We start from the raw sequence: 57,671 nt of genomic DNA, 5'->3' as shown, positions 1-57,671 counted from the left end.
CCAATGGAACTGCGACAGCAGGTGACGGCAATCCGCGAGCTGGTGGCCGAGACGCAGAACCAAGTTTTGGCTGAGTACGGACATGAAGCCCGAGTCGACCACCGTAGCCTGCGTGATCAAGGCGTACTGCGGCATGCCGAACGCCACCTAGGCCAACGCTTCATCGAAAGCATGGCTGATCCCGAGAAAGAGCAGTACGCGAAGTGCCGGTCGGCTGGCACAGCTGCCGATGCCCCCACTTAGTTTCCGCCACCGCGAGCTTGATAGCCATGCGATTCAGCGACACAGTCGCAGAATCGCATGCACTTCCACCGCTGTCAGTCACGAAATGATCCCGGCCAATGGCCGGGATCACGCTTCGCCATAAGAGTGAAATCTACTGCCTCCACTCACAGAAGAAGTTGTTGTTCAGACGCAGGTATGTCTTTTTGTCTCGACGGTCGATGTATGCACAGATGGCTCCCTTCGCCTCCAGCAGTGCCAGGGCATCGTTCAGGCGGGTACGGTTGCGCACCGGCCCATTACGCAGGACATGGTTCTTGGGAACATGGGTATCGGATGTCAGTCCACCCCAGATACGTGAATGAAGGTAGGCTGCCACTACCCGGGCATCGATCTGATCCTGGGGGGCCGTGCATTGGGGCGAGAATAGATATTTGTACTCGTCGACATGCCATCGGACGATGGCAAACGCCCGATCCAGGGTATCGAGCGTGATGTCGCCACTTTCGCCAGCAAAGTAGTGCATTGCCGCTGCCAAGCGAGCGAGGATCTCCATCACCTTCGAAGCGAAATCATGAATGTCGCTAAGGTACTCACCCATGCGCAGCATGCTTTCGGTTTGGCTCGCGAGCTCTCCCCAGCGGGCTTTCGCATCCACCGTGAACCCGATCAGTTCGCGTTTCATCGCACCCGTTTCGATCATGTCGCGATACTTGCCCAACAGCTCCCTTATGCGTGCCTGGAAGGTCGGCAGGTGCTCCCATACCGGTTCATTTGCATCGATTTGGCGGTGGCCCATCGTTGACGACGGCCAACCAACCAGGTAGCGCGCCCAGTGACCGCTTCCCTTGGCAACCGATCCGCGTCTATCCAGGAACTGCTTCAACGGTGCGTACTGGGTCATGATGCTGACCGAAGCACGAGGGTTCATCGCCAGCAAGCGTTCGTTCTCTGCGCGATCCAGAGGCAGCACTTCCGGAGAGTCCCAGAGACGGTTGAGAAGACCAAGGTGAGCCATGGCTTCACTTTTGAACAGCATGTGGCCTTCGTCCGTGGTAATCGCAATCGACTCGCCGTTACCCTGCAGAGCCTCCATCACGGCTTTGGCCGTTATGTCTTGGCGCAGGAAGTGACGAAGACGGGGCTTTATGGGCATGGAACGAACATGCTCAAGCAACTGGTCATCCAGGTCCGTGGTCGGCTTTCCTTTGCTGGCTGCCTTGCTGATGGCGTTACGAAGGCCCTTTCCCTTGGCAACCCACGACCCGTGCTCGGCTTGGTACTGCTCCATCTTCAGCGTGTGGCTGATCAGTGCCTGCGCATCGGCTTCGCGAAAGGGAGCAAGCAACAGCGACGACACGGTCGACTTGCGCTCGCCCGATTCGGCGACAAGCAACAGGTTCTGTGAGACCGGGCGCACTTGCCCAGTCGGCAACCTCACGTCGATCAACCCCTGACAGGCCATCGAGATCGCATTGATCATGCCCATCCCGATCAACGCGTCCGGTGCCTGCACGTTTCGGACCAGCTCATAGCCCGCCTCTCGCGTTATGAGGTGGAAGGCACCTAGCGGATAACTGGGGGTCAACTTGACTGGCATGTTGTTCATCACACCGCCTCCCCGTTGTTGGTGTGCATAGCTTCATTCGTGGCGGAAGCCAGCGGCCGTTCGCATGCGGTGCAGATCATCACGTCCCCAGATACCGCACGCCTCTCACGCTCGGCATTCAGCAACTTGCGGAACTGAACCAAAGTCAACTCGTGCTCGTAGGCCGTGTTGAACAACTCCATCAGTGCCTTCTTGCGCATCTTCCGCGCGATGTACTGCTCCAGCAGCGGGTATGCTTCCCTGAAGTCGCATTCGAGCTTGCCTTTGCCGCTGGTCAGTCGCTGATTCAGGGCCCGCTCCAGCTGTGCCAGAGAGCTACGAGCCTCTGTTGGAGCTTCAATCATGTTACTCATGATCAATTGCCCCTCTGCTGGGTGCGGAACTTAGTAGTGCGACCTTCGGCCCAGGCGATAGCCTCGCGAGTCCAATAGAACTTGGGTGACTGCTCTCCGTCGTAGAGCGGGACGCCCTTGGGGAAGTCAGGGTCGGTCTTCATGAGCTCGTAGGCTTTGCTCCTACTCACGCGGAGCAGCTTGAGCAGTTCCTTGAGGCGCAGGGTCGGGCTGTCTGGCCAGCCTGCATCGAGGTCGACACGTCCGGCTTCAGGCACGGAAGTGGTGTAGTCCATACCGGTGTGCGGATGGGTTGAGTAGGTATTCATGATGGATTCCTTTGGGTTACGACTTGGATAGAAAAGGAATCCGGCCGGATTTCCTGGCTGGAGGTTGTCGTCCAGTTGGGACTAGTTCATTGCAATCGCAGAGGTGTGTCGATGAACAATTTTTCCTCAAATTTGCAAACGTCCTCCAATCACTCACTACCGAGCCAACTTGATCCTCAACACGAAGAATCCAGATCCATTTGGACGGAAGGCGTGCGCCATCCACCCCGACCCAGTTCACTCTGATCTGCTTTTAGACCTGACAAGTAGGGCATGGAGTTCAAACCTTATTGACTTTGATATGTGCCATCCAACATTCGCCTTCCTCAGAGTCAACGTCGTTTGTCCAACGTAGAAACGGCCGCACTTGGCGGCCGTTTCCATCCATAGCTGTGAGAAAAATATCCTGCTGGCTTTACAAACTGGCAGCCAGTTCAGTTCACGCGTTTGACCTTACCGTTGTGCAGCACATAACTAATCTGCCTCTCAAGGGTCGGACAGCAATCAGGATCGTCCGGTCCTAACTCCAATGTACTTAGCCTAATTTCCTCATGTTCGATGACCAAGTCGTCGACTATATTGCCTCGCCCGCCCACTGGCGTAGCACTGGCGAACCTCAAGCTCCCGTTGTCCTGCCTCAGGAACACAGCCAAGTACTGAGTGGATAGGTTCTGCGAGCCCACCTCAATCGTGAACAAGACAGCGCGATCACTAAGGACTCCGTTCCCATCAACATCACCCGACGCCGTCTTCCTCCCTTCTCTAAACTCCTCACCCGACTCGACTCCTCCTGTTACGGCAATCGCGGCGTCAATGGTCGCTTCATCGGAGGCAAATTCAGGTGCCGACGGCCTCTCTCCCGGTTGGACTGGCGTACTTGGTGCTTCAGGATCAATCGGAACTACAGAGGGCGTAGACCGGGGATCCACACCCAATATCTCCATCGCGACGGCTGAATCCAACCCACTGCACTCAGCAGCACTGGCGACAACGCTTTGACCAAAATCCGGCGGCGCCAGCCCATGATCCCGCATAGCTTCCAGAGTACTTATGCCGTACTTGTCCTCCAGTTTTTTGTAGAAACACGTGCAATTCTCCTTTGGCCCTCCACCTCGCATGCACGCCGCTACGACTTCGCTCCTTATTTTCCCGCCGCATGAAGTCAGCACAATGGATGACGCTACAACCAGCAGGCATACCACCCCTAGTTTTCTCATACCTCCCCCTTCGACCAATAATTTTCATAAGCGTGATCAACCCCGAGAACAGGATGCCACCAAGCATCCTCCCGATGCTTGAAGATATTTTTGATACGCATATTTACCGCCCCTTCACCAGTGCCAGTATCCCGACGATGACAACCAGCCAGACCAGACCTCCGATCAGCCTTCCCAAGGATGGGAACACTACTGCTGGCCATACCAGTCCATGACTAAGGTTGAAGAAGAATCCTTTGTAGGCATAACGTCCCCAGATATAAAAGCAGACCGTTGCAATCAGGACGGTTACGCCGTACAGGCCAATCAAGTACCTCATATCTCTTCCCTATTGGTTGAAGTTAGTGTGCTTCTTGCAGATGCGCATTCACCGCCTCGAACAACAGTTCCAGGTCATCCGGGTTTGGAATGCTCAGCGTGGCGAACAACTCGCCATTGATCCGAATACGCGTCCCATGCGCCGTGATGTCCGATAGATAGCCGAGCAGTCGGGTGTCCTCCTCTTCAAACTTGGCCTTGTTCCGGATCTGGGTCTCAGTGATCAATATCCCCTCGCGCGCGCCGCCAAAGACCGTGTCGTCAATGAGCGCGACCACGTCTTGGGCACGCAGGCCCATGCCATAGCTGTCCAAGGCCCCTTGCAGCTTCTTTCGTGGGATGTACGGCGCGACGAACACCCGCTCGAATGGCTCATTGGTGAACTCAAGCGATTTCAGGGCTTGGCGGAGCGTGCGCAGCGGCGGTGGTTCCGGCTTGGTTCTACGGAACTCCTGCTCAGGCTCAGATCTGGATCGCCCCGCCGCCCGTGATCGATCGAAACGCTCGCGTTGCTCTGGATCTTTGAGGACGGAGTAGGCCTTGTTCACCGCCTGCATCTTGGCTGTCGCCCATGCGATAGCAGCTTCGTCCCCTGCTGTGTAGCGATCCGGGTGGTACTGGGTTCGCCGGCCCTTGAAGGCCAGCTCTATCTCCCATAGAGGAGCCTCGGGGCGAACCCCGAGGATCTCGTAGTGGTCTTCTTCGGACATTCGTCTCTCCGTTAATGGGAACTAGGTCAAGGCACACCCGCCCATAACGGCCCAGATCCTTTGCATACAGGCCAGCACAGACAAAATGGGTCGTAAATACCGTGGCCGTTAGGGCATCATAGGCGGACGATTCCGCCCGTGACAAGAGTCTCCGGAATCGCAAGCACCAACCATGATCTGGTCCGCCTAGGCAGGGCAGTTCGCGTGCGTCGGCAAGAGCTCAAGATGTCCCAAGAAGCTTTAGCTGACGTTGCCGGCGTGGATCGATCTCACATGGGAAAGATTGAGCGCGGCGAACGGAACGTCACCATCCTCAACATCCTGAAGATCGCAAAGGCCCTCGGCTGCAGGGCTTCGGAGTTGTTAATCAAGGCGGAGCTCTGAAGCTGCCCTTTCCATGGCATTTGACCCATCGGATACCTGCGGATCCGGCCCTATCGTTCAGCCAGTTCCTCAAGCCTTAGTGCCTCGACCAAATGGGCCCCCGCCCTCAGGCGAAGCCTACTAGCAGCCTCCCTTACCCTGGCTCGGTGACGCCAGTTCCCAGGAACAGCGGACTGTTCAATTTCTCGAGCTTGACGATCCAGCTCCGCCGCTCGCGCACGCGCCTGTGCAGCCTGGGCTTGCGGTCCAGACTTCTTCTCTCTATCCATAGTTCTGCTCCGTAGCTCTAGAGATATCCAAGCCGAGCCATTGATACGCTCTGCCCGGCTGCCACGACGAGATGATCCAGCACCCTCACGTCCATCAATGCCAAGGCATCCTTTAGTCGAGAGGTGACCGCACGATCGGCGATCGAGGGTTCACAACACCCGCTCGGATGGTTATGAGCTAGCAGAACAGCGGCAGCGTTCTGCGCCAAAGCGCGTTGAACCACAACCCTCGGGTGGATCTGAGCACCATCAATGGAACCCGAGAACAGCCGCTCCACGGCAATCAGCTGATGGCGCGTATCGAGAAATGCCACCTCAAAGTGCTCGCGCGTCTCGCCCCCAAGGCGAAGTCGAAAGAACTTCCCGGCCACATCAGGATCGTTCAGGAGCGGGCCTGCGGTGCACATTCTCTTCTCAAGGATCCTCAGCGCTCTTCTGATAGCCGCCTCTTCACTTTTGTCACCCCTAGACATTTGGCCCACATGGACAATGGCTTCAACTTGATGCATCTCAATCTCCTTTCAATGACGGCATAAAGCACAAGGCCCGGAAAGTCCGGGCCTTGTGGGTCTACCTAAGGTTGTTGGCTCAATCGCAAGAATCGCGACCAAACTGATCTGGACGAGTGAACGAACATCGGGCTACGGTTGACAAGATGGCCGCAGCCACTATGAAGACACAGTAAAGGAACTCGGATTTGTCTTTCATAATTGGTACTCGGTGCTATGGCGCTTATGCATGGCGTTCATGCGAAGCAGGAGGATCCCGCTTCATTGGAGTATTAAGTGTCTGAAGTAAGTTTAGCTCGAGGATCAATCGTTACACGGAAGCCGACCGACAGCGACTTAACGGAAACAGACGTAAACGCTGCGCCAATCTCCGCTTGGCGCAGAAGTCGGCTTCGAGAAGAAACTTGATCGCAGGGCTAGATGACAGATCCGCCTAGAACTTCTCAAAGAGGAGCAGATAATGCGAGGCTACTTCGGGACTACTGCGATCGCAGGAAGCGCGATGACCTCATTGCGCTTTGCCGGAGCATCACAATGCAGTAGGCAACGAGGCCTCAGTGCCGGTAGGAGTACCGTGACCGAGGAGATCGAAAGCAAGCCGTCCTCAAGCAAATGGACGACGTACCAAGCATCAAGAGCAAAGGCCTCAAATATAGTGTTGGGCTTCACCCCAATGAGACCTATTATTGCCAACAGCGAGGGCACTTAGACCTGATTGCATCTTCTGCGAAGATCGCTGCGGTATTGGAATAGGCCCCCGCTGTCCACCCAGCTATCGGCCGGTAGATCGAATCAGCCGCCTAGCATCGCATCAAGGAATTACTATCGTAACAGTGGATAGATCGCCGTAAGCGCACCGGCGCCCCCCTCTCCAACACAATGCACTGAGGCCAGTCTACGCCCGTGCAGTAATCCAAGTGCATAGGGTAGCGTGTGCTTGCTGAGAATCCGTGCTGAGGACAAGTGAACAATGAAGTGGCAACCTGAAGACCTTCTGGAGGAACTGAAGCGACTGCTGCGGCCCGGTGTCATCGGATTCTATGAGAGCTTCGAAGTCACAGAGATAATTGGCTTCAAGAAGGACGGCACCGCTACCAACTTCATGAGCCTCTTCGTCGCAGAGGCCGGCTCGCCGCCAGCAGGCGATAGCAAAATCGAATGCTTGACATCCAAGCGGATTGAGATAAAGGGTAGTGACTTCAAGTTCGGTGTCTTCAGGTTTCGCATCCATACGCAGCGACTCCTGGATGTCATCCAGCATTTTGCGCAAACCGGGGAATGGAAAACCGGGCCAGAGCCACTAAAGCTAGGTCAGCTTTCAGCTGTCGTTCCGCAGTTTGTGCATGCAAACTTCAATGAGCCTCATCCTTGGAATAGCGTACTGAAGAACAACTTCTATGAAGGCTCTCACGTCCTAGAACTGTTCGACAGGTCGAAGGACGCGGCTCGCTTCCTGCTGCGAGACTCACGGAAGCTGGCCGATCTTGCACAGGGTGTCAGGTCGGTGGTACCGATGGATATCGACGGGCTGTCTGACCGCCTGGGTAACATCATCGTGCAGTTGCCAGTCACCGTCATTTCCACAAGAGCCAAAGGCTCCGTGGAGGGAGACCAGAAAGTCCAAGTTGCCTGGCACCCCAAAGCATCGCCACGGCCGCTGCGTATCTCTTGTGAAATCTATGACGATTTCACTGTCGACGCATTTGACTCCAAGTCAACCCTCTCTCATTCCACTAACACGGAAGTGACGACTTTTCGTCTGAGAAGCCCTGGAGGCGGAGCCCGCACAATTATCTGGGATGATAAAAACCGAGTAATTCTTGGCGTGACGCCCGTTCAAACGTTCGTACAGCAGATTGGAATCATAGCGCATGTAGTTGATGGCAGCAGCCTTGGGGAACGCAAGAGGGAGTTCTCGCTTCCTGACAAGAATGGCGATCTACAGAAAGAATCGGTGGTGCTCAATCAAAAAGGCGACCCGCACTTTGTGGGCAGTTTGCCGGAACGGCCTCGGGAGCCTTGGCGCTCAGAGCGGGTGTTCAAGCTCTCCACCCGGCAACTCCAAGAGCGCAAAGAGGTCATCCAGTACGGGCAATTCACTGGGCGCGGGCGCGACCAGGCGCTCGAGGACATACGCTGGTTGCTGGAAAGGCATGGACAATCGGGTGCTTGGCTATGGGATCCCTTTCTCTCCGCCGACGATGTTCTTCACACGCTGTTCTTCTGCCCGCATCCCGAAGCCGATCTGCGGGCGATCTCCGGTGGAAAGAGACCGTCATTGGTTGACATGCTGGATAAGGAGGAGGACGAGGAACAGTTTGATGCTGAACCTTCCTCGTCCATAGCGGCGCAGAAGGCAAACAGTAGTGATCGCTCTTCGGAGTGGAAGAATGAACAACGCGACAAGTTGAATGCCGCCGGCGGAAACAAGGCTGGTTTGAAGCTCGATTTCCGGATGCGCCGTAAGGGTGCCGGCTGGCCGTTTCACGATCGCTTCCTCATCTTTCCCAAGGACGACGGCCGCGCGCTAGCTTGGTCACTCGGAACGTCAGTGAATAGCCTCGGCAAGAGTCATCACATCCTGCAGATGGTGAGTAACGGTGAACTTGTGCAGAACGCATTCTTGAGCCTCTGGGACGAACTCAACAGGGAAGACTGCATGGTCTGGGCAGCAAGAGCATGACCTCCGAAGCAGGTTTGACCGCGCGGAACGCTTTCCTTAGAGCAACACAGCCGGGGGCGGTGCGAGAGTCACAGGCAGTGACGCAAGCGCTTGCCATGCTCTCCATGCAGGGCGGTGATTGCGTGAATGTAGCGGTTAGGGACCTTGAACATGCGATCGCCAAGGAATTCCCCTGGCGCGAGTCATTCGTTTTGAGGTCGCAGCAACCTCGGAATGATGAAATTGAATGCTGGGTGGACACCATACGCTGGTTGCTTCAAGCCTTGAGCGAGTGGGACTCGACAGCGCCGAACAGCAACAGACATGTGCAGGTACTCCTTGCCGCCATTGGCACTTTGGACATTGATCTCGAAGGACTCAGCGCTGTGTCAACACAGTTTGCAAATACGAATGTTCCCGAGAAGGTCAAGATGTTGCTGGAATCGGTTGAGCGGGCTCCAGTTGCCGATAGCGCGGACTCAACGAGACGATTCGTCGAGCTTTCCGAGCAGGTCAAGGCTGGGGATTTCGAGAAGCTTCGACAGATGCTGCCTTTCCTGACTCCTAGCTTTCACTCGGACATCTGGGTTGCCATCAATTTGCTGTGGAAGTTGCAGCCGATGGAGCTTGCGCGAATTGTTGATGCTCGCGACAGCATCATGCTTTCCTTGGCTATAGCCCAAGTGCTCGCAGGCGACGCTCCGTTGCTCTCGTTACAGGTTGAGAACGTTCCGTTCAAGTTTATGAGCCTTCAACACCTGCAAGATTTGGAGCGCGATAATCCCTATATCGACGTGGAAATGGTGCTGACCCAGACACTACTCCAGGTAGCGAGGACGGAACATTGGCGAAGCTGGCTGCGCGCTACGTATAAGTATCCTCGCGACGGCTCCAGGGAATCTCGAGCACTCGCTTCGGCGTTGGCGGAGCTCTCTGGAACTCAGTGGGACGACTTCATTTCGGCAATCGGCCTATCCACGTCGATAGTTACGGCCAAGGCTGCAGCCGACATCCTCATCCAGTTCGCTTGCAGGGTAGATCCTTTGAAGGAACAGCCGATGTGGACGTTGGCGTTTCATCGTTGGAACACCTGGAACTACGACCAAGATGAGAGCGACTATCTCGGCTCGCCCAAAGCCTGTACCTTGGACTATCCGGTTTCGATGTACTACGCCAACTTGCCTCCGCAAGACCGAGCGGACTTGGAGCGGCGGCTCACGAACGACGTGATGCAGGTAGAGCAGGAATGGTTCACTACAGCGTCCGAGCTCCTCTCGCAGCGGAATCGGTTGGCATCTCGGCTGCGCTTGGTGCGACATGGCGCAGCTCTCGCCGCCGGCAGCTCACCGGCATTGCCTCCTCAGATCCAACCCGACGATGACTACTCGGAGATTCGCTATGGCTACTTCGACGTAGACGCAATGATGGAACGAATGATGCAACAGCGTTCGACATGGACGTAGCGATCATGGAGCGCAGCGAATGGATGCATGGGCCATTGGGACAGCTGGCGCAGTTTTCGGGCCTTTTGCTGATCCAGGATCTGTCAGTCGACAGACGAACCTGCCTTCATGCCGTGGGGCGAATGGCTGCATCACGCCGGAGCTGACAACCCGGACACCGTGCGCAGCACGCAGGTGAACAACTCTGCAGCGGTACTGCAGGCGGCGAGGACGTGGCTTTGCCCCATAGCGTCATGACTCGGAAGGATGCCATCGGCGATCGCCTCATAAGGCCTTTCCTGGAACTCTCAGTTGCCGCAACACTTGCCTACTACATAGTCTATCGCCCTGGATATGGCTCATTTCCCAAGGTCATAGCCCTTCGCCAGTGACTGTATTCTGAGGCCCATGCACCAGCATTGGCCCCATGACGGGCGGGCGTAATCAAAGTTGTCTTAGTGGATCTAAAAAACTGAAGCCCGGGATCGCCAAAGACCAGCACAATCGCACTGCGCGCCGAAGTATATGCACTGGACTTATGTCACCGAATTGGGCTTCAGACAAGATGGGGGCTCAGAAGTAAATATTTCACTAACCTCCGCGGTAGCATGCAATCCCTATGAATCCTCATTGATAGCGAAATTCGCGCAGTTAGCGCCGTTGCTCTAAAATCGACGCTCCGCGAGCAAGCGACCGGATCTGATAAAAAATGCGAGGCTGGGCCGGCAAGTCCTTTGCAGATCCTGATCGATCAAGATACTTACAATCAAAGGTCGCGGCGATTGGATGTCAGATTTATCTCAACGCAGGCATAGCAGCATGCAGGCCTCCGGCTCCAGAGGAAGCCTCGCTTCGATTACGTAGTTCGATGAATATTCGGCCTTCACAGTTGCGCCACCTCAATCTCCTCAAGTCTCTTTACCGGAGCAGTATTGTGCGGTCCAATGAGATAGATCTGCGGCGGCTTGCTGATCCAGTATAGAGTTCGTTCGAGTTTGGATCTCTGCCGACTGACGGCATTGCTGGTCGCATTGAGAATATCGCTCTCATACATCGACATCCACTTACTGGATTCGGCCGGAATGTCTCGCCAAAGGTCAGCCCGATGATCGACGGTGTTCGACATCAAGGTCATGAAACGCCAAAAATCGATACTTGTGGTTGCTTGGCACATTTTTTCGTACCAATAGCGGGCGTTCTGATTCTTGACATACGCCTGCTTGGACGCAGTGTGGACTTGGGCCAGAAAACCGCTCGTGCCGGAGGCTAACTCCAACTCCACTGGCCATGCAGTTGACAAGCCACGCCAACCCTGGATTGCGATCGCACGCGCACGGTATGCCGCCTCCGGTGCCGAGACCCATTCGTGGACCAGCTCATCGAGAAACCGAGTATGCCCCCAACGCTCGGCCGCCATCACTTCCTGCGCCAGCGCCGCATCATTGGAGGCGAGGGCTAGGCGTTGTCGCCGCCTGAGATTGAACTTATCCGATGTCGTGGACGACCAGATAGCTTGCTGCAGCATATCTAGACGTGCAAATCCGAAAGATCGCGTCACGATGTCATTAATCCCAGTGTAGCGATCGATAAGCTCTAATGCAGTTTCGGGGTCCTCGGCAGAGAGATGAGCTGCGAACGTGAGAGCAATGCCTTTACAAAGCCAGTTGGGAGCTCGCTCTTTAGGCAACAGCAACTTGAGCCAATGATCGATGCGGTCAGGGCAGGCCCGCAGGATGCACGAGGTCTGCTCTAACGTGAGCGGACGAAGCACGAACGAAACGTTCTGCACTTCGAGAACATCGAGGAACTCATTGAATACTTCGCTCCTCTCCTTTGACCTGATCTCGTTGGCCTTCAGATCCTCAATGTCTCGAAATGCGTTGACAAACGATTGGGTGGATGGCTTGGCGGTGACCGTGATGCTTGCTGCAATGCCATCGATTGGATCATCGACGCTTATATCAACGGCAGGGGGCGGAATCATGCTGCCGGAAGCGCTCTGGATGTTGGACTCTAGAAGCTCCGCGCATAGTCTAGCGCCTGGGTCCGAGATCGTTGCTAGCAGACCGAACAAATCAGAAGAGATTCTTCGTGCAACATTCCGCAGACTGACATCCGCTTCTGAAATCGCTCTAAGCAGAATCAGTGATCCGTAGTATGCTTCGGCATCACACCTCCCGGCCGCGTTCCAGTCACTTGCGGTGAACCGTTGCAGTTGTGTGAGCGTACCCTGGCTTTGTATAAGTGCGAGCGCGTGGATGCGGATCTTTTCGCAGGGCGCGTTTACCAAATCCAGAATGAGCTGTTCCAACCCCTTAAGCATCGGAATTGTGCTCAGGAAGCACAGGATGTAGCTGATCGCAACTTTCTTGTCGGATTCCACGGCAGTAGCGAGGGCGAGCTCGATGTCACCAGGATCGAGTGATGACGCCTTAAACTTTGCAACCAGTGAGTGCAAGACGTTTTGATCGGCCCCTTCAAACGAGATTGCCTTGAGCTGCTGCGCCGACGTAACGTGGGGAAGTGCGAGATCCAAGCATATGCTACTCAGTAGTGCAGGATGTTCCTGCGACAGCTGGTCGCAGCGTGCAGGCAAATCTTCCTCTCGCAGCTGCAGGTAGCTGATTGCGATCTCTGGAGTCAGCGCAGCAGCGTGTTGGTGGCTGACGAGCAGGCCTTGCCGTAACGGCATGCCGTTGCGTGTTGGGGCATCGATCGCTAGCTCACGAATCTTAGAGACAGCAACGTCGGGCCGATATCTGGCTAGCGGCGCCATGGATTCCCGGAAAACGTGGTCGTCTGAACTGATGCCGAAAGTCAGGCTGAGCTTATTGACGGAAATACTTCGAAATTGCTGCTCGCAATCGTCCAAATCTTCCGGTTCTGAGCTATTGATATCGCTCGCGTCCACGGCTCGCCATGTACGTCTCGACAAATGCCCATGTGGGATGCCTTGTGCCATCGTCCTCCGCAGCTCGAGGGCACGGTCGGCGTCCTCTGGGTGCCCAGTCATATCCAGCAGCGTGGAGGCAGACCACCGAGCCGGGATCGATGAGTCCGGGCTGGTCAGGCGATCGGTCCACATCAGGATGTTATTACGCATCGCGCACCAATCGACCGTATTGAGGCGGCAAACCCAGGCCAGGCGATCACTGGCTGAAAATGGAGTTGGATCGAGATAGCTTCCGAGCGTGAACGCAGCGAACGCGTCGACAAAGGTCTTGAGCGGCTTGCCGGCCAGAAGGGCGAATGCGAAATGGTGCAGCGTCAAAGGATCTTCAGATACCCGGCTAAGGCCATCCAGAAGAGCTCGCTCGACAGTACCTAGGCTTTTGATAGCCCCATCGAGCTTGTTCTTTGCCTCCTGTAGCACCGTTGCCAGTAGTGCTGGATCATCACGATGTCGGTAAGACAGTACGCGGGTCGGGTCGAGCGCGTGCGTGCGCAGCCATCGCAGAAGACGATCTGAGATGGTTGCCCAAGCCGATGCGTGTAGTGCGGCATCCAAAATGGCCAGCTTTATCCAACTGAGGTTCGGTGGATTTCTCCGGCTGAGGCACAGTTCGTAAGCGGCATCCATGAAAGCCGCGGGTCTTTTGATGGCAAGAGCGATAAAAGGCGCGAGGTCCTCGTGGCTCGGGTTCTGCATCTCTGCGAAAGCCACGAGCAAGGCTGTACGAATCTGGTCGTCTTCCCTGTCATCGACACAACTGATTGACAGTGCTGCCAAGATCACACCACTGGCATCGTCCAAGGCGGCAACAGGATCGATTAAGGCCAGTGTGCTCGGTACCAACGGCCGAGCATTGCGCATCGCCTGGTGCAGATGATCGAGAACCGCCAGCGCCAACGCCAATCGGATGCCGTCCTGGCTTAGGGTGTAGCGTGCAGGGTCGTGGCCAAGCGGATGGAAGTAGTGCTCTTCCACGACCGATTCGAGATCTTCGAAGATCAACAGATCTTCGAACTGCCCGCTGTTAACCTTCGCGATGAGCTGCTTAGCGTGATTGCTCAGCCGCCGAACGAGCTTGTATGCCGGTAAAGGCTGTTGCCCGGACTGGTTTGCGGCGAGGAGGTGTGCGAAAAGGAGCCTGCCAATGTCGAGTTGTTCAAGACCCACGATTGCTTCGTTGTCAAGCAGATCTAGGGCTATTCCGAGAAGCCGGGGGTTACGAAGGGCGTCAAGTACCTTACTCGCTACACTCGCCGGATCGAGTGCGCGCTGAAGCAGGATGGCGTCGCGTTCGTCGTCATCCCATGGAGAGACTGGAACGATGTTTGGGCGCGCCGACATAAGCCTGCCTGAGAGGTGGCTGTCGAAGTATGCGCGCCGAGAAGAGACGATCACGCGCCCGCCCGCAGCGCGAATCTGCGCATCGATGCTGTCGATCAATCTCGCCCAATCGACTGTTTGCTGTTGGTTGATACCGTCGAGATAGACGATAAAGCGGACCCCCTGATGGGCGGTATTCAGCCATCGCTTTAACTTTCGCTCCCAGCGGTCACTTTCCGATTCACCCTTCTCCGCACCGCATTGCTTGGCAATCGTCCTGGAGACGACCTCAATGGCCTCGTCGGATGTAGTCTGAACAAATAGTTCGGCGGGGAGGATGAAAAGCGCGGGCGGGTCGGGTTCCGATGCCCAAGCTTGAGCAACGGCCCATGATTTGCCGACCCCCTCATTGCCAAGTATAAACAAAGGAGACTGATTGCCTTCACCACGCAGGTAGTTCTTTACATGGCCGGTGATGCGTGGGCGGCTCAAGGTATGACTTTTTGCTGCAGCGCCAGGCGCTAACGGTTGACCAAATGCGGCCCTGGCGGCACCTCGATCTGACAGCCTCGACCGCATCCATGCGATGTTACGTTGGCGCATACCCTCAACGCCGAGGCGGGCGATATCCAAGCCACTCCGGATGGCATCCGAATGCCCAACGTAGCGAGGATCTTGGGCTATATGTGCGAGTTCGTTGCGGACGCACAGCAGATCCTGTGTCGAGAGCCCGCGTTCCTTCATGAATTCGAGCACCGCGAATGGGGCCATGGCACAAGCCACCGCGAGCGGCGGCAGGCCGGCAGTCTCGGTCCAGTCCAGCACCAATGTCTCTAAAGACTGTGCCCGCCCAATGTCACTGATCTTGCGCGCAAGCTGGCTATGGACAGGCGCGGTACCCGCCAGAACCCAAATGTCTACATCCTGACGCGTCGATAGCTCAGCGAGCTTGGACAGCACGCTTTCACGACCGATATTCTCATCATATCGTTTGCATTCGTAGCTCAAGTGATCGGTAGGATGCGCCGAGTCGCCGTCAGTTCCATCTTGTTGGCCACTTGAAGCGAGGCGGAATCCAATGCCGGTGATCGCGCTCAGCACGTGTCCAATGAATCCCTCGAAGCCAGACGCTCCGGTCGCTGGTAGACGATGGATAGCTTTTCTTATTGCTTCATGAGTACGGCTGTTTGGAGTGCTCATCTCGTATGTCTCTAACCATCGGCCAGCGAGTTGCCAGGAAGAATTTTTGATCTTGCGCCAAAGGTCATCGAAAGCGAAGCCGACGGCGGTTACAAAGAGAGGGACCAAGATCGCCCGAACTTTGAAAATTATTGCACTACGGATACTCGTACAGAGCCTTTGCGGCAGGGCTGCCTGAACCACGCTCGAGAGCTTTGCGGCCGTGAGATGGGCGCCCGACATCGAAGGCCAAACGAGAGGGTGAGGGAAGTGCCAGGAAGGAGTCGGGCGTGGATGACACGATGGGCCTGCTTGAACGCCGCACGCTTGTCGCCGTCGCTGCCGCCGGCTGCTGCGGGGTCAGGCAAACCCCAATGGGTGCGTAGGAAATCCCTGAACACCACCGGACAGGTCTCTGCTGCCGCCGAGTCGCATACGGTCATGACCAGGTCCATATGCGGGGCCTCCGGCGTGGTGAATTCGTCCCAGGACTTGCTGCGCAGCCCGGCGGTGGATACGGATGCCTGCGGCAGGACTGGGCGACCGAGCTCAAGTTCGTCCGGGAGGGGTGACTTGAGTCCACCCCGGCACGCCCCAATACTCGGCTAATGCCGCAGGGGGCCGCACGACCGGGGGGACAAGACGACATGGCCAAGGACAAGGCGGCTTCGCCGAAGCTCCAGCTCACGCTGCCTGAATACAACCGCATCTACGAAGATCGGCCTACAAACGTGGATCTTCTGAACGTAGCTGATCGTTGGTTCAAGAAGTACCCAAAGAAGTTGGATGACCTGAGTCTGTTGAATGACCTTGGTGAAGTGCACAAGCTGACCTTGAGCGTCCCCCGGATTTCGGGAGCTTGGTAAGCGCATGATCACACTCAACAGCGAGCGGGGGTTTGTCCGCATTGCATCTTGGGATGACATCGAATCTGTCCCCGGATTCACTGCGGACATTGACCCCAAGACGGTCAAGCTCAAAGAGATCATTGGCAGCTATACGTTCGATGCTCTGATCCCATGCGGACTCTCGACCTGTCATCAGCCCCACGGCAACGGATTCCTTGTTGCGGCGGCAGACGGCAGAGTGACAAATATCGGGCGCATCTGCGGCAAGAAGCACTTCGACGTAGAGTTCACTCAGATGAGCCGCGTCTTCCTTGCCGCTGTGAGGGCGCAGCAGAGCCGCGAGTTTTTAGGCGAGCTGCGGAATCGACTTCCCATCATCGTAACGGAAGTCGCCACCATCAAGACCGAGCAGCATGGCGCGGCTTGGATCAACACCCGCGTTAATCAACTCACCGGCAAATCAACAGCTCTTCCGACCCCGATCATCAACGCGGTTCGCCAAGCAGTCCGGCGCGGCGACGGCACCCTCATTATTGAGCGCGCGGCGACCAAGCAAGAGCGCGAAGAACGATCCGCTGCGGTGGACGTCAAGGGTCTTGAGCACCTGCGCCGGAACGTCCCGTTCGCTGTAGAAGATCGCGTGGGTCAGCTTGATGGATTCCCCGCGCTTGCCCCTGGCAATGGGTTGCGGGAGATCATTGGGAGCATTGAGCCGTTTCTAACGGCCCTTTCGGAAGCTGACATTGAGAGTCTACCGGACAAACAGCTACGGGAGCTGTCGAAGGTAGGCGGCGAGCTTGATTCGAACCTTGAGCGCCTTCGCAATGTGGTTGCTGCCGGAAGGCGCTTGCTGACGCGGCAGAACATTCAGCAACTCACGCGGTTCGCCACTAGTAGTGCGGACAACCGTTTGTTCGCGGCGTTCCTGCGCGGCCTTCCATAGCAGGAGTCCTAGCCATGCCGCTGCACATGGTCACTCGCGGAGCGAAGTCCGGTCCCTGCAATATCTGCGGCGTTGACGGCCCTCTCACTGAGGATCACACCCCACCCAAGGGCTGCGTCCGTCCAACAGCGATGGAGCTTCAGCACGTCACGCACCGCCTCGACGCTGGGAAATCAATCAAGACGAAAGCCCAAGATGGCGTGAAGTACCGAACTCTGTGCGCGCGGTGCAACAACACACTGCTTGGCGGTAGGTACGATCCGGTGCTGATCGACTTCACCAGTCGCGTAAGCAGCTTGCTTGCTTCTGACTTGATGTTGCCGACCACAATGACAGTGCCCACGAAGCCCGCGCTCTTGATGCGTGCCATCTGGGGCCACTTGGCAGCAGTCGGGGTAGATCGTTATTTGAAGGGGCCGCGCACCGAGGAATGGCGCGACTTCTTCCTAGACGCGATGCTGCCCGTCCCGGCAGGAATCAACTTCTACTACTGGGTGTATCCCTACCGCCGACAGGCATTGATCCGAGACGCAGGGTCTTTGGACATCAGCAATGGCGGAAAAGGCATGTACTGGCTGATGAAGTTCTACCCAACGGCCTTCGCAGTTTGGATGCCTCAAAACGCGTGGGCACTGAATTTCCGCGACCTTGCGATCTACCGCACGTCCAATCCGGACGATGTGGTTGATGTGATGGTTGACCTTGAACCCGTCCCGCACGAGCTGACCCTTGAGGCGCCGACGACGACGCAAGCGATCATGTTTGGTAGGGATTCGGTTGTCGCGAACAGCCGCGCGCCTCGGGGTCGCATCCTTCAGATCTAGCCACGCCGAGCCTCGCCCGCTTGTGGCCGGAAGGGGGCATCGGTGCCATGTCAGGTGTCCAATTGGCTGGCGGCGGTGTCGAGTTCGTTTGGCGGCGCTGTCAGGGGTCGTTGATCTGATCAAAGTTCTCGGTGACCTATGGGAACGATGGTTCAGACCGAGCAACGATGCTGGTCACCAGGCTAGGTCGCGTGATCATCTTCTGCTGGTCCAGGTGATCAATCTCATCGGTACCCGCAGGTGCCCAACAAGCCGGTGGCGGTGTCCAGTTCACTTGGTGTCGCTGTCCAGTTCATTTGGTGGTAATGCCCAACTGGCTGGCTGTTTGTACCGAGCCTGACTTTTCTCATGCAGCCGGATTGGGTCTATCCCGGACTACTATGTCGTTTTGATCCAGACGCCAAGGCGGAGCTGGCGGGAAACAAACGACGTTCCGTCTGCCTTGAGTCTCTAGTCGACCGGAGCAGACGTACGCAATGCTGAACTACGCCGAGTTGCGAGAAACGAGCCGCTAGCGCTGGAGGTCTCGGCAGTTGACAGATGACGCTTTCCGGACCGCTTCAATTCTAGAAGCAGATCTTGCTCCGGCTTGACCTCTACAGTCAGCCGCCAACTTCCGTCAAGATATGCTCCGCTGTGAACTAGCTTCAAACAGCCATGATGGGCCTCAGCCGCCAGGCGGACTGCGCGGCCGGAAACAGCAGGCTGGTTGCTCGATCTTCAGAGACGTCGGCGAATGACATCACGATCCAGCTTGCATGCTGGACCGAGCAGTTGCTTCTGGACATGCGCAGCCTCTCCTCTTGGCCTTGAGCGACTCGCCAAGGGCCTTCAGGGCCCAGGCTGCGGTTCAGTAAGCTGGCCAAAGTAAGTCATGCACACTGCTTGCTGGAAAGCCGTCGGCAATTGCGCCTGCGCGTGCAGGTTTTCCACGGTGCAAACCGCGATGTAGGGCTTGCTGCTTCCCTTGGCGGCCGTATACCCCAGCAATCCCTCCAGATCGTCGGGCAGCACCTTGTGGATTAGATGGGCACCACCCGCGGGGAGTGCCGCAGCAATCGGGGCGTTGTCCGCAAAGGCCTGCGGGTTGTTAGTGTCTCCATCGTGCACCACTCGGTAGGGAATGCCGAATGCGTTTAGCATGCGCTGGAAGGCAGGAATATTCCTCTTGCCGTTGCAGTCGACCAACGTGACTTCCCGACGCAAGCGGACGTGCCTTTGGAAAAGGCCCATCAAGTCAGCGCCTCGCTCGAAGGCCGCAATTGCGCTGCCTTCCTCTAGCAGCACCACATTCTTAGCGAAGAAGAGTTCGTTGACTGTGGGGTGAAATCTTGCCACCGTTTGCAGGCGCTGCTTGTCTGCTTGATGGACCACCCCGGGAAACAAGTCCTGACTGACCTGATAGCAGGCGGCATCGCCTTGCGCTGTCTTGAACATACGCACGATAGCACGGTACCTGTTCGCGATGTCCAGGAAGACCGGCGAGTGGGTACAGCAAGCCACCTGCGTGTTCGGCTGCGCAGCAAGCCGGTGCAGCACGTCCCGCATCAAGCGCTCCATCTGGGGATGTAGATAGAGCTCAGGCTCCTCGATTAGCAGTATGGTGCTGCGCTGAAGACCGGTACCGGCAGCTTGATAACTTTGAGATTGCGCGTCAGCGAGAAGCTGGAGTAGCGTGATGACCAGCGTGCGTTGCAGACCATGGCCTTGATGGCCAACTTCTGTGTCGATGCCTGCCTGGGCATCGCGGATAACGAGCGAGGTCGACGGTAGAACCATCGTTCGCAGCTCCGGTGCCTCTGTACTGATCAGCGCTTGACCTCCGATGACTTCATTGAGGCTCTGATTAATGCGGTCCTGCAGGTCTCGAACTTCTTGAGCCTGCCGCAGCGGATTGGTGGGATCTGGACGGAAGAGCGCCAAAACATCATCCAGAGCGGTTTGGAGCGCAGCCATCTCGGGACGCTGCGCCAGACTGCGCTCAACGATGAGATTGACCAACTTGCCATATGTCGAGCCATCCTTCGCATTTGTCTCGTCGCTTACTTCCTGGACTGCCCTAACCAGAATGGGACGAGGCAGGATGGAGTTTGCGTTGCTCTTCCAGTTGCCGCCACCGCCGGGGTTGGGTAACCAGGCTGCCGCACCAACCACAACCAGATCGGGGCGCTGATCACGCACGGCAGCCTTGAGCGACTCCCTTGAGCCGGCGTTGGGGCGCGCGCCCTTATTGGACAGCGCATCAATAATCGGCTGATATTCCGCCGGGAACGCAGCCCAAGTCGTATCAGGGTCAGGCCAGCCCACGAACCGCTCAACGCCGGAGAAGGAGAACAACTGTTCCTTCCAACCGCCCGCATCACCGTCCTCGCCTGGCTCGAACCAGTAGCGCTTTTTAAGCACCCACTGGTCACCATCCATGCGACCACGAACAGCAACCTGGGCTTTCTCGTCATCTGTGAGGCAGTCGAAGTAGCCGATCAGCTCTATGGCATTGCCATCATCGGTCTGGTGTCGGCGAAAGAGCGATGAGTCCCTGATGGAACTGCCGCTAAGAAACACGGCAATGGCGGACAGCACGGAAGACTTGCCTGCGTTGTTTTCCCCGATGAGGACAAGCAGGTCCTCCCATTCCAAGACCACGTGCTCTATGCACTTGAAATTACAGATTTCAAATCGGAGCAGGCGCATGCTTCCCCCTAGCTTTATGTTGAGCGATGTTTGGTAGAGCCACTACTTTTGCCACAGATGTAACCATTTGCAATCAGGTTTCGACCTTGAGACCCCAAGGCTGGGCCAGCGACTACCTTACTAAGCAACGCCGCCGTTCGATATAATATTTCGAAATACCGCCATCATTTCAAAGTTGACGACTGCGGGCAAAAATTGAACTTCAGCAACGGGTCGGATGACGCCCCGCAGCCAGACGCCGCGGTTCGTTTGTCTAGAACATCTTGGGCGATTCAACCTGAGCGACTCATTATCCAGATTGAATTTCACTAATTTCAGCCTAGGTGAATCCCTTTGTTAGAGGCAGTTCGCTTCTTGAGAATCCAACTACCTAACAGGTAGCCAACCACAATGGTCACCAGCTGCAATAGAAGCAGCCACATGGTGAAAATGCTACCAAACAACGTAAAGGCTACCCATATGAAAGCTGCGGCCTTAAGCCACCCTCTTCCAAGCAAGGCGGCACACATCAAGCTGGCAACAATTACCAGCTGGAAACCTAAGACCCCCAACCCCAGCAATGCGATCACTTTGAACTCCCCAGATCAACTTCAATGATCCATCATAACCCGGCTACCCTAGCCTGACCTTGTGAACCAACAGCGCCTTTGGCCGCTATCATAGGGAGCACAATGATTGGGGAGTCGAATGGGGTTTTGGAGTCCTTCTAGCTGGGGGAAGTCGTTCACAGGCTCAGGAAACTGGTGGCTGACGCTATCAGATGACTTGCTGAAGTTAAATGCAAACTCCAGGAGCTATGAAGCCAGAATCACAAGATCATCCCCCATCGAAATCAATGAGGGCATCTTCTGGACCGACCTCACCCTAAGGGTGAAGGGCCAAGACAGCATCAGAGTGGATGGAATTCCCAACGCACACGGCCGGGCCATCCGGCAGGCCATCGCAGCGGTCGTAGAAGAGAAGCGTGTAGCCGCCGCTCGGCTAGAACTCGAAACCAGACTCAAGTCTCGGCGCGAACGATTCATCGCGGCCATAGAGCCAATTTTGAGTTGGCATTACGAAATCCTGCGGGATGTTGCCCGCCACCGCCAGGAGCGCAGGTGGATTACTTCCGAATCCCTGCGCCGCTATATGGACAGCAAGCCAGTTCCTTTGGTAACCACGTCTGAGCTCATCCAGATGCTCGCCGAGGCTGATATACAAGCGTTCCTAGGTGACAAACTCAAAGTAGCTCAAACAGCCACCAAGTTGTGGAGCGCCAATCTCAAGGGAGCTGTGGCTAGGCGCAACGAGGAACACGTGAAAGCCGAGTTGGTGGCTTGCAAGAACCTGTTCGACAGCATCGAGAAGATGCCACTGACTGAGGAGCAGGCAAGAGCTGTCATCTGCTTTGACAACCGGGTGCAAGTCATCGCCTCTGCGGGCTCAGGCAAGACCTCCACGATGGTGGCTAAGGCCGCTTATGCGGTGGACCGCGGGCTCATAGCGCCAGAGCGCATATGCATGTTGGCCTTCAATGACTCCGCTTCCAAGGAGCTACAGAAACGTATTGAGTTGGGATTGAAGCGCATCGGCAGGGAAGACGTGAAGGTTGCCGCGATGACCTTTCATAAGTTTGGCCTGGACGTCATCGGCAAAGCCACCGGCAGGAAGCCACGCATCGCCAGCTGGGTGGAACAAGAAAGGGACGCAGAGAAGCTCGAGGATCTCATTGATGGCTTGAAGGATCGGAGCAAGACCTTCAGAACCCAATGGGACCTGTTCCGCGTCGTTTTCAGTCGAGACATCCCAAAATTTGGCGTGGAAACGGATCATGAGGACTACGACAAGATTTCGGGAAAGACGGGCTTTAGCACCCTGAAAGGTGATGTCGTCAAAAGCGAGCAGGAACGAACGTTAGCGGATTGGCTGTTCTACAACGGCATTCCCTACATTTACGAACGTCCCTACGAGCACCCCACAGCTACTGCTGACCACAGCCAATATCATCCCGACTTCTACTACCCTACTATGGCGCTTTACCACGAGCATCAGGCGCTCGATGGCGAGGGGAAGCCACCGGATAAATTTCCCCGCTACATGGAGAAGGTCATCTGGGCAAGGGAGCAACACGCGCACTTCCAGACCGACTGCATCGAAACGACCTCGGCCCAGATGTGGGACGGATCGGCCTTTGACCACCTGGAGGCTGAGTTCAAGAAGCGTGGTGTGACGCTTGACCCCGATCCCAACCGCCCGGTTGCAGGCCGAGAGCCGTTGAAACACGGAGACTTGGTGAGGCTTTTCCGTAGTTTCATCACCCATGCCAAGAGCAACTGCCTATCCGTGGCCGAACTGCGTAAGCGCATCAAAGCTGAAGACTTTGATGCTTTCACCTACCGTCACAAGCTCTTCTTGGCCCTGTACGGCCCCATTAGGAATGCATGGGATGAAGCCCTGACCGATGCCGATGCGATCGACTTCGAAGACATGCTCAACATGGCCGGCGAGCATTTGGAAGCGGGTAACTGGAACTCGCCCTATGAGCTGATCATGGTCGATGAATTCCAGGACGCTTCATGGGCGCGGGCGAGGATGTCGCAAGCTCTAGTAAAGCAGCCTGGTCGATTCTTGTTTGTGGTGGGCGATGACTGGCAAAGTATCAACCGCTTTGCGGGTGCTGATATCTCGGTGATGACTGGCTTTCGGGACTGGTGTGGAGACGCCCAAGTGCTCAAGCTGGAACGCACATTCCGTTGCCCACAAGCCTTGTGCGATGCATCCAGTGCATTCGTCATGAAAAACGAAAAGCAAATCCCTAAGAAGGTTCGGTCTGAAACACTACAGATTGGCCCGGTGCTACAAGCCTTCCAGGTGCTAGACAGAACTCGCATCCGAGGCGCTGTCCGGTTGCACCTGCAATCCATCTACGAGCAGCTTCGCGATGGCTCGCATCCACTGGGAAAGAACGGAAAGGTGTCGGTCTACGTCCTGGGCCGCTACAACGCCGATGAGCATTACGTACCTCCCAGCTGGAAGAGCGACTTCGGCGACAAGATGGCAGTGGAGTTCCATACCATCCACAAATCGAAAGGCTCGGAGGCTGACTACATCGTTCTTCCCCACTTGGCCAAGCATGGTTTTCCTAGTCGCAAGGAGGACGATCCGGTGCTACGCCTGGCGATGCCAGCTGAAGACCCCTACCCCAAGTCAGAAGAACGTCGGCTGTTCTATGTAGCGTTGACTCGTGCCAGACGCTCGGTGGCGATGTTCACCGTGCAAGGCCGCGAGTCTCCCTTCCTCATTGAACTGATGAAGGGCGGCTGGGTTGAAGTACTAGACGCCGATGGCGAGCCGTCAACCGCCATCGTCTGCCCAAGGTGTCGGAATGGAGTAATGGTGCAGAAGTCCGGCCGTAATGGTCCTTTTATGTCATGCACCAACTTCCCACCCTGCAAGAAGACAATGAACATCCCCCATATGCCGACATCTGGGCAACGGACAGTCTGACCTTGTGCATCTTTGGCCATAGTCTGATGCGCTTTGGAAGCGAATCAGAACAGCAGCCGAGGCCGACCCCGACCAACGCCACATCCGCGGATGTCCACTCCCACTTCGGACAGGAATCAGGTCTCTCTGGCCGGCCCCACTCGGCGGTCAGCCACAGCTGGAGCGATGAAGCAGGGCACCAGCGCACGCAGTTATAGTGCGCTTGGAATCCCGGTGGCGAAAGGCATACACTGGCTGCGGCGCCCGCCCTGCTTGCACACGAGCAAAACAGGTCTTATCCCATGATCGACTCTTCTTCTGGCCAGCTGCCGGGGACTTAAACGTGTGCGCCTGACCCGGATTGACTTGGCCGTCGAGGATGAGTCATGACCATCAAGCAATATGCCTTTCATGTCCATGCGTACCTTCGGGCGCAAGGCTCCGCGCCGCTTACCCGCAGCCAAGTCCATGAGCTACTGGCGGCCGCCGCCGGATTCGCTACTCATGCCGCGTTCCATCACCAAGCCGCGTGGTGCGACTTGGCTTGGCGTGATACTGGCCTCGCGCCGGATGAGTACCGTGTCACTCAGCGGTGTCTTCACTTTGGGCTGTCGCCTGAGGAGGCCCTGCGCGCAACCCAGAGCTTGACCAACTTCCTCCGCGCATCCGGCTACGCGCCGGTACGCTTTGAGGAGCTGATCGCCGCGCTCGCTAGCAATGAAGACGAGTGGGTGGAGGCAGACGAAGCGGAGTCGCCTGTCGTTGCCCAGTCGCCGTCGATTGCTCTAATCAGCCGCATTCAGCAAAGCTTTGATGCCATGCTCGGCGACCTTCCATTGCTGCTCGAAGGGTTGGAGGCGGCCGCGGCACGCGGCATAGCGGCTGCGCACCTAGCGATCGCGCGCATGCTCGAGCCGCATGGGGGTCTGTCAGACGAGGACGACCGCCGTTTCGGTCGCGAACTGCGCCGGCGTGGTCAGTGGTCGGTCGAGCCCGTGGACTTAGCGGAGATCGCGGTGGGCGTAGACAGGTTCATTCGGGTGGCGGCCAAACATCGGCATCACCTCCTTGCAGCGGCACGGGGCGGGGATAGGCGCGCAATGCTGCTTACCGCGGAGCGCTACGGTGATCCAGGAGCGCTCGAGCTCGAGCCGTCGGACAAGATTGATCCTTACGCTATGGCTGACTTGGCCGATGCGCATGATCGACCCGAGCTGGCCTACCAATGGCTGACAGTGCTCGCACAAAAGGGGGATGTATCCGCCATGCGCGAACTCATCGAAGAACGAGGCGAGACACCGTTCCGTGCATGGGTCTGGATGCACCTGTCGCGCATGCTGGGTCGGGACCTGAGCCAGGACCGGCATGAAGCAATCAACGATGACGGGACTCCGTATGACGACGATGTCGGCGGACCAGCGTATGTCGGTGGCTTCGACGGAATCGAATTGACGCCACTCGCGACCGAAGAGAACAGGCGCGCCCAAGAAGAGGCTACTCAGTTCTTCGCCGCAATCGAAGAGCGCTACGAACTGACCTGATCAAGGTCGATCACGGGCGGGCTCCCGCTCAAGGAGGCCCGCCCAAATCTTCGCATGGACGTGGGCCATACGCGGCCCCTCAGGTTGGCCTCACGCTTCGTGGTAAGGGGGTTGCGTCGCTACCATCGACCAGGGTCCGCCATCGGCCAATAACAGACATTGCCAATGCGCCTATACGGCTTAGGACGTCGGCACGCCTTCAACTCCCGCCCCTGGGTCCCGTAGGCCATAGACGCCAAACGGCGTTGCACTTCCGCACATTGTGCCGCACAATGTGCGAACACCGGAGACATAGATGGATTGGGAATATACGTATCGAGCAGCGACTGCCAGGCACAGGCCAACAGGCCTGGTGTTTCGCATTGCCTATAACTCGACTGCGCCTGGCTGGGTGATTTCTCTCGAGGGAGAAAGGCTCCCCTCGGTCGAGGCTGCCCACGTCGCCGCACTGCGCGACGAGCTTCATCAACTAGTGCACGATGCCCACACGCAAAGGCGGGTGTCCGAGCTTTTGCATGGCCCGTACAACGGCGACTACAGCCACGTGGCAGCAATTCTGAGCAGGCAAACACGAAAGAAGGTCTCTGTGCGCACGCTTCAGGCGTGGATGATGCCTGCTGGCCGCCCGAGCAGCCGCCGATGCCCGGAGTGGGCCCTGTTGGCACTAGAGCAATACCTGGCGAGCAATCCCCGAGCGCCGGCCGACTGGCAAGAGACGAGCAGCATTCTTCGCAGCACGCCTAGCGGACAAACACTGGCGTTCCATACCCAACTGCGTGATCAGCGCTCCTTACAACTTGCCGAGGCCGAGATTGCAGAGGAAGAAGCCACGCTCCACAAGTGGCGGTCCGCCGACCTAATGGAATTGGCCCAGCGGTTGACGGAAATGGAGATCAGCTCCCGGCGCGCCACAAGCAACCATGCAGATATGATCGGCCAGATCGTTGCGTTGACCCGTTCCTGCGCGACCTTCGAAGAGTTTCGAGCACAGCTTGATGAAGCGTTAAGGCGGAAGCTTGATCTCGATTACACGGTCAGGCAAATCGTAAGCGACCTTCGCAAGGGTCGTGGAGAGTTCGCTAGCCCTGATGGAACACTTCCTGAATGATTCGGCGGACGCCTGCCGACTCCTCACAGCATGCAACGCAAATGAACGCATTTCAAAGCTCGGACCAGTCGACGGTTGCGCTGTACTGGGATTTCGAAAATATCCATGCAAGCGTATTGGACCGCCGAAAGGGCGTGGGCGCTTACAAGCAAACACGCTTTACCAATCAAGAGCCCGTGATCGACGTCGAAGCTCTGATGGAATTCATAGCTTCGCTCGGTTCGGTGGCCATCAACCGGGCCTACGGCAATTGGCAATGGTTCTCACGATACCGCGAAGTCCTCCTGCACAACGCGGTCGAACTGATCCAGCTGTTCCCGCCAGGTGCCTCCGCAAAGAACGGTGCGGACATCAAGCTATGTCTGGACGCTACCGAGGACATCATCCGGTTTCCGCACATCACGACGATCGTCATCGTGGGAGGCGACAGCGATTTCCTGCCTGTTGCACAGAAGATCAAAGCTGCCGGAAAGACGTTGGTGGGCGTGGGCTGCGAAGCAACAACCAATCGCCACTGGGCTCATAGCTGCCACGAATTCAGATACTACGAGTCCCTTCTGATAGACGGCACCAAGCCGGCCGCCTGCGAAGACCCGAACGAGGATATAGCTCCTGCACCTGCTGACCCTGTCGACTTGATTCGCAGAGCGATTTTGCGCCTTTCAGCGAATCGAGGAGACCCATGGGTTCTTAAGGCCGCGATTCGGCCTATGGTTAAACGGCTCGACCCGACTTTTGACGAAAGTACTTATAACGCCTCTAACTTCGCCGATCTGCTGAAGAAGCACTCCGATGTCTTCGAGGTCAGAAAGGGGCAGCACGACCAAGAATTTCGCATCAAAGCTACAGCGGCGGCCTAGCTAATTGTTCGCTAGCCAGAAACATATCGCGCGTGCCGTCACCTGACCGTAGAGTCCTTCATGACCACTTTTTACTACGAGTGTTACAACTGTCAGCGCACCGTTCGTTCCGAAGACGTGGACGACGGACATAGTGGCTTTGAACGCATATACGACCAAGACTGCGGCTGCATTGATCGTCAGCGCGAGGCCAAGCGGAACGAAGAGTGGGACGACTGATATTGGGCGCCTAGCCCGGTGGGTCGGCAATGTCCGCTGTGGGTCGCGGATTCAATTGATCGATGCAACACACTGAAGGCCGCTTGGCGCGGCGGGAGTGTTGCAGATGAAGTACGGGACAAGGATCTACTACAGCGAGAGCCAGAAGGCGCTGATGTGGGATCGTTGGCGTCGGGGCGAGTCCTTGCAGCAGATCGCCCAGTTGTTCGATCGTAACCACTCCTCCGTACAGAGGATCCTGGCCTTGTCAGGCGGGATCCGACCGCCTGAGCGTCGAAGATCCACCCGGCACTCAGCTTGGGCGAGCGAGAAGAGATATCGCGCGGGATCGCCGCAGGCCAATCGATGCGGACCATCGCCGCCGCCTTGGGTCGAGCGCCTTCCACGGTGAGCCACGAACTCCGTCGTAATGAAGGACCGCAAGGGTACCGCGCCACGCAAGCCGATCCTGCGGCATGGAATCGAGCACGGCGTCCCAAGCCCTGTAAGCTGGCCGTGCATCGGGACCTGGCGCGACACGTCGCGATCAAGCTCAAGCGGCAATGGTCGCCGGAGCAGGTGGCCGGCTGGCTCCGGCACACGTATCCCGGCCAGACGAGCCGTCAGGTGTCCCACGAAACCATCTACCGCACGCTCTACATCCAGTCCCGCGGCGCGCTGAAGCAGGAGCTGCTGGCTCACCTGCGTCGCACGCGGGTCATGCGGCGTTCGCGTCACCACACCCAAAAGACCGAGAACAACTAACAGGGTCAGGTTCACTTCTGATCGCTCATGATGCACAAGGCCCGCATCTCTGCGGGCCTCGTCGTTTAACATGATGCACTGTCCGCTTCGGGTCGAAAGCAGCCACTTCTTCTGACACAAATGTCGACGCCACATCCGATGAACGCACAAGGGCACGTCAGTCTCAGCCAAACTATCCAACAAGCTTCAATTTTGGCTTCGAATTCTGCACCTTCAGCTTGTCGAGATAGTCAGCCCATGCCTGCATCATCCGCCTCCGCTCCGGTAGATGTTCCGCACGGTTGTAGGCCGCCTTGATGGGATTCCGCTCGGAGTGCGCCAACTGGCGTTCAATGGCGTCAGAAGTCCATCCCTGCTCATGCAGCAAGGTGGAAGCCATGCTCCGGAATCCGTGTCCCGTCATGTCATCGGTGCCATAGCCCAGCCTACGGAGTGCTGCGTTTACCGTGTTCTCACTCATTGGATCACGCAGGCTACGAATGGAAGGGAACACATAGCGACTCTTGCCCGTGACCGGCTGCAACTCCCTCAGGATCGCAATGGCTTGCTTTGAAAGAGGGACGATATGGGCAACACCCATTTTCATCTTCTCGGCAGGGATGCTCCATTGCCCGGCATCGAGGTCAATCTCGGCCCATTCCGCCTTACGCAACTCACCGGGGCGCGTGAACACCAACGGAGCAAACTTCAATGCGCACAGCGTCGTGAGCTGTCCCGTATAGCCATCGATAGCCCGTAACAGTTCGCCAACCTTGACTGGGTCTGTGATCGACGCATAGTGGCGGTTCTTCGCAGTTTTCAATGCGCCCCGCAATGCGCTGGTAGGGTCACGATCAAGCCTCCCGGTAGCAACTGCGTAGCGGAACACCTGGCCACAGATCTGGCGAAGACGCTGCGTGGACTCGATCTTCTCCTGTGCCTCCAGCCGACGCAGCACCGCAAGCACTTCTGCCGTACTGATGTCCTCAATAGGCCGACGCCCCAGCCAGGGGAACGCATAGGTCTCAAGCATCCACTTGGCCTTGCTCCATGTGCTCTCGGCAAGGTCGCGGCGACTCTCCAGCCACTCCAGGGCAATCGCTTCAAAGCGACCATCTGCCGACAGTTGGGCCTTCAGCTTGACCAACTGCTTCTCCTCGGAAGGATCCTGCCCAGCCCGTAGTTGTGCTCGAGCAATGTCACGCTTCTCTACCGCCTCTTTGAGGGATATCTCGGGGTAGACACCGATTGACAGCAACTTCTCCTTCGCTCCATAGCGGTACTTCATCCGCCAATACCTGGATCCATTGGGCATCACTTGCAGGTACAAGCCAGCCCCTGCCGCCAACTTGTAAGGCTTATCCCTACCCTTGGCACTCCTTGCTGCCATATCAGTCAATGTCTTGCTGGCCATTGGGGGTACATCCTCCTGCTTGGCTCGAAGTTTACGAAATGCACCCCCAGCTGCACCCCCAATCATCTTGGATGTGGCTGGACGGGTGCGGACGGATAGGCACAAAAAAACCCGCTTTTTCAGCAGGTTTATTGTGCATCTTGGATTTGCTCGGACGCCACTGGATCAGGCGATGGTGCCGCTTATCCGAATCGAACGGATGACCTACTGTTTACAAGACAGTTGCTCTACCAACTGAGCTAAAGCGGCATGGGTGGATCACCGGCGGCAGCGCCGCGGTCCGGGGATTCTAGCGCAACCTTGCGCATTCCAGCGACCGGCTCTGTGCCGCCCCGCTGCGCTGCTGGGCCTGGGCCGGTTGCGTGCCTGCCGCCAGCTGCCCTTCCAGCCACCACTGCCCGGCGTCGCCGCTGGCGACAAGGCGCGGCTGGAAGCCGGCGGCCTGCACCGCCGCCATGCGCCGCTCGGCGCCTTCGCGGTTGCGGTACTGGCCCAGCGCCACGGCGTTGGCCTCCTCGCCTTGGCTGATGATGTAGTAGTCGCTCAGGCCAGCGGCGACGATGCGTTTCACGGTGGCCTGGGCTTCTTCGCGGTTGGCGGCGGCCGGCAGCATCACCCGGTAACGGGCACTGCCGCTGGCAGCAGGCTGTTCGCGCAGGCGCACCTGGCTGAGCAGCGTGCTGGCCTTGCCCTGCGCACTGGTAGCGGCGGCGCGGTCGGCGAACGGGCCCAGCGCGACGCAGCGCGGCGGCTCGGCGGCCGCGGGCGGGGTTGCGGGCTTCTCCGGTGCCGGTGCCGGGGTCGGGGTCGGTGCAGGCGGTGTTGCCGGCTTGGCAGCGGCAGCAACCGGCGTAGCCTCAGCCGCCTGCGGCTTGGCAATCTCCGGCTTGGCCGGGGCGGCGGGCGCCGGCGTTACAGCCACGGCCGTCTTCTCCGCCGGTTCGCGCTCCATCAACGGCGCGGTCGGCGCGGCGGCCGTGGCTTCGGCGGCCGCAGCGGCATCCACGCCACCGGGCACCCAGCGCAGCTCGGCCACGCCGGCGGGTTGCGGCGGCGGCGCAGGCTTCTGCGGTGCATCGCGCAGCAGCCACCAGCAGGCGACGCCAAGATTGAGGATGGCCAGTACGACGATCAGGGCACGGGTCAGCATGCGCGGATACTAGCCTGCGGGCTGGTGCACCGCCCAGCGGGCGAGGCCATCCAGCACCAGCGAGGGGTGGTAGTCGGCGCCAGGCAGCAACGGCATCAGCGCCGGTGCGCCGCCACCATGCACCAGCAGCGAGGGCGCAACGCCCAGCAGCGTGTGCGCCTGCTGTGCGCTGCGTTCGATCAGTGCCACGGCCGCACCATCGCAGCCGGAGGCGAGCGCGTCGGCGGTGTCGTTGGCGAATTCGCTGTAGTCACCGCCGGTAGCCGGCAGCTGCACCGCGCGGGCATGCAGTGCTTCGCGCATGGTGGTGGGCGATGCGGAAATGCGGCCACCGTGGTGCTGGCCGTCGGCGTCGAGCAGATCAATCGTCAGTGCGGTGCCCACCCCGACCACCAGCACCGGGCGCTGCGCCTTGGCCGCGGCCAGCAGGGCCAGGAAGCGGTCCACACCGAATTTTTCGGGCTTGGCATAGGCAATGCGCACACCGGCGCATTCGGCGCTGGTACGCACCACGTGCACGTGCTCGAAGCGACGCTGCAGCTGGTCCAGCATCGCGCTGGTCAGCGACGGTGCGGCCACGCTGGCCACGAACGCGGTGGTGCCGCTGGGCAGGCTGTGCGGCGGCTGTCCGGCCATGCCTTCGGCGCCATGCGCCCAGGCCTGCACGTCACCGGCACGGTCACCCTGCAACGGCGCGAACTTGAAGCGCGAGTTGCCGAGGTCGAACAACCAATCGCTCATGCCGCCCTCACGCTGACTTCGCCGGCGTGCAGCAGGCGCTCACGGCCATCGATGCGCACGCGCAAGGCGCCGTCATCAGCCAGGCCGAGTGCGGTGCCATGCTGCCACTGCCCTTCCAGTTCCACCCGTACTTCGCGACCGGCCAGCATGTCGAACGCGGCGTAGCGCGGCAGGAAGGGAGCGAGGCCTTCGCGATCGAATTCTTCCAGTGCCGGCAGCAGGCGCGCCAGCACGGCAGCAACCACCACGTTGCGGTCCACCGGCTTGCCGGCCAGCGTGTCCAGGTCCACCCACGGCTGGGTGATCTGCTCGGCGAAGGACGGCGGCATGTGCGTGTTGATGCCGATGCCGATCACCGCGCGCGCCGGGCCGGCGTATTCGCCACCGCCTTCTGCGAGCAGGCCGACCAGCTTGCGGCCATCGACCAGCAGGTCGTTCGGCCACTTCAGCTGCGCCTGGGTGTAGCCCAGGTCGTGCAGCGCTTCGGCCACGGCGATGCCGGCCACCAGGCTCAGCCCGGCCAGGCGACCGAGGCCACCGGAAAACAGCCGCAGCACCGACAGGTAGATATGCGCGGCCAGCGGCGACGCCCACGTACGGCCGCGACGGCCGCGGCCGCCGGTCTGGCGCTCGGCCAGCAGGACGCTCACCCCGCGCTGGGGCGCGCTGCAACGCAGCAATTCGGCGTTGGTCGAGTCCACTGTCCAGGCGACCTGCAGGTCGTGCAGCAGGGCTTGGACGCCGGCAGGCAGGCCGGCACGGATCGCGTCCGGGTCCAGTAGGTCGACCGGGCGGGTCAGGCCATAGCCCTCACCTGCACGCCCCTCGATGTCTACACCGGCGGCTCTAAGTCCTTGAATACGCTTCCAAATGGCCGCCCGGGTCTGGCCCAGCTCACGGGCCAGGGCGTCGCCGGAGAGGCGACCGGCAGCGAGTTTGGCCAGCAATTGGCGGTCGTCCACGGCAGCTTCCACGAAGTCAGGAAGGAATTATGCGGGAAAGCCGCCAGCGGCGCCCGCCACGCTGGGTTCCGCGGGGGCTTCCAACGGGGCGCCGGGTTCGGGCTAGAATCGGGAACTCACCTTCCCTTAACGTGGATGTCGTCAATGCGCCGTTATGCCCATTGCCTGATCCTGCTGACGATGCCCTTCGCGGCGTCTGCGACGGCAGCGCTGGACGACAGCCGCGGCGCCTGCGTGTCCTCCAACGGCGATGCCGCTTCGCAGCGTGCACCGACCGCGACCGCTTCGGCCGCCACCACCAAGCCGGCACCGGTCCGCCCGGCAGCCAACACCAGCACGGGCGGCGGTGGCAGCGATGACGACGTGCTGCAGCGCATCCGCGCACCGAAGTGGCACAGCTACCTGCCGGGAATGTTCCGCTGATCAAGTCGCTGCTGCAGTGGCTGCGGCCTGCGCCGCGGCCGATCGACGATGTACTGTGGAATGAGGCCTGCCGCCGCGCCGCCTGGCTGCACGGTCTGGACGACGAACGCCGCGCGCGATTGCGCCTGCTGGCCACGCGCTTCCTGCACGAGAAGACCATTACCCCGATCAGCGAGCTGCAGCTGCATGCCGGCGATGGCGTGCTGCTGGCGGCACTGTGCTGCCTGCCGCTGCTGGAGTTCGGCAAGGTGGGTCTGGAAGGCTGGTCGCAGCTGATCGTCTACCCCGATGCATTCCGCGTACATCGCAGCCACATGGATGCGGCCGGCGTACTGCATGAGTGGGATGACGAACTGATTGGCGAGTCGTGGGACAGCGGTCCGTTGATCCTGTCGTGGGCCGATGTGCAGGCCGACCTGGCGACGCCGCACGAGGGCTACTGCGTGGCGGTGCACGAGATGGTGCACAAGCTGGATGCGCTGGATGGCGCGATGGACGGCACGCCGCCACTGCCGCGCGAGTGGCAGCGCGAGTGGGCAGCCACCTTCCAGCGTTCCTACGACGCCTTCTGCGCGCAGGTGGATGCCGGCGAGGAGACGTTGATCGACCCGTACGCGGCCGAGGCGCCGGAAGAGTTCTTCGCGGTGGCCAGCGAGTATCACTTCTCGGCACCGGATCTGCTGCAGCAGGCGTTGCCGGAGGTCGCCGCGCAGCTGCGGCGGTTCTACGGCGAGCCGCCAAAGATCGAAACACGGTAGTGCCGGCCGCTGGCCGGCAACCTGGCAATGCCACCGAAGATCATGAGGGTGCCGGCCAGCGGCCGGCACTACCGGATTGCGCACGCGCTGTTGCGTCAGGCGATGCCCGGCGGACGGGAACGCGTGGCTGCGGCGGTGCTACGGCGAGCCGCCAAAGGTCGAAACACGGTAGTGCCGGCCGCTGGCCGGCAACCTGGCAATGCCACCGAAGATCATGAGGGTGCCGGCCAGCGGCCGGCACTACCGGATTACGCACGCGTTATTGCGTCAGGCGACGCCCGGCGGACGGGAACGCGCAGCCGCGGCGGTTCCATGGCGAGCCGCTGACGATCGAAACACGGTAGTGCCAGCCGCTTGCCGGCAACCTGGCAATGCCACCGAAGATCATGAGGGTGCCGGCCAGCGGCCGGCACTACCGGACTACGCACGCGTTGTTGCGCCAGGCGATGTCCGGCGGACGGGAACGTGTGGCTGCGGCGGTTCTATGGCGAGCCGCCGACGATCGAAACACGGTAGTGCCGGTCGCTGGCCGGCGACCTGGCAATGCCACCGAAGATCATGAGGGTGCCGGCCAGCGGCCGGCACTACCGGAACACCACGCGCTGTTGCGTCAGGCGATGCCCGGCGGACGGGAACGCGCGGCTGCGGCGGTTCCATGGCGAGCCGCCGAAGATCGAAACACGGTAGTGCCGGCCGCTGGCCGGCAACCTGGCAACGCCACCGAAGATCATGAGGGTGCCGGCCAGCGGCCGGCACTGCCGGAATACCACGCGCTGTTGCGTCAGGCGATGCCCGGCGGACGGGAACGCGTGGCTGCGGCGGTTCTACGGCGAGCCGCCGACGATCAAAACACGGTAGTGCCGGGCGCTGGCCGGCAACCTGGCAATGCCACCGAAGATCATGAAGTTGCCGGCCAGCGGCCGGCACTACCGATTGCGAAGGTTTACGGCCCCGGCGGCAAACGCACTTCGAAACGGGCGCCGCCCAGTTCGCTGGAACGGCCGACGACCAGTTCGCCGCGGTAATCCTTGATCAGGTCCTGCACGATCGACAGGCCGATGCCGTGGCCCTGCACGCGCTCGTCGCCACGCACGCCACGCTGCAGCACCTTGCCGATGTCGTCCGGGGCAATGCCCGGGCCATCGTCGTCCACCGCCAGCAGCAGGCCAGCGCGGCGCGCGTTCGGTGCCGGCAGCGGCTGCGCGGTCAGCAGCACGCGGCGGTTGGCCCACTTGAAGGCGTTTTCCAGCAGGTTGCCGAGCAGTTCCTGCAGATCGCCCGGTTCGCCGTGGAAGCGCGCGGCCGGATCGATGTCGAACTCGCACAGCACGCCCTTGGAGGCGTAGACCTTCTCCAGGCCACGTACGATTTCCTCGGCGTTGGACTCGATCGGCAGCGGCGCGGAGAACAGCTTGTGGCCCGACGACGCAGCACGTGCCAGCTGGTACGAAACCAGGTTGTTCATGCGCTGCAGCTGCACGTCCAGCTCCTCGCGCAGCGCGCCATCGCCCGCGCCGCTGTCCATCTGCGTGCGCAGCACCGCAATGGGCGTCTTCAGGCTGTGTGCCAGGTCGGCCAGGGTATTGCGCTGACGCTCGAGGTTCTCGCGCTCGCTTTCAATGAAGGCGTTGATGCTGTCGGTCAGCGGTTCCAGCTCGCGCGGGTGGCGCTCGCTCATGCGCTCGGTCTCGCCGCGCTGCACCTTGGTCAGCTCGGTGATCACCCGACGCAGCGGACGCAGGCTCCACTGCAGGATGACGGTCTGCAGCAGCAGCAGGATCAGGCCGATGCCGCCCAGGTAGAACCAGACACGGCCGCGGAACACGCGCAGCTGCGCACCCAGCGCGCGCGAGTCTTCCATCACATAGATGGTGTACGGGAATTCGGTGGCCGGGTCGGCGTCGGCGTCCCACACCAGGCCCAGGCCATAGCGGTACACCGAGCCCTGGCTGCCGTCGATCTGGATCATCGGCAGCGGGCCTTCGAACACTTCCTGGCGTGGCGCCAGCAGGCCGCCGCCGACGGTGGGCAGCATCGGGCCTTCGGCGGACATCGAATTGCCCTTGCCGTGCGGCATCACTACCTGCAGGTACAGGCCACTGCCCGGCACGTCGAAGCGCGAATCCGGCGGCTGCTCGCGGATGTACAGCGAGCGGTCGCGGGTGAAGTCGATGCCGGCCGCGTACGCGGTGGCGTAGTTCTTCAGGCGCTCACGCAGGTTCGCCTTCGCCGTATCGGCGAAGGCGGCGTCGAGTGCGTAACCGGCCAGGGCCAGGAACGCGACCAGGCCCACGGACGCGGCAAGCATCTGGCGCGCCTGCAGGGAGCGCGGCCGCCAGCGTCGGAAGAACCACAGACGGCCGGACATCATGGTCTCGCCAGGCTGAGCCGGCTCAGCCCTCGTTGCGCGGAATCGCGAAACGGTAGCCGCGGCCGCGCACGGTCTCGATCGGCTTCAGTTCGCCATCCGGGTCCAGCTTCTTGCGCAGGCGGCCGATGAACACTTCCAGCACGTTCGAGTCGCGGTCGAAGTCCTGCTGGTAGATGTGCTCGGTGAGGTCGGCCTTGGAGACCAGTTCACCGGCGTGCATCATCAGGTACTCCAGCACCTTGTATTCGTAGCTGGTCAGGTCGACATTGCTGCCGGCCACGCTGACGGTCTGCGCAGCCAGGTCCAGGGCGACCGGGCCGCATTCCAGGGTCGGCTTGCTCCAGCCGGCAGCGCGGCGCAGCAGCGCGTTGACGCGGGCCAGCAGCTCTTCGACGTGGAACGGCTTGACCAGGTAGTCGTCGGCGCCCTGCTTCAGGCCTTCGACCTTGTCCTGCCAGCTCGAACGCGCGGTCAGGATCAGCACCGGGAACTTCTTGCCTTCGTCACGCAGGGCCTTGATCAGCTCCATGCCCGACATCTTGGGCAGGCCGAGGTCGATGATGCCGACATCGAACGGAACTTCGCGCCCCATGTAGAGGCCTTCCTCGCCGTCCTGCGCAGCATCGACGGCAAAGCCTTCGCGCTTGAGCCGGGCTGCCAGGGTCTCACGCAGCGGGGCTTCGTCTTCGACCAGAAGGATACGCATGAACTCTCCCTAGTGTCCTGGGTGTGGCCCGGAGGCCTGTGGGGTACGGGTTGATAGCGACAACTATCCCTGTTCAGGGGTTATCGCCGCGTAGTGATGACATATCCGACCGCGGCGTGCGCGGCTGTGAACGCGACGGTGCGGGGTCGTCCATGTAGCGGACCCGGCCCCGGTCGTCCATGTACTTCACCCGGTTGATGTCACGCCCATCGAACGGCACGCGCTCGGCGCCGAGGATGTGGCCGCCGGTGGTGCGCTGCACGCGGCGCACGGCATCGGACAGCGAGCGCTCGTCGCCACGGCCACCGCGCTCGCCCCGCTCCATCATCTCCGCGCGCCCCTGATCGCCACGCGGCGGCTGTTGCGCCAGCGCCGAAGACAGCGGCGCAGCCGCCAGCACCACGCAGGTGGCCAGGGCAATGCGGCGATGGAAGGGAGCGGAAGACATCGATGCGATCCTAGCCGAGCACGGCGATTCGTTCAAAAGTCGTAAATCCGGGAGCCGGGTTCGGGACCCGGCGCTTTACAAATCCTTTGCAAATTCTTGGTTTGGGGCAGTGAATCCGGTCTGAACTTTTCCGGCCCTGCGCTCGCGTCGTTCATCTAGGTGAACATTCGGGACGAATCGCCGCCCCTTGTCAAGTCAGGACCGTGACCGACGTCACGCTGCGGCGCGATCAGCTTCGCGTTCGGTGACCGCCAAGGCCTGTTCGATCAGGCTCCAGCCGGCGCCCGGGCGGTGTGCGCCCTCGCTCAGCACCTGGCGGAAGGCGCGACCACCGGGCTGGCCATGGAACAGGCCGAGCAGGTGGCGGGTGATGTGCTTCAGCGCCAGGCCTTCGCCCAGCCGCGCCTCGATGTAGGGGCGCATCGCGCGCAGCAGGTCACCACGTGCCTGTAGCGGGGCGCCGGTGTGCAGCGCCTCCAGCTGATGCAGCAGATAGGGGTCGTGATAGGCCGCCCGGCCCAGCATCACGCCATCGACGTGCGCAGCCTGCGCCTGTACCGCCTCGATGCTGGCCAGGCCACCGTTGATCACCACCGGCAGTGCCGGGCGCTCCTGCTTCAGGCGGTAGGCCCAGTCGTACTTCAGCGGCGGAACCTCGCGGTTCTCCTTCGGCGACAGGCCCTTCAGCCACGCGTTGCGCGCATGCACCACCACCATCGCCGCACCAGCGGCGACCTGGCGGTCGACGAAGCTGGCAAACACGTCGTAGTCGTTGTCCTCGTCCACGCCCAGGCGGCACTTCACCGTTACCGGGATGTCAACCGCATCGACCATGGCCGCCACGCACTCGGCCACCAGTACCGGCTCGCGCATCAGGCAGGCGCCGAAACGCCCGGCCTGCACGCGGTCGGACGGGCAGCCGCAGTTGAGGTTGACCTCGTCGTATCCCCACTCGGCGGCAATGCGCGCAGCCTGCGCCAGCAGGGCAGGATCGCTGCCGCCCAGCTGCAGCGCCAGCGGCTGTTCGCTGCGGTCGAAGCCGAGCAGGCGCTCGCGGTCGCCGTGGATGACCGCGTTGGCGTGCACCATCTCCGTGTACAGGCGTGCACCCGGCGCCAGCACGCGATGGAACACGCGGCAATGGCGGTCGGTCCAGTCCATCATCGGGGCAACGGACAGGCGCAGGGAATCAGCGTAACGGGCGGTGGCGGACGTCATCGGGGTGTTGATCGTGGAGACTGGCATTGCCAGTGAGATCAATAGTTTACACCGCTCGGCTGAATGGCGGCGGCTGGCGCCCGGACAGCGCTGGGGCGCCCGGGCCCGAGGGCGGTCCGCAGGCCGGGCGGCGCCACCCCACAATGACGGGCAACCGGTCACAGTTGTCGCGATTCGTTGACGACGACGAAATATTGACGCCGTTATAGTCCGTCGCTCGCAATGGATTGGACGTGTGGAGCAGATGATGCAGCACAAGCGTTTGAGCAGGACCCTCGCCACCGCGCTGGCGGTTGCCGTACTGGCCATCGGCACGGCAACCGCAGCACCGGCTGCCACCGGGCTGAGCCCGGCCTTCACCACCTGCCGTGACAAGGCACAGGGTGCGATCGAGCAGGCCGCCTGCCTGACCTCGGAAAGCGCACGCCAGGACCAGCGCCTGAACCAGGCCTACCGCCAGCTGCAGGCAAAGCTGAGTGGCGCAAAAAAGACCAAGCTGGTGAATGCCCAGCGCGCGTGGCTGCAGTCGCGCAGCCGCGATGGCGAACTGGATACCGCGCTGTACGACGATTCGCAGCCCGGCAACCTGCAGGGCGAGCTGAACGATGTGATGCGCCTGAGCGCGCGTGCCGACCAGCTGCAGAAGTATCTGCAGCTGCTGGACTGACCCTTGAGGGGCAAACCCTCTGACTGCACAAGGATGTAAGACATGCCAACCAACATCGATACCCATGATCTCGATGCCACCTCCGGCGCCGTGTATTTCGCCGTCGGCCGTGGTACCGAAGGGGGTCCCGCCTCCTACCATCTGGCCATCGCCGGCATCACCCAGGGCGTGACCGAACCGCACTGGGGCACGGTGAACAAAGTCGCGCAGAACAGCGGTTACAGCCTGGGCGCGATCCAGGTCGACTTCGGCCAGCGCGGCGAGTGGGCGCTGGGCGCCATCGACGGCCACGCACTGAAGGCAGGCGAGACGACCTATGTCGACGCCGTGATCGATCAGGCCAGCACCTATGCCAAGGCGCACAACCTGCCCTTCACCCAGGACCACGCCGACCTGCGCCGCGACCTGCTCAGCCACGGCAATGGCCTGAGCGGGCGCAGCTCGATCCAGTTCATCGATACCAACACGCGCGACAGCATCAACGCCTGGGCCGGTTCGGCCGAGGGCAAGCAGTGGATCCACGCGAACATCGACTACCCGCAGGTGCGCAACGCCACACGGATCGGCATGGCGATGGTGGACGCACACGGCAGCGGCATCGCCGAGGAAAACCGCTTCGAAGCGATCAGCCTGATCGCCAAGACCGCCAACCAGTTGCCCAGCCAGCTGCCCAAGCTGCAGAAGGTGCTGGAAGAAGGCGGTGACTACGAGGCGCTGCGCGCGAAGGCCGGGCAGATCCGCGAGACCTACCAGTACTTCGACGCGCCCAAGGCCGGCGACATCGCCGTGCGCTACGAAAATGCCTATGCCAACAACAAGGACGCAATGGACCGCGCCCATGCCAAGGTCAGCAGCCGCGACTACTCGCCCGCTGGTGAGCACAATGATGCGGACATCAAGGTGGCGCTGGACCAGATCGGCGCACCGCGCCAGCAGGCCGGTTCGCAGACGTTGAAGGAAGGGTCCAGCGGCCGTGACGTGCTGAAGCTGGAGAGCAATCTGGTCACGTTGGGCTATGCCAGTGCTGGCGGCCAGCAGACGCTGAATCCGGACCGGCGCTTCGATGCCACCACCCGCAAGGCGGTGGAAGACTTCCAGCGCGCACACAACCTGGACCCGGTGGACGGCAAGGCCGGGCCAGCCACGCTGGCCGCGATCGACCGCGACGCGCGCGAACTCCAGGGCAACCTGGCCGCGCTGGGGCTGACCGACGCCAAGGGCCAGGCCATCGGTAGCGATGGCTATCTGGGCGGTGGCAGCCGCCATGCGATCAACGCTTTCCAGCAGCAGCATGGCCTGCCTGCGACCGGCATTGCCGATGCGGAAACCCGCCAGGCGCTGGCCAATGAAGTGCAGCAGCGTGCGCAGGCGCAGGGCAACACCCCGGAACAGCAGGCAGCGGACGAGCCTGCACGCGAGACGGTGTACCCGATGTCCGACCCGCGCAGCCCGCAGAACTGGCTGTACACCGAGACCCTGGTGCAGGTGAAGTTCGCCGAGGAAGCGCGTGGCCTGCCCTCCGGCGAGCACAGCGAGAAGCTGGCTGCTGCGCTTACCGTGGAAGCTGCACGTGCCGGCCTGTACCGGGTTGATCGCGTTGAGCTGAACCAGGATGGCTCGATGGCGCGCGCGGTGCAGGCCAATGCACTGCACGACGAAAGCGCGTTGAACCGCAATACCGCGCCGGTATCGACGGCGGACGCGATGCGCCAGAGCGTGCAGGAAAACAGCGAGCGGGCATTGCAGGTGAGCGATCAGCAGCGCGAGCAGCAGAAGATCGACCAGCAGACCCAGCAGCACGGCCCGCGGGCCATGATGGCGTAAGAGAGCGGGCCCACGGGCCTGCGAGTGCCATTGCCTTGCTCACCCCTCGTCGGCTTGAGGCCGACGAGGGCGCTGGTTGAGGTGCGTCGAGGATTGTCGCAAATGCGAGGTCTTGCGCCCCGGAGCGTGCCCACGCTTCGAGGGAGTCGGTCTCGAGGTGTAGCCGATCCGGTTTGATCGCGTCGGCGCTTTGACGACAGATAAGTCCGTCCGTAGCTTTTCCTAAGTGATCAGTACCCGCCATCCATAGGCGGTCTGCTTCTTGAAACACTGCCGCCTCAGGCGGTCAGGTCTCACGGGTGGGCGTCGCGCAGATCAATCTGTACCTTCGGCGTCACGTGCTGGTAATCGAACACCGTACCCAGAGGGCCGGCCGAGGCAAGGAACACCTGCCCACGCACGCGGTAGACCTGCGTGTCACCGGCATCGTAGCGCTGCATATCCAGCATGCGGCCGAGGAATTCGATGACCAGGTTGGCCATGCCCTGGGCGACGCATTCGCGATCACGCTCGCTGGGCGTCTCGGCGATGTCCTCGACGTTCTGCGACGATGCCGGACAGCGGAAGGCAGCGAAGCATGCCGCCGCTCTACAATCGGGCCATGGCCACCCACCGCCCGCAGTTCTTCGACCCCGCAACCGAACAGGGCGTGCTGCGCCTGTCGATCGCCGCCTCGCTGCTGCTGGCCGCCGCCGCAGTGGTATTCGGCCTGCTGGCCAATTCCTCGCTGATCATCTTCGACGGCATCTACGGCCTGATCGATGTGGTCATGACCTGGCTGTCGCTGCTGGTGGCACGCCTGATCGCGCTGTCCACCCAGACCGATGCGTTGCAGTCGAGGCTCAACCAGCGCTTCACCATGGGCTTCTGGCACCTGGAACCGATCGTGCTGGGGGTCAGCGGCACGCTGATGATCGGTGCGGCACTGTATGCCCTGGTCAATGCGGTGGATGCGTTGATGTCCGGTGGCCGCCACATCGCACTGGGCCCGGCCATCGCCTTCGCCGGGCTGTCCATCGTCGGCGAAGGCGCACTGGCCTGGTTCATCCTGCGCGCCAACCGCCGCATCGGCTCGGAGTTCATCGCACTGGATGCGAAGAACTGGGTGATCGCGGCCAGCATGTCGGCATGCTACCTGCTGGCCTTCCTCGGCGGCGTGCTGGTGCAAGGCACGTCCTGGGCCTGGGTCGGGCCGTACATCGACCCGGCCATCCTTGCCTTCGTCTGCGTGCTGGTGATGATCGCCCCGCTCGGCACCGTGCGCCGGGCGCTGGCCGGCATCCTGCTGGTCACCCCGCCGGAGCTGCAGGCGCACGTGGATGCCGTGGCACGCGCGATCGTGGCCAAGCATGGCTTCGTCGAGCACCGCAGCTACGTGGCGCAGGTGGGGCGAGGCGAGCAGATCGAGCTGTTCTTCGTGGTGCCGGAAAACGACCCACCGCGGCCGCTGGTGGAATGGGACCAGCTGCGCGACGAGATCGGCAACGCGCTGGGCGAGGCCTCGCCGGACCGCTGGCTGACCATCATGTTCACCACCGACCGCGAGTGGACGATCTAGGCCGACAGGACGATCGATCAAGTTTTTCGTACGCCCTGCAACCCAACGTACGCGGAAACCGGGCAAAGTAGGCTCCAACGCAACATCCACCCACCGACCAGGAGCATCCCGATGTCCATCGAAAAGGTTCTGTACACCGCCCAGGCCACCTCCACCGGCGGCCGTGAAGGCCGTTCCGTCTCCTCCGACAACGTGCTGGACATCCAGCTGTCGACCCCGCGCGAGCTGGGCGGCGCCGGTGGCCCGGGCACCAACCCGGAACAGCTGTTCGCCGCCGGCTATTCGGCCTGCTTCCTGGGCGCGCTGAAGTTCGTGGCCGGCCAGGCCAAGGTCGCGCTGCCGGCCGACACCACCGTGACCGGCAAAGTGGGCATCGGCCAGATCCCGACCGGCTTCGGCATCGAAGCCGAGCTGACCATCAACGTGCCGGGCGTGCCGCGCGAGCAGGTGGAAGAACTGGTGCAGAAGGCGCACATCGTGTGCCCGTACTCCAACGCCACCCGCGGCAACATCGACGTGACGCTGATCGTTGCCTGATGGGGTGCTGCCGGCCAGCGGCCGGCACTACCAACGTAAAGAGCAAAAAAATGGGCGGATGCCGGTCGAAACCGAACATCCGCCCATCCCACCTTCGTTGTCCCACAGGGGGGCATGAGGTTGCCGGCCAGCGGCCGGCACTACCAGGTCATTTTTCGCTGGTGATGAGCTGCACGACGCTGGAGAAATCCAGCTTGCCGCGGCCGGCCTGGTGGTTCATCGAGTACAGGTTGCGGGCCACTTCGCCCAGCGGAATCGAGGCACCGACACTCATCGCCGCTTCCACCGCCAGGCCCATGTCCTTCAGCATCAGATCGCTGCCGAAACCGCCGCTGTAGCCGCGCGAGGCCGGCGCGTTTTCCAGCACGCCCGGCCACGGGTTGCACACTTCGGTGGCCCAGCTGCGGCCGGTGCTGACCGCCATCATCTGCGACAGCACCTTCGGGTCCAGACCGTGCGCCACGCCCAGGGCGATGGCTTCACCGGTGACGGCCATGATCACGCCCAGCGCCATGTTGTTGCACAGCTTGGCCACCTGGCCGGCGCCGCTGGCACCGACGTGGAAGATGTTCTTGCCCATCGCCTGCAGCACCGGGCGTGCGCGTTCCAGCGCGTCTTCCTCGCCGCCGACGATGAAGGTCAGGGTGCCGGCCTGGGCGCCGGCGGTACCGCCGGACACCGGTGCGTCGATCATCTGCAGGCCACGTGCGGCGGCCGCTTCCGAGACCTTGCGGGCGCTGGCCGGTGCGATCGTGCTGCAGTCGATGACCAGTGCGCCGGCCGGAATCGCGGCGAGGATGCCGTCATCGCCCAGATACACGCCTTCGACGTGGCGGCTGGCCGGCAGCATCGAGATCACCACTTCGGCATCGGCCAGGGTGTCGCGTGCCGACGACGCAGCGCTGGCACCGGCGTCAACGGCGGCCTGCACCGCGGCCGGGACCAGATCGAACACGCGCACGCTGTGGCCGTTCTTGACCAGATTGGCGGCCATCGGGCCACCCATGTTGCCCAACCCGATGAATGCAATGCGGCTCATGCAAGGCTCCTTTCAACAAGGGGAGTGCCCAGGTCGGCCAGCGGATGCGCGGCATCGGCCCAGGGGGAAGCGAAGAAGGTGTCGGCCCACGCGCCGGTGGCCTCGGCCAGGGTGGCCGGGTTCCACTGCGGATTGCGGTCCTTGTCGATCAGCAGCGCGCGGATGCCTTCGGCGAAATCACCGTGGGCGGCGCAGTGCAGGGCGACGATGTACTCCAGGCGATAGATCGCGGCCAGGTCCTGGCCGGCACTGCGGCGCTGCAGTTCGTATGCCAACCGTGCCGAACCCGGTGCGCCGGCAGCCAGGGTCTTCTGTGCCGCCTGCAGCCAGGCATCGTCGGTCTGCAGCGTGCTGATGCGATCGATGATCGCGGGCAGGTCATCGCCCTCGCACAGCGCCTCGACCTGCGCGGCATTGGCCAGCAGCGGGCCGGTGGCGGCATCGCTGGCATGCGACTGCAGCAGATGGGTCAGGCGTTCGTGGTTGTGTGCGGCATCGCTGGACCAGGCCACCTGCAGCAGCGCATCGAACACCGCGCTGCGGCGTTCTTCGGCCACGTGCACGTCGGCCAGGCCGGCGTAGATGGCGTCGCCCGGGTTGAGCAGCGCGCCGGTCAGCGCCAGGAACAGGCCGCCCTTGCCCGGTACGCGCGGCAGCAGCCAGCTGCCACCGACATCGGGGAACAGGCCAACGGTGATTTCCGGGAAGGCCAGCTTGGAGCGCTCGCTGACCACGCGGTGGCTGGCGCCGGACATCAGGCCGATGCCGCCGCCCATCACGATGCCATGGCCCCAGCACAGGATCGGCTTGGCGTAGGTGTGGATGAGATGATCGACGCGGTATTCAACGTCGAAGAACTCGGCGGCGTAGTCGTTCTCGCGGATGTCGCTGCAGCCGGCCTCGCGGAAGGCGACCATGCTCTTGTACAGGCTGTGCAGGTCGCCGCCGGCGCAGAACGCCTTCTCACCGGCACCCTGCAGCACCACCATGGCGATGCCGTCGTCATCGGCCCAGGCATTCAGCTGCTTCAGCAGCAGGTGCGCCATCGGCAGCGAGAAACCATTGAGCGTGCGCGGCGCGTTGAGCGTGGCGATGCCGATGCGCGTGCCGTTGCCGGCCACGCGCTCCTCGAACAGCACCGGTGCGTCGTCGGCAACGGTGTCGATGCTCATGCGTTCTTCCACTGCGCGGTGCGCTTTTCCAGAAAGGCGGTCACGCCCTCGACCTGGTCGGCGGTGTCGAACAGGTCGACGAAGGCTTCACGCTCGGCCACCAGCGCCGAGGCGTGGGTGCCGGTGCGGGTGGACTGCACCAGGGTCTTGCAGGCGGCGATGCTGGTCGGGCTCTGCTTGCCGGCCTTCTTCGCCCATTCCAGGGCCAGTGCCTTGGCTTCGCCCTTGCCGACCTTTTCTTCGGCCAGGCCAATGCGCAGTGCGGTCTCGGCATTGATGCGCTCGCCCAGCAGGATCATGCGCTTGGCCCAGCCCTCGCCGACCAGGCGCGGCAGGTTCTGGGTGCCACCGGCACACGGCAGCAGGCCGACGGTGGCCTCCGGCAGCGCGACCTGGGCGTGGTCTTCAATGATGCGCAGGTCGCAGGCCAGTGCGCATTCCAGGCCACCGCCCATGGCGTAGCCGTTGATCGCGGCGATCGACACGCCACGGAAACCGGACAGCGCTTCGAAGGCTTCACCGAAGCGGCGCGCGGCCTCGCGTGCAGCGGCCTTGTCGCCGGAGGCGAACTGGTTGAGGTCGGCACCGGCGGAGAAGAACTTCTCGCCGTCACCGGTGATCACCAGCGCGTAGATGTCGCGGTCTGCGTTGAGCGCGCCCACCAGGTCGCGCAGCGCCGACAGGCTGTGCACGGTCCAGGTGTGCGCCGGCGGGTTGTTCAGGGTGACCACGGCGGTGTGGCCATCGACCTCCACCTTCAGGCCCACGTGCTCCTGGGTACGCCAATCCTTCATCGCAGTTCCTCTTCGGTGTTGAGCAGGTGACGGGCAACGATCACCCGCATGATCTCGTTGGTGCCTTCCAGGATCTGGTGCACGCGGCAGTCACGCAGCAGGCGCTCGATCGGGTACTCGCGGATGTAGCCGTAGCCGCCGTGGATCTGCAGCGCTTCGTTGCAGACGTTGAAACCGGCATCGGTGGCGAAGCGCTTGGCCATCGCGCACCACACGTTGGCGTCGCTGGCACCGGCATCGAGCTTGCGCGCGGCGGTGTGCACCATCTGCCGGGCGGCGACCAGCTGGGTGACCATGTCGGCCAGCTTGAACTGCAGCGCCTGGAACTCGGCCAGCGCCTTGCCGAACTGGCGGCGCTCGCCCATGTAGCGGCGTGCGGCATCCAGCGCACCCTGCGCGGCACCCAGCGAGCAGGCGGCGATGTTGATGCGGCCGCCGTCCAGACCCTTCATCGCCAGCCTGAAGCCGCCGCCTTCCTCTCCCAGAAGGTGGCTGACCGGCACGCGGACGTTTTCGAAGGTGATGCCACGGGTGGGCTGGCTGTTCCAGCCCATCTTCTCTTCCTTGCGGCCGAAGCTGATGCCCGGCAGGTCCGACGGCACCGCAATGGCGCTGACACCGCCGGCACCGGGGCCACCGGTGCGCGCCATCACCACCAGCAGCTCGGTGGCACCGGCGCCGGAAATGAAGGCCTTGGAGCCATTCAGCACATAGAAGTCGCCATCGCGCACGGCGGTGGTCTTCAGCGACGCCGCATCGGAACCCGCACCCGGTTCGGTCAGGCAGTACGAGGCCAGCTTGCTGCCCGAGGACAGATCGGCGCCCCACGCATCGCGCAGGGCCGGCTGGCCCCACTTGGACACCATCCACGAGGCCATGTTGTGGATGCTGATGTACGCCGCGGTCGACGGATCGACGTTGGCGAGCTCCTCGATGACGACGGCGGCGTCCAGTCGGCTCAGGCCGCTGCCGCCCACTTCCGGGTCCATGTACAGGCCGCAGAAGCCCAGTTCACCGGCCTTGGCGATCGCCTCGCGCGGAAAGATGCCCTCCGCATCCCATCGCGCGGCGTGCGGCGCCAGTTCGGCCTGTGCGAAGTCGCGCGCCGCCTCGCGGTACGCCTGCTGCGCTTCTTCCAGTTCCGTCGTCATCGAGTGGCTCATGGCTGCTCCTGCCGTTACTTCAGGCTGATCGTGGTGTTGACGCCGTGGCTCAGCGTCTCGTCATCGAACCAGCGCGCGGTGACCGTCTTGGTCTGGGTGTAGAACAGCACCACCTGCTTGCCATACGGGCCCAGGTCACCCAGCTTGGAGGCGCGCGAACCGGTGAACGAGAACAGCGGCACCGGCACCGGGATCGGCACGTTGATGCCGACCTGGCCGACGTCGATGTCTTCCTGGAACTTGCGCGCGGCCGCGCCGGACTGGGTGAACAGTGCGGTGCCGTTGCCATTCGGGTTGCTGTTGACCATCGCGATGGCGTCTTCCAGCGTTTCTGCTTCGAGGATGACCAGCACCGGCCCGAAGATTTCTTCCTGGTAGATGCGCATGTCGGTGGTGACACCGGCAAAGATGGTCGGGCCGACGAAGTTGCCCTTCTCGAAGCCATCGACCTGCGGCTTGCGGCCGTCGAGTACCAGCTTGGCGCCCTGCTCCACGCCCGAGGCGATCAGGCCTTCCACGCGCTCACGGGCGCTGCAGGAAATGACCGGGCCGACGTCGGTGCCGGACACGGTGCCGGCGCTGACCTTCAACGTCTTGGCCTTTTCGACCAGGTCCTGCACCCAGTTGCGCGCCTCACCGACCAGCACCAGGGTGGAGGCGGCCATGCAGCGCTGGCCCGCGGCACCGAAGGCGGCACCGACCATTGCGTTGAGGGTCTGTTCCTTGTTGGCGTCCGGCAGCACCACGGCGTGGTTCTTGGCGCCCATCATGCACTGCACGCGCTTGCCGGCCAGCGAGGCGCGGTTGTAGACGTGGGTACCGACGCGGGTGGAACCGACGAACGACACGGCCTTGATGTCCGGGTGGTCGCAGATCGCGTTGACCACTTCCTCGCCACCGTGGACGACGTTCAGCACGCCCTTCGGAATGCCGGCTTCCAGGGCAAGCTCGACCAGGCGCATGGTGACCATCGGGTCCTGCTCGGACGGCTTGAGGATGAAGGTGTTGCCCGTTGCAATCGCCATCGGGAACATCCACAGCGGGATCATCGCCGGGAAGTTGAACGGGGTGATGCCAGCGCACACGCCCAGCGGCTGCATGATCGTGTAGGTGTCCACGCCATTGGCCACGTTGTTGGCCAGCTCTCCCAACTGCAGGTTGCCGATGGCGGCGGCGTGCTCGACCACTTCCAGGCCACGGAACACATCGCCTTCGGCATCCGGCAGGGTCTTGCCCTGTTCGGCGGTGAGGATGTGGGCCAGCTCGCTCATGTTCTCGCGGATCAGCTGCTGGTACTTCAGGAAGATGCGCGCGCGGGTGCCGATCGGGGTCTTGCGCCAGGTCTTGAAGGCTTCCTTGGCGGCGGCGACGGCGGCGTCCACTTCGCCGGTGGTGGCGAACGGCACCTTGGCCAGCACGTCCTGGGTGGCCGGATTGATCACGTCCTGCCAGTGGGAGGTGGCCGATTCAACGAACTGGCCATCGATCAGCATGCGGATACGGGGCGCTGCAACAGTCATGACGACAATCCCACGGGGTGCGAAAGATGCTTGGCATTATTCACAGCACCCGTCTCGATTTCCGGGCTGAATCCGCTTAATCTGGCCAACACGCCAGACGATTCATGTTAATTCTGTGAATTATTCAGCCACCCAGCGGCAGCTTGGCCTGCGCTTGCTACGGCTGCGCGAGCAGCGCGGCTACAGCCAGGTGGACCTGGCCCGCGCCTTGGGCCTGTCGGCCAGTTACCTGAACCAGATCGAGCGCAACAAACGCCCACTCACCCCGGCCGTGCAGAAGAAGCTGGGCGAGGTATTGGGCGATGTTTCCTCACTGTTCGACGAAGATGAGCCCGCTGCCCTGCAGGAAGCGCTGGGCGAGACCCTGCGCGACCTCGGCTTGGCCGAAGTCAGCGCGACCGAGCTGCGCGCCCTGGCCGGCAACCTGCCGCAGGTCAGCCGCGCACTGCTGGACCTGCACCGCCGCCACCTGGCGCTGCGCGAGCATGCCGCCGCGCTGGAGTTCCAGCTGGGCGAGCCCGGTGCCGGCAGCACCCTGCCGGCCGGCGACCAGGTACGCGAGTTCTTCAACCGCATGCACAACCACATTCCCGAGCTGGACGAGCTGGCCGAGCGCCTGTTCGCCGAGTGGGGGCTGTCACCCGGGCATGTGGCGCCACGCCTGCGCCAGCTGCTGGCCGACCGCCATGGTGTGCTGGTGGAAGTGGCCGCCCTGCAGGCCGGGCGCGAGAAACGGCAATACGATGCCGGTGCGCGGCGGCTGTGGCTGCCCGATTACCTGGAGCCCGGCCAGCAGGCGTTCCAGATGGCGGCCGAGCTGGCCCTTCACGGCTACCTGCCGCAGATCGATGCGGTGGTGGCGCGCGCTGGCTTTACCGATGAGGCACGCATCGCGCAGGCGCGGATTGGCTTGTCGAATTACTTCGCCGGTGCGTTGGTGATGCCGTACATGCGTTTCCTGCGTGCGGCCGAGGCCAGCAATTACGACATTGAGCTGCTGGCGCACCAGTTCGGCGTGGGCTTCGAAGCGGTCTGTCATCGGCTGAGCACGTTGGCGCGGCGCAGCGCGCCCGGGCTGCCGTTCTTCTTCATCCGCGTGGATCGCGCCGGCAACGTCTCCAAGCGCCATTCGGCCACCGACTTCCACTTCTCGCAGGTGGGAGGGTCGTGCCCGCTGTGGATCGTCTACGAGGCGTTCAACCAGCCCGGGCGCATCCTCACCCAGACCGCGCGCATGCCCGATGGCCGCCGTCATTTCTGGCTGGCGCGGCAGGTCAGCAGCGGGCCGGTGGGCCATGGCCAGCCACGCAAGACGTTCGCGGTGGCGTTGGGCTGCGACCTGCAGCATGCCGAACGACTGGTGTATTCGCTGGGGCTGGATGTACAGAGCCCGGGGAACTCGGTGTCGATCGGGCCGGGTTGCCGGGTGTGCCCGCGCGAGGACTGCATGCAGCGCGCGTTCGCGCAGTTGCCGGGGCGGTAGGGTTGGTTCGGCAGGGCTGCGCCCTGCACCTGCGGTAGTGCCGGCCGCTGGCCGGCAACCTCAAAAGCAACAGCGGGCTTTCCGTGGGATGGCGGGGCGGTGTCGGATTGCGGGGACGCCGTGAACCCGTCCCTGAAGTGACCCCCGGCATCCATGCCGCGGACACCCCGCAATCCGACACCACCCCGCCTTCGACAGTTTCCTCCTGCTGCTGGAACCTGATGCTGATGGTGATGCTGATGCTGATGCTGATGCTGATGCTGATGGTGATGCTGATGGTGATGGTGGGTGCCGACCGTTGGTCGGCACGCTCTCGCCCTGCGCGAAATGAATCCACGCATGGCGTGGATCTACTGCCGGCTCAGTAGATCGGCGTGACCTTCATCTGCGGCAGCGGACGCGGTGCGCCGTCAGTAAGGTCCGGGCCGAGGTCTTCCCAGGTACGTCCCTGCTCGACCATCAACCCCCACAGCTGCTGCGAGGCCAGCCGCTTGTCTTCCGAGCCCAGCTTGTACGACGGTGGCGTCGGCTGGCCACTGGCAACCATCGCGTACGCCGCGCGGTAAGCCAGTACCTGCTGCGCCGGATCATCGGTGCGTGCCACTTCCAGCGTGTAGCGCTGGTAGGCCGAGGCCAGGTTGCGCCAGCGGATCCAGTAGTGGTTCTCGAACGAGAACGAACAGAAGCGCGCACCGGCGAGGCTGCCCTTGTCGGCGATGCGGGTCAGCACCTCCTGCGGCATGTCCAGGTTCATGCCGCCTTCGTCGCCCTGCAGGCTGACGTGCACGATGCGGTCGCGGTAGCCCGGCGCGCGCGCCTGCAGCAGATCGCGCCAGTTCTGCATGGTCGCCACCACCGCGAACAGGAAGCGGCCCAGCTCGGCGGCCGCCAGCGGTGTGGCGATCGACTGGTAGGTGCGCTGCCAGCCGTGCCGGTTCTCGGTGGGCAGGAACACCGCGTGCTCCAGCGACTGGCGGCCACTGCTGCCGTGGTTCACCTCTTCGGCGTGCTGCGGATAGACCAGATTGATGGCGAAGGTCGGCCAGCGCGGCAACGCGGCATCGAACAGATGGATCGGGAAATTGCTGCTGATGCCACCATCGGAGAACCAGCAGATGCGGAAGGCGGTGATCACCGGGCCGCAAGCCTGCCCGGCGCTGGTCAGCCCTTCCATGCTGTCGGCCACGTTGTGCTCGGGGTCGGCCGCCGGCGCGGTCGGCTCGCAGCGTCGTTCGCGGCGTGAGGGTTCATGCAGCGGCACCGCGCTGATCAGCAGCGGGAAGCTCAGGCTCATGCGCGTGGCCACCAGCACCGGCAGCTTCGGGCCCGGCGGCAGGTGGTAGTACTGTCGCCCTTCCACCTCCAGCGGCGGGCCGGCCTGCGTCACCAGCCACTGCACCACGCTGGCCGGGAACAGCTGCTCGAATTCCTCGCGCAGGAACCAGAACTGCGCGCCGCCCAGCGGCAGCGTGCGCGGCTCGTTGTGCGACACGCAGGTGGTGATCATCTGCAGGCTGATCGCATGCGGGCTGTCCGGCTCGCCGGCATAGCGCGGCGCATCGTGCAGGTCGGCGAAGGTGAGCGGTGCATCCAGCGGCTTGCCGGACAACTGCTGCAGGCATTCGTGCAGCCACTCGGTCAGTGCCGGCGTGCGTGCATCGCGGCCGAGGCCGCTGCACAGGCCCAGCAGATTGCGTCGCGCCACGCGTGCCACACGAAGCGCGGCACCGGCCACACCCGCACCGTACGCACACAGCAGCGACGGCAGCAGCGTGGCCGCCACCCCGCTCCAACCACCGCCCCACCAGCCCAGGCCGAGCAGCAGCGCCAGCGACACCAGCACTTCCAGCGGCGCGATCTCGAACACGGCAACGGCCAGGCACAGCAGCTTGTGCGGCAGGCTGGCATTGCCGGTCAGCACCACCAGCAGGCGATAGGCCGCGCGTGCGCCGCGTGCGGGCTGGAACAGGCTGTAGATGAAGCCGCGCCGCGACAGCTGCGCCGACACCGCCGACAACCCGCCATAGCCTGCATCGCCGGGCAGGTGCTCGCCGGCCTGCTGGCGACGATCACCGCAGGCCGCCGCAGCCGCCACGGCGGCGGCGATGGCGCCGGCCGAAGTGCCGCCGATGCTCTTGAAGCGATACTCGCGCGCCAGCGCCAGTACCGCATTGGGGTACACGATGCCGCTGGTGATGCCGCCTTTCATGACCAGATCGCAGTACTTGTCCGCCACTGTCTTGCCCCCGAGCATGCCGTCCGCCGCGTGGGTGCCAGTATGGCGCAGGGGCTTCTCAGGGCCTGAGAACAACGGCGCAGTCCGCGCACGCGATGCGCCGTTCAGCAGAAAGCACGGCTGCAGGCTTGACCCGCCCCGCCATCGGCGTAGCATCTGCAGCAAGCCAAGGGACAGACCCGCGGCTGCCACAACGACATGAGGGATTCTCATGGAATTCGACTATCTCGTCTTCATCGGGCGATTCGAGCCCTTCCACAACGGCCACGCCGCCGTTGCCCGCCTGGCCCTGAGTCGGGCCCGCAAGCTGATCTTCCTGGTCGGCTCTGCCGATACCCCCCGCAGCCTGCGCAATCCCTGGACCGTGGCCGAACGTGCCGTGATGATCCAGGCCGCCCTCGATGGCCACACCGACCGCCTGCTGATCCGCCCGCTGCGTGACCACCTGTACAACGAAGCGCAGTGGATCGCCAACGTGCAGCGCCAGGTGGCTGACGCCCTGCGCAACGACGGCGCCGCCGCTGATGCGAAGGTAGGCCTGATCGGCATGGACAAGGACGCGTCCAGCTACTACCTGCGCGAGTTCCCGCAGTGGCCGCTGGTGGACGTGCAGCACACCGCCACCCTGTCGGCCACCGAGCTGCGGCGCTACCTGTTCGAAGCCGGCGACGTCGACTTCCACGGCGCGCTGCTGATGCTGCGTGGCAATGTGCCGGCGCCGGTGTACGACATGCTCGAAGCGTTCCGCAAAAGCGCGCCTGCCTATGGCCAGCTGGTGGCCGAGTACCGCTTCATCGAACAGTACAAGGCCGCGTGGAAGGATGCGCCCTACGCGCCCACCTTCGTCACCACCGATGCGGTGGTGGTGCATTCAGGCCACGTGCTGCTGGTGCGTCGCCGCTCGGAACCCGGCAAGGGGCTGTGGGCACTGCCCGGCGGCTTCGTCGGCCAGGAACAGAGCCTGCTCGACAGCTGCCTGCGCGAACTGCGCGAGGAAACCCGGCTGAAGATTCCGCTGCCGGTGCTGAAGGGTTCGCTGAAGGGCCAGCAGGTCTTCGACCACCCCGACCGCAGCCAGCGCGGCCGCACCATCACCCACGGCTTCCACTTCGAGTTTCCGGCCGGTGACCTGCCGCCGGTGCGCGGCGGCGATGACGCCGACAAGGCGCGCTGGATACCGGTGAGTGAAGCCCTGGACATGGGCCCGCAGCTGTTCGAAGACCACCTGCACATCCTGGAGTATTTCCTCGGCCGCGGCTGACAGGCCCGGCCTCCCCACTGGCGGATAGACCGCTGGTGTCACTCGACGCGAAGGAGCTTCCGTCATGCACTACCTCGATAATCTTCTCCTCAACACCGACAGCTACAAGGCCAGCCATTGGCTGCAGTATCCGCCGGGTACCGATGCCACGTTCTTCTACGTCGAATCACGTGGCGGCCTGCACGATCGCACGGTGTTCTTCGGCCTGCAGGCGATCCTCAAGGACGCGCTGGCACGACCGGTCACCCACGCCGACATCGACGACGCTGCTGCGGTATTCGCCGCGCACGGCGAACCGTTCAACGAGGCCGGCTGGCGCGATATCGTCGACCGGCTTGGCGGCCACCTGCCGGTGCGCATCCGCGCCGTTCCCGAGGGCAGCGTGGTGCCCACCCACCAGGCACTGATGACCATCGAGTCGACCGATCCGGCTGCGTTCTGGGTGCCGTCGTATCTGGAAACGCTGCTGCTGCGCGTGTGGTATCCGGTCACCGTGGCCACCATCAGCTGGCACGCACGGCAGACCATCGCCGCGTTCCTGCAGCAGACCAGCGACGACCCGCAGGGGCAGCTGCCGTTCAAGCTGCACGACTTCGGCGCGCGCGGTGTATCGAGCCTGGAATCGGCCGCGTTGGGCGGTGCCGCGCACCTGGTCAACTTCCTCGGCACCGATACCGTGTCGGCGCTGTGCCTGGCACGCGCGCACTACCACGCGCCGATGGCCGGCTATTCGATTCCGGCCGCCGAGCACAGCACCATCACCAGTTGGGGCCGCGAACGCGAGGTGGACGCCTATCGCAACATGCTGCGCCAGTTCGGCAAGCCCGGTTCGATCGTGGCGGTGGTGTCGGACAGCTATGACATCTACCGCGCGATCAGCGAACACTGGGGCACCACCCTGCGCGATGACGTGATCGCGTCGGGCGCCACCCTGGTCATCCGTCCCGACTCGGGTGACCCGGTGGAGGTGGTGGCCGAAAGCCTGCGCCGGCTGGATGAAGCCTTCGGCCACGCGATCAACGGCAAGGGCTATCGCGTGCTCAACCACGTGCGGGTGATCCAGGGCGATGGCATCAATCCGGACACCATCCGCGCGATCCTGCAGCGCATCACCGACGACGGCTACGCCGCCGACAACGTGGCCTTCGGCATGGGCGGTGCGCTGCTGCAGCGGCTGGACCGCGATACGCAGAAGTTCGCGCTGAAGTGCTCGGCCGCACGGGTCGAGGGCGAGTGGATCGACGTCTACAAGGATCCGGTCACCGACGCCGGCAAGGCCAGCAAGCGCGGCCGCATGCGCCTGCTGCGCCACCTGGACGATGGCAGCCTGCATACGGTGCCACTGCCGGCCAACGGCGACGACACCCTGCCGGACGGCTTCGAGGACGCAATGGTGACCGTGTGGGAGAACGGCCATCTTCTGTACGACCAGCGGCTGGACGACATCCGCACGCGGGCGGCCGTGGGGCATTGAAGGTGCATCCCGACCGGGGTCAGAGCCCGCTGCGTGGCAGCGGGATCCGACCCCTTCCTTCCGCTGGGGTCGGATCCCGTTGCAGCGCAGCGGGTTCTGACCCCTGCGCTCTTGACCGGCGCCACCAACAGGTCCACCTTGCACACGCCGAAGGTATCCCTCCCATCGCTGCGGCGCGGGGAGGGGTTTAAACGGGAATCCGGTGAAGGCGCCTCGCGCGTCCATTCCGGAGCTGCCCCGCAGCGGTGAATGGAAACGAATCCTGCCAACAGCACTGGGCTCGCGCCTGGGAAGCGGCAGGTAGTAGGTGGGCTGCGGCCCGTGTCCACCAGCCCGAATACCGGCCCCGGCCGGGGGACACGACCGTCCCCTGACTCGACCTGGAATCTCCGCGGGGAGGTTGCCGGGGCCGTCGTCGTCCTGCGCGTGCAGGCGGTGTGGCCGCGCGCGTCCTGTTCACGGTATCCGGCCAGACCCGTTCACCCACGCGCTGATGCATGGGCCATCGCCGTTGCCGGCGGTCCATGCGGTACCTGACGATGACCGAGCTCCAACGCCCCACCCTGACCCTGCCCGCCGACGGCAAGCGCCTGCTGCTGCATTCGTGCTGCGCGCCCTGTTCCGGCGAAGTGATGGAGGCGATCACCGCCTCCGGGATCGACTACGCGATCTTCTTCTACAACCCCAACATCCACCCGGTGAAGGAGTACGAGCTGCGCAAGCAGGAGAACATCCGCTTCGCCGAGCAGCACGGCATTCCCTTCATCGACTGCGACTACGACACCGACAACTGGTTCAGCCGCGCACGCGGCATGGAAAACGAGCCCGAGCGCGGCATCCGCTGCACGATGTGCTTCGACATGCGCTTCGAGCGCACTGCGCTGTACGCGCACGAGCACGGCTACGACACCATCAGTTCTTCGCTGGGCATCTCGCGCTGGAAGAACATGGCGCAGATCAACGACTGCGGCATCCGCGCCGCCTCGCGCTATGAAGGCCTGCAGTACTGGGACTACAACTGGCGCAAGGGCGGCGGTGCCAGCCGCATGATCGAGATCAGCAAGCGCGAGCAGTTCTACCAGCAGGAATACTGCGGCTGCGTGTACTCGCTGCGCGATGCCAACCGCCATCGCCGCGAGAATGGCCGCGAGCGGATCAAGATCGGCCTGTTGTACTACGGGCAGGACGCTGGGACGCCGCAGGACGATTGACGCGCAGGCATGGGGCGGCCACGCTGGTCGCCCCTTGAGTTCGTGCTGGATCTGCCATGACCGCCCTGCCCGCCGATGTCGCCCTGCTGGTGATCGACCTGCAGCCGGACTTCATGCCCGCTGGTGCCCTGGCCTGCGACCAGGGCGATGCGCTGGTGGCACCCATTGCCGATCTGCTGGCGCAGCGCCGCTACCGCACCGTGGTGGCAACACAGGACTGGCACCCGGCCGACCATGCCTCGTTCGCCAGCCAGCACCCCGGCCAACGCCCGTTCGAGACCATCCTGCTGCACGCGCAGCCGCAGACCCTGTGGCCGGACCACTGCGTGCAGGGCAGCGCCGGTGCCGCCCTGCACCCGGGCGTGGACTGGACCGTGGCCGACCTGATCCTGCGCAAGGGCACGCGCCAACAGGTGGATTCGTACAGCGCCTTCCGCGAGAACCACGGCCCCGATGGCGAGCGCCCGGCCACCGGCCTGGCCGGCTGGCTGCATGAACGCCGCATCCGCGAAGTGCACGTATGCGGCCTGGCCCGTGACTACTGCGTGCTGTGGAGCGCGCAGGACGCGGTGAAGTCCGGCTTCCGGGTGAAGTTCCTGTGGGAGCTGACCAAGCCGGTGACCGAAGCCAATGACGCGATGGTGCGCGAGGCGCTGGGCAAGGCGGGGATCGCGATCGTCTGAGGCGTGACCGCCGGGCATGGCCCGGCGCTACCGCGCACGTCGCTTATGCCGCTTGCGCGCTCCTGCCCACAACAACACAATCGATTCATCCAGCCCCCTAACTACGCCCCCCTACAGATCGCGGGACGGCCGAACCGGGGGCTTTTCATTGGATGAAATCAGGATTCGGTAGTGCCGG

Annotated in this window: 48 protein-coding genes, 1 tRNA gene, 2 pseudogenes and 1 riboswitch (1 of these 52 running past the window's edge); of the genes and pseudogenes, 24 read left to right on the top strand and 27 right to left on the bottom strand. The window is 62.0% G+C overall.

The genetic code is table 11. The annotated features are described in order from the left end of the window. Positions 1-243, top strand: the 3' portion of a protein-coding gene (locus AC5P9L_RS16635) for a MobA/MobL family protein (protein ID WP_161771025.1). 486 nt of this gene lie to the left of the window's left edge; the window shows 243 of its 729 coding nt (coding positions 487-729); its start codon lies off the left edge, out of view; it ends in the stop codon at positions 241-243. Positions 244-376: 133 nt separating this feature from the next. Here the strand turns inward: AC5P9L_RS16635 and AC5P9L_RS16630 are convergent, their stop codons facing one another. From AC5P9L_RS16630 to AC5P9L_RS16610, 5 genes are all read right to left on the bottom strand, one after another. Next, entirely contained in the window at positions 377-1,831 is a 1,455-nt protein-coding gene (locus AC5P9L_RS16630) for a YfjI family protein (protein ID WP_161771024.1), read from the bottom strand. Then, positions 1,831-2,184, bottom strand: coding sequence for a hypothetical protein (locus tag AC5P9L_RS16625; RefSeq protein ID WP_161771023.1), 354 nt, complete (start codon positions 2,182-2,184; stop codon positions 1,831-1,833). The genes AC5P9L_RS16630 and AC5P9L_RS16625 overlap by 1 nt, the downstream gene beginning before the upstream one ends. Before the next feature lie 2 nt (positions 2,185-2,186). Next, the gene (locus tag AC5P9L_RS16620) at positions 2,187-2,492 is read right to left on the bottom strand and encodes an AlpA family phage regulatory protein (protein WP_161771022.1); all 306 of its coding nucleotides are present in this window, start codon (positions 2,490-2,492) and stop codon (positions 2,187-2,189) included. 434 nt (positions 2,493-2,926) lie between these two features. Further along, positions 2,927-3,709: a hypothetical protein gene (locus tag AC5P9L_RS16615; RefSeq protein WP_171968828.1), complete on the bottom strand. Its 783-nt coding sequence runs from the start codon at positions 3,707-3,709 to the stop codon at positions 2,927-2,929. Positions 3,710-4,050: 341 nt separating this feature from the next. Further along, a complete protein-coding gene (locus AC5P9L_RS16610; protein ID WP_161771020.1) occupies positions 4,051-4,737 on the bottom strand; it encodes a J domain-containing protein in 687 nt (228 codons plus the stop codon). 138 nt (positions 4,738-4,875) lie between these two features. On the opposite strand from AC5P9L_RS16610, the gene AC5P9L_RS16605 reads away from it, so the two are divergent. Next, positions 4,876-5,121, top strand: a complete 246-nt coding sequence (locus AC5P9L_RS16605) for a helix-turn-helix transcriptional regulator (RefSeq protein WP_323162941.1) — start codon at positions 4,876-4,878, stop codon at positions 5,119-5,121. Between the two features lie 286 nt (positions 5,122-5,407). On the opposite strand, the gene AC5P9L_RS16600 is transcribed toward AC5P9L_RS16605, so the two are convergent. Then, on the bottom strand, positions 5,408-5,899 hold the full coding sequence (locus AC5P9L_RS16600; protein WP_161771018.1) for a JAB domain-containing protein: 492 nt from the start codon (positions 5,897-5,899) through the stop codon (positions 5,408-5,410). A gap of 970 nt (positions 5,900-6,869) precedes the next feature. On the opposite strand from AC5P9L_RS16600, the gene AC5P9L_RS16595 reads away from it, so the two are divergent. Then, complete coding sequence (locus tag AC5P9L_RS16595) at positions 6,870-8,582, top strand: VPA1262 family N-terminal domain-containing protein (RefSeq protein WP_495230675.1); 1,713 nt, start codon at positions 6,870-6,872, stop codon at positions 8,580-8,582. Continuing rightward, entirely contained in the window at positions 8,579-10,024 is a 1,446-nt protein-coding gene (locus tag AC5P9L_RS16590) for a hypothetical protein (protein WP_161771015.1), read from the top strand. The genes AC5P9L_RS16595 and AC5P9L_RS16590 overlap by 4 nt, the downstream gene beginning before the upstream one ends. A gap of 862 nt (positions 10,025-10,886) precedes the next feature. Here the strand turns inward: AC5P9L_RS16590 and AC5P9L_RS16585 are convergent. After that, entirely contained in the window at positions 10,887-15,377 is a 4,491-nt protein-coding gene (locus tag AC5P9L_RS16585) for an NACHT domain-containing protein (protein WP_161771014.1), read from the bottom strand. A gap of 359 nt (positions 15,378-15,736) precedes the next feature. Next, positions 15,737-15,961: pseudogene (locus tag AC5P9L_RS16580) on the bottom strand (low molecular weight phosphatase family protein); the annotation flags it as partial. A gap of 141 nt (positions 15,962-16,102) precedes the next feature. Here AC5P9L_RS16580 and AC5P9L_RS16575 point away from each other — a divergent pair. Genes AC5P9L_RS16575 through AC5P9L_RS16565 form a run of 3 tightly spaced genes read left to right on the top strand, consistent with a single transcriptional unit; the run spans position 16,103 to position 18,070 of the window. Next, positions 16,103-16,321 (top strand): DUF2026 family protein, encoded by a 219-nt coding sequence (locus AC5P9L_RS16575; protein ID WP_161771013.1) that lies wholly within the window; start codon positions 16,103-16,105, stop codon positions 16,319-16,321. Positions 16,322-16,325: 4 nt separating this feature from the next. Then, positions 16,326-17,246: a DUF885 domain-containing protein gene (locus AC5P9L_RS16570; protein WP_161771012.1), complete on the top strand. Its 921-nt coding sequence runs from the start codon at positions 16,326-16,328 to the stop codon at positions 17,244-17,246. A 14-nt stretch (positions 17,247-17,260) separates the two neighbouring features. Then, a complete protein-coding gene (locus AC5P9L_RS16565; protein ID WP_161771011.1) occupies positions 17,261-18,070 on the top strand; it encodes a hypothetical protein in 810 nt (269 codons plus the stop codon). Between the two features lie 647 nt (positions 18,071-18,717). Here AC5P9L_RS16565 and AC5P9L_RS16560 read toward each other — a convergent pair. The 3 genes from AC5P9L_RS16560 to AC5P9L_RS16550 all read right to left on the bottom strand — a co-directional run bounded on the left by AC5P9L_RS16560 (position 18,718) and on the right by AC5P9L_RS16550 (position 21,330). Next, positions 18,718-18,858, bottom strand: a complete 141-nt coding sequence (locus AC5P9L_RS16560) for a hypothetical protein (RefSeq protein ID WP_161771010.1) — start codon at positions 18,856-18,858, stop codon at positions 18,718-18,720. Between the two features lie 43 nt (positions 18,859-18,901). Continuing rightward, on the bottom strand, positions 18,902-20,761 hold the full coding sequence (locus AC5P9L_RS16555) for an ATP-dependent nuclease (RefSeq protein WP_161771009.1): 1,860 nt from the start codon (positions 20,759-20,761) through the stop codon (positions 18,902-18,904). 314 nt (positions 20,762-21,075) lie between these two features. Then, positions 21,076-21,330, bottom strand: a complete 255-nt coding sequence (locus AC5P9L_RS16550) for a hypothetical protein (RefSeq protein WP_161771008.1) — start codon at positions 21,328-21,330, stop codon at positions 21,076-21,078. 118 nt (positions 21,331-21,448) lie between these two features. Between AC5P9L_RS16550 and AC5P9L_RS16545 the strand changes: the two genes are divergently transcribed. The 5 genes and pseudogenes from AC5P9L_RS16545 to AC5P9L_RS16525 form a co-directional block, all read left to right on the top strand. Then, complete coding sequence (locus AC5P9L_RS16545; RefSeq protein WP_161771007.1) at positions 21,449-24,250, top strand: UvrD-helicase domain-containing protein; 2,802 nt, start codon at positions 21,449-21,451, stop codon at positions 24,248-24,250. Between the two features lie 365 nt (positions 24,251-24,615). After that, entirely contained in the window at positions 24,616-25,770 is a 1,155-nt protein-coding gene (locus AC5P9L_RS16540; RefSeq protein ID WP_161771006.1) for a hypothetical protein, read from the top strand. 295 nt (positions 25,771-26,065) lie between these two features. Continuing rightward, positions 26,066-26,878 carry a hypothetical protein gene (locus AC5P9L_RS16535; protein WP_161771005.1) on the top strand — a complete coding sequence of 271 codons (813 nt, stop codon included), beginning with the start codon at positions 26,066-26,068 and terminating at the stop codon, positions 26,876-26,878. Positions 26,879-26,919: 41 nt separating this feature from the next. Further along, positions 26,920-27,738, top strand: coding sequence for an NYN domain-containing protein (locus AC5P9L_RS16530; protein ID WP_056932592.1), 819 nt, complete (start codon positions 26,920-26,922; stop codon positions 27,736-27,738). A gap of 325 nt (positions 27,739-28,063) precedes the next feature. Further along, positions 28,064-28,698 (top strand): annotated as a pseudogene (locus AC5P9L_RS16525) (transposase); the annotation flags it as partial. A gap of 175 nt (positions 28,699-28,873) precedes the next feature. Here AC5P9L_RS16525 and AC5P9L_RS16520 read toward each other — a convergent pair. The 5 genes from AC5P9L_RS16520 to birA all read right to left on the bottom strand — a co-directional run bounded on the left by AC5P9L_RS16520 (position 28,874) and on the right by birA (position 32,947). Next, a complete protein-coding gene (locus AC5P9L_RS16520; RefSeq protein WP_423159927.1) occupies positions 28,874-30,070 on the bottom strand; it encodes a tyrosine-type recombinase/integrase in 1,197 nt (398 codons plus the stop codon). Between the two features lie 197 nt (positions 30,071-30,267). Further along, positions 30,268-30,343 (bottom strand) — tRNA-Thr (locus AC5P9L_RS16515). 40 nt (positions 30,344-30,383) lie between these two features. After that, a complete protein-coding gene (locus tag AC5P9L_RS16510; RefSeq protein WP_262101535.1) occupies positions 30,384-31,244 on the bottom strand; it encodes an SPOR domain-containing protein in 861 nt (286 codons plus the stop codon). 9 nt (positions 31,245-31,253) lie between these two features. Continuing rightward, positions 31,254-31,985, bottom strand: coding sequence for a type III pantothenate kinase (locus tag AC5P9L_RS16505; protein ID WP_005407698.1), 732 nt, complete (start codon positions 31,983-31,985; stop codon positions 31,254-31,256). After that, positions 31,982-32,947: a bifunctional biotin--[acetyl-CoA-carboxylase] ligase/biotin operon repressor BirA gene (gene birA / locus AC5P9L_RS16500; RefSeq protein ID WP_043035430.1), complete on the bottom strand. Its 966-nt coding sequence runs from the start codon at positions 32,945-32,947 to the stop codon at positions 31,982-31,984. Before birA ends, AC5P9L_RS16505 begins: the two co-directional genes overlap by 4 nt. Positions 32,948-33,091: 144 nt before the next feature. On the opposite strand from birA, the gene AC5P9L_RS16495 reads away from it, so the two are divergent. Beyond that, complete coding sequence (locus tag AC5P9L_RS16495) at positions 33,092-33,370, top strand: hypothetical protein (protein WP_005411956.1); 279 nt, start codon at positions 33,092-33,094, stop codon at positions 33,368-33,370. Further along, a complete protein-coding gene (locus tag AC5P9L_RS16490; protein WP_164281618.1) occupies positions 33,337-34,128 on the top strand; it encodes a M90 family metallopeptidase in 792 nt (263 codons plus the stop codon). Before AC5P9L_RS16495 ends, AC5P9L_RS16490 begins: the two co-directional genes overlap by 34 nt. Before the next feature lie 943 nt (positions 34,129-35,071). On the opposite strand, the gene AC5P9L_RS16485 is transcribed toward AC5P9L_RS16490, so the two are convergent. The 4 genes from AC5P9L_RS16485 to dusA all read right to left on the bottom strand — a co-directional run bounded on the left by AC5P9L_RS16485 (position 35,072) and on the right by dusA (position 38,898). Further along, positions 35,072-36,496: an ATP-binding protein gene (locus AC5P9L_RS16485; protein ID WP_005407694.1), complete on the bottom strand. Its 1,425-nt coding sequence runs from the start codon at positions 36,494-36,496 to the stop codon at positions 35,072-35,074. A gap of 25 nt (positions 36,497-36,521) precedes the next feature. After that, positions 36,522-37,205, bottom strand: a complete 684-nt coding sequence (locus AC5P9L_RS16480) for a response regulator transcription factor (RefSeq protein ID WP_004136763.1) — start codon at positions 37,203-37,205, stop codon at positions 36,522-36,524. A 73-nt stretch (positions 37,206-37,278) separates the two neighbouring features. After that, entirely contained in the window at positions 37,279-37,653 is a 375-nt protein-coding gene (locus AC5P9L_RS16475; RefSeq protein WP_005407693.1) for a hypothetical protein, read from the bottom strand. Positions 37,654-37,866: 213 nt separating this feature from the next. Continuing rightward, on the bottom strand, positions 37,867-38,898 hold the full coding sequence (gene dusA, locus AC5P9L_RS16470; protein ID WP_005407692.1) for a tRNA dihydrouridine(20/20a) synthase DusA: 1,032 nt from the start codon (positions 38,896-38,898) through the stop codon (positions 37,867-37,869). Between the two features lie 220 nt (positions 38,899-39,118). Here dusA and AC5P9L_RS16465 point away from each other — a divergent pair, with 220 nt between their 5' ends. Together AC5P9L_RS16465 and AC5P9L_RS16460 are read left to right on the top strand one after the other, a co-directional pair. Beyond that, positions 39,119-39,538: a lysozyme inhibitor LprI family protein gene (locus tag AC5P9L_RS16465; protein ID WP_217279065.1), complete on the top strand. Its 420-nt coding sequence runs from the start codon at positions 39,119-39,121 to the stop codon at positions 39,536-39,538. Positions 39,539-39,580: 42 nt separating this feature from the next. Beyond that, on the top strand, positions 39,581-41,362 hold the full coding sequence (locus tag AC5P9L_RS16460; RefSeq protein ID WP_100438230.1) for a peptidoglycan-binding domain-containing protein: 1,782 nt from the start codon (positions 39,581-39,583) through the stop codon (positions 41,360-41,362). Between the two features lie 293 nt (positions 41,363-41,655). Here the strand turns inward: AC5P9L_RS16460 and AC5P9L_RS16455 are convergent, their stop codons facing one another. Beyond that, a complete protein-coding gene (locus AC5P9L_RS16455; RefSeq protein WP_224119324.1) occupies positions 41,656-41,844 on the bottom strand; it encodes a sulfate transporter in 189 nt (62 codons plus the stop codon). Positions 41,845-41,939: 95 nt separating this feature from the next. Here AC5P9L_RS16455 and AC5P9L_RS16450 point away from each other — a divergent pair, with 95 nt between their 5' ends. Continuing rightward, positions 41,940-42,920 (top strand): cation diffusion facilitator family transporter, encoded by a 981-nt coding sequence (locus AC5P9L_RS16450; protein WP_111189348.1) that lies wholly within the window; start codon positions 41,940-41,942, stop codon positions 42,918-42,920. A gap of 111 nt (positions 42,921-43,031) precedes the next feature. After that, positions 43,032-43,457, top strand: coding sequence for an organic hydroperoxide resistance protein (locus AC5P9L_RS16445; protein WP_004153735.1), 426 nt, complete (start codon positions 43,032-43,034; stop codon positions 43,455-43,457). A gap of 148 nt (positions 43,458-43,605) precedes the next feature. On the opposite strand, the gene mmsB is transcribed toward AC5P9L_RS16445, so the two are convergent. Genes mmsB through AC5P9L_RS16420 form a run of 5 tightly spaced genes read right to left on the bottom strand, consistent with a single transcriptional unit; the run spans position 43,606 to position 49,145 of the window. Next, complete coding sequence (gene mmsB / locus AC5P9L_RS16440) at positions 43,606-44,496, bottom strand: 3-hydroxyisobutyrate dehydrogenase (protein ID WP_005407687.1); 891 nt, start codon at positions 44,494-44,496, stop codon at positions 43,606-43,608. Beyond that, positions 44,493-45,668 (bottom strand): enoyl-CoA hydratase/isomerase family protein, encoded by a 1,176-nt coding sequence (locus AC5P9L_RS16435; RefSeq protein WP_227416057.1) that lies wholly within the window; start codon positions 45,666-45,668, stop codon positions 44,493-44,495. Before AC5P9L_RS16435 ends, mmsB begins: the two co-directional genes overlap by 4 nt. Beyond that, positions 45,665-46,462 (bottom strand): enoyl-CoA hydratase, encoded by a 798-nt coding sequence (locus AC5P9L_RS16430; RefSeq protein ID WP_005411946.1) that lies wholly within the window; start codon positions 46,460-46,462, stop codon positions 45,665-45,667. Before AC5P9L_RS16430 ends, AC5P9L_RS16435 begins: the two co-directional genes overlap by 4 nt. Next, positions 46,459-47,625, bottom strand: a complete 1,167-nt coding sequence (locus tag AC5P9L_RS16425) for an acyl-CoA dehydrogenase family protein (RefSeq protein ID WP_111189346.1) — start codon at positions 47,623-47,625, stop codon at positions 46,459-46,461. Before AC5P9L_RS16425 ends, AC5P9L_RS16430 begins: the two co-directional genes overlap by 4 nt. Positions 47,626-47,639: 14 nt before the next feature. Next, positions 47,640-49,145 (bottom strand): CoA-acylating methylmalonate-semialdehyde dehydrogenase, encoded by a 1,506-nt coding sequence (locus tag AC5P9L_RS16420; RefSeq protein ID WP_012478809.1) that lies wholly within the window; start codon positions 49,143-49,145, stop codon positions 47,640-47,642. Between the two features lie 115 nt (positions 49,146-49,260). On the opposite strand from AC5P9L_RS16420, the gene AC5P9L_RS16415 reads away from it, so the two are divergent. Together AC5P9L_RS16415 and AC5P9L_RS16410 are read left to right on the top strand one after the other, a co-directional pair. Further along, positions 49,261-50,628, top strand: coding sequence for a helix-turn-helix domain-containing protein (locus tag AC5P9L_RS16415; RefSeq protein WP_227416058.1), 1,368 nt, complete (start codon positions 49,261-49,263; stop codon positions 50,626-50,628). Positions 50,629-50,765: 137 nt separating this feature from the next. Then, entirely contained in the window at positions 50,766-50,996 is a 231-nt protein-coding gene (locus AC5P9L_RS16410; protein WP_495230674.1) for a hypothetical protein, read from the top strand. On the opposite strand, the gene AC5P9L_RS16405 is transcribed toward AC5P9L_RS16410, so the two are convergent. Next, the gene (locus tag AC5P9L_RS16405) at positions 50,990-52,882 is read right to left on the bottom strand and encodes a patatin-like phospholipase family protein (protein ID WP_099474161.1); all 1,893 of its coding nucleotides are present in this window, start codon (positions 52,880-52,882) and stop codon (positions 50,990-50,992) included. The genes AC5P9L_RS16410 and AC5P9L_RS16405 overlap by 7 nt on opposite strands. Positions 52,883-53,075: 193 nt before the next feature. On the opposite strand from AC5P9L_RS16405, the gene AC5P9L_RS16400 reads away from it, so the two are divergent. From AC5P9L_RS16400 to pncA, 4 genes are all read left to right on the top strand, one after another. After that, complete coding sequence (locus AC5P9L_RS16400; protein WP_005407680.1) at positions 53,076-54,125, top strand: bifunctional nicotinamide-nucleotide adenylyltransferase/Nudix hydroxylase; 1,050 nt, start codon at positions 53,076-53,078, stop codon at positions 54,123-54,125. A gap of 64 nt (positions 54,126-54,189) precedes the next feature. After that, a complete protein-coding gene (locus AC5P9L_RS16395) occupies positions 54,190-55,599 on the top strand; it encodes a nicotinate phosphoribosyltransferase (RefSeq protein ID WP_172711914.1) in 1,410 nt (469 codons plus the stop codon). A gap of 133 nt (positions 55,600-55,732) precedes the next feature. Beyond that, positions 55,733-55,962: riboswitch (cobalamin riboswitch) on the top strand. 161 nt (positions 55,963-56,123) lie between these two features. After that, positions 56,124-56,810, top strand: coding sequence for an epoxyqueuosine reductase QueH (locus AC5P9L_RS16390; protein WP_005407678.1), 687 nt, complete (start codon positions 56,124-56,126; stop codon positions 56,808-56,810). Between the two features lie 56 nt (positions 56,811-56,866). Continuing rightward, entirely contained in the window at positions 56,867-57,493 is a 627-nt protein-coding gene (gene pncA / locus AC5P9L_RS16385) for a bifunctional nicotinamidase/pyrazinamidase (RefSeq protein ID WP_164173637.1), read from the top strand. Positions 57,494-57,671 lie beyond the last annotated feature (178 nt).

Source organism: Stenotrophomonas sp. YJH_SMC_64 (genome assembly GCF_059371375.1).
This window is presented reverse-complemented; position numbering and strand designations above follow the sequence as displayed.

Excerpts from the sequence above, each read along its gene's own strand:
- AC5P9L_RS16430 (WP_005411946.1), bottom strand. The coding sequence starts at position 46,462 with ATGAAGGATTGGCGTACCCAGGAGCACGTGGGCCTGAAGGTGGAGGTC.
- AC5P9L_RS16395 (WP_172711914.1), top strand. The coding sequence starts at position 54,190 with ATGCACTACCTCGATAATCTTCTCCTCAACACCGACAGCTACAAGGCC.
- AC5P9L_RS16435 (WP_227416057.1), bottom strand. The coding sequence starts at position 45,668 with ATGAGCATCGACACCGTTGCCGACGACGCACCGGTGCTGTTCGAGGAG.
- AC5P9L_RS16610 (WP_161771020.1), bottom strand. The coding sequence starts at position 4,737 with ATGTCCGAAGAAGACCACTACGAGATCCTCGGGGTTCGCCCCGAGGCT.
- AC5P9L_RS16535 (WP_161771005.1), top strand. The coding sequence starts at position 26,066 with ATGGATTGGGAATATACGTATCGAGCAGCGACTGCCAGGCACAGGCCA.
- AC5P9L_RS16590 (WP_161771015.1), top strand. The coding sequence starts at position 8,579 with ATGACCTCCGAAGCAGGTTTGACCGCGCGGAACGCTTTCCTTAGAGCA.
- AC5P9L_RS16530 (WP_056932592.1), top strand. The coding sequence starts at position 26,920 with ATGAACGCATTTCAAAGCTCGGACCAGTCGACGGTTGCGCTGTACTGG.
- AC5P9L_RS16485 (WP_005407694.1), bottom strand. The coding sequence starts at position 36,496 with ATGTCCGGCCGTCTGTGGTTCTTCCGACGCTGGCGGCCGCGCTCCCTG.
- AC5P9L_RS16575 (WP_161771013.1), top strand. The coding sequence starts at position 16,103 with ATGGCCAAGGACAAGGCGGCTTCGCCGAAGCTCCAGCTCACGCTGCCT.
- AC5P9L_RS16625 (WP_161771023.1), bottom strand. The coding sequence starts at position 2,184 with ATGAGTAACATGATTGAAGCTCCAACAGAGGCTCGTAGCTCTCTGGCA.
- AC5P9L_RS16480 (WP_004136763.1), bottom strand. The coding sequence starts at position 37,205 with ATGCGTATCCTTCTGGTCGAAGACGAAGCCCCGCTGCGTGAGACCCTG.
- AC5P9L_RS16510 (WP_262101535.1), bottom strand. The coding sequence starts at position 31,244 with ATGCTGACCCGTGCCCTGATCGTCGTACTGGCCATCCTCAATCTTGGC.
- dusA (WP_005407692.1), bottom strand. The coding sequence starts at position 38,898 with ATGCCAGTCTCCACGATCAACACCCCGATGACGTCCGCCACCGCCCGT.
- AC5P9L_RS16475 (WP_005407693.1), bottom strand. The coding sequence starts at position 37,653 with ATGTCTTCCGCTCCCTTCCATCGCCGCATTGCCCTGGCCACCTGCGTG.
- pncA (WP_164173637.1), top strand. The coding sequence starts at position 56,867 with ATGACCGCCCTGCCCGCCGATGTCGCCCTGCTGGTGATCGACCTGCAG.
- AC5P9L_RS16555 (WP_161771009.1), bottom strand. The coding sequence starts at position 20,761 with ATGCGCCTGCTCCGATTTGAAATCTGTAATTTCAAGTGCATAGAGCAC.
- AC5P9L_RS16465 (WP_217279065.1), top strand. The coding sequence starts at position 39,119 with ATGCAGCACAAGCGTTTGAGCAGGACCCTCGCCACCGCGCTGGCGGTT.
- AC5P9L_RS16620 (WP_161771022.1), bottom strand. The coding sequence starts at position 2,492 with ATGAATACCTACTCAACCCATCCGCACACCGGTATGGACTACACCACT.
- AC5P9L_RS16560 (WP_161771010.1), bottom strand. The coding sequence starts at position 18,858 with ATGTCCAGAAGCAACTGCTCGGTCCAGCATGCAAGCTGGATCGTGATG.
- AC5P9L_RS16390 (WP_005407678.1), top strand. The coding sequence starts at position 56,124 with ATGCGGTACCTGACGATGACCGAGCTCCAACGCCCCACCCTGACCCTG.
- AC5P9L_RS16630 (WP_161771024.1), bottom strand. The coding sequence starts at position 1,831 with ATGAACAACATGCCAGTCAAGTTGACCCCCAGTTATCCGCTAGGTGCC.
- AC5P9L_RS16600 (WP_161771018.1), bottom strand. The coding sequence starts at position 5,899 with ATGCATCAAGTTGAAGCCATTGTCCATGTGGGCCAAATGTCTAGGGGT.
- AC5P9L_RS16520 (WP_423159927.1), bottom strand. The coding sequence starts at position 30,070 with ATGGCAGCAAGGAGTGCCAAGGGTAGGGATAAGCCTTACAAGTTGGCG.
- AC5P9L_RS16460 (WP_100438230.1), top strand. The coding sequence starts at position 39,581 with ATGCCAACCAACATCGATACCCATGATCTCGATGCCACCTCCGGCGCC.
- AC5P9L_RS16450 (WP_111189348.1), top strand. The coding sequence starts at position 41,940 with ATGCCGCCGCTCTACAATCGGGCCATGGCCACCCACCGCCCGCAGTTC.
- AC5P9L_RS16425 (WP_111189346.1), bottom strand. The coding sequence starts at position 47,625 with ATGAGCCACTCGATGACGACGGAACTGGAAGAAGCGCAGCAGGCGTAC.
- AC5P9L_RS16540 (WP_161771006.1), top strand. The coding sequence starts at position 24,616 with ATGACCATCAAGCAATATGCCTTTCATGTCCATGCGTACCTTCGGGCG.
- AC5P9L_RS16570 (WP_161771012.1), top strand. The coding sequence starts at position 16,326 with ATGATCACACTCAACAGCGAGCGGGGGTTTGTCCGCATTGCATCTTGG.
- AC5P9L_RS16455 (WP_224119324.1), bottom strand. The coding sequence starts at position 41,844 with ATGGCCAACCTGGTCATCGAATTCCTCGGCCGCATGCTGGATATGCAG.
- AC5P9L_RS16420 (WP_012478809.1), bottom strand. The coding sequence starts at position 49,145 with ATGACTGTTGCAGCGCCCCGTATCCGCATGCTGATCGATGGCCAGTTC.
- AC5P9L_RS16405 (WP_099474161.1), bottom strand. The coding sequence starts at position 52,882 with ATGCTCGGGGGCAAGACAGTGGCGGACAAGTACTGCGATCTGGTCATG.
- AC5P9L_RS16495 (WP_005411956.1), top strand. The coding sequence starts at position 33,092 with ATGCGCCGTTATGCCCATTGCCTGATCCTGCTGACGATGCCCTTCGCG.
- AC5P9L_RS16615 (WP_171968828.1), bottom strand. The coding sequence starts at position 3,709 with ATGAGAAAACTAGGGGTGGTATGCCTGCTGGTTGTAGCGTCATCCATT.
- AC5P9L_RS16505 (WP_005407698.1), bottom strand. The coding sequence starts at position 31,985 with ATGAGCGATTGGTTGTTCGACCTCGGCAACTCGCGCTTCAAGTTCGCG.
- mmsB (WP_005407687.1), bottom strand. The coding sequence starts at position 44,496 with ATGAGCCGCATTGCATTCATCGGGTTGGGCAACATGGGTGGCCCGATG.
- AC5P9L_RS16595 (WP_495230675.1), top strand. The coding sequence starts at position 6,870 with ATGAAGTGGCAACCTGAAGACCTTCTGGAGGAACTGAAGCGACTGCTG.
- AC5P9L_RS16565 (WP_161771011.1), top strand. The coding sequence starts at position 17,261 with ATGCCGCTGCACATGGTCACTCGCGGAGCGAAGTCCGGTCCCTGCAAT.
- AC5P9L_RS16400 (WP_005407680.1), top strand. The coding sequence starts at position 53,076 with ATGGAATTCGACTATCTCGTCTTCATCGGGCGATTCGAGCCCTTCCAC.
- AC5P9L_RS16545 (WP_161771007.1), top strand. The coding sequence starts at position 21,449 with ATGGGGTTTTGGAGTCCTTCTAGCTGGGGGAAGTCGTTCACAGGCTCA.
- AC5P9L_RS16445 (WP_004153735.1), top strand. The coding sequence starts at position 43,032 with ATGTCCATCGAAAAGGTTCTGTACACCGCCCAGGCCACCTCCACCGGC.